Raw genomic sequence first — 57,671 nt, 5'->3', positions numbered from 1 at the left:
TATGGTAAAAAGTATTTTCCTTATAAAAATAGCAAAGTTCAATACATACAACCTAGAACTGATGTAATTGTACTTAAATCGTTTATTAATGAGTTATATCTTAGTTATAATCATCAAATATATGAATTAAAAGAAATAGCACCAAAACCAATTATCAAAGAAGAGTTGATAAAAACTAAAAAGGTTTATATACCAAATAAAAACCATCCTTGAAGATATGGATACTAATAATACCAAATTAAAATTAGATAAAATTCTTTTTATAAAAGATTATTTTTGTGAATACTTAACTATATAAAATTTTAAATCGTTTGTCGAGCAGCAAATTTGATGCCTTAAAATTGATTTTAAAGATATAAAAAAATAAAATTATACACCACCAATAGCACAAGCACCAGAAGCCATTGTTGTAATACCACCAACAACATTACCAATTATGGGAATAGTATTTAAAGCACCATTAACAATAGTTAATGTGTTTTCACAATTTAAATTTGATTTATTTTCTAGATTTAGAAGTCTGTTGTCAAGTTCATTAACTTGTTTTTTTAAAGTTTCAAAATCTGCTTTGATTCCTTGAATATTTTTGTTTAATTCATCTAACTTTAATTCATGTTCAATTAAAGTTGAAATATAACTTCAATCTCTTATATAACCTTTTATTATTTCTTTTTCTTGTCTTTTTCAATTATATAATGCTTGAGGATTAAATGTTTTAGAATTATTGATTGCTTGTGGTAAAGTAGAATTTCATTCATTTATATGTGCAAATCATTGTTTAACTTTTGAATCATTTGCTATAATATTTGAAATTTCATTAAATTTATCTTGTGTTACATAGGTAAAAGTTGGTTTTGTCAAACCATAAGAATAGGGACTAAAAGTACCAACAATTATTTTTTTTCAAAATAGCCAATAAAGTGTGAGTAATTAGATTTATCCAATAAATAAACTTCTGATAATTTAAAATTATGATATTTTTTCTTTATGGCACTTTTAATTTCGTTATCAACGTTATGATTAATTTTTCCTAAATTAATTTTTATATCTGCTAAATTGTAAAGGTAAGTGCAACTAAATTATTTTTCTATCCAAATATTCGATTGGTGAAAGATAATTTAGTATTTTTCTCGGTTTTTGATTTAAAGACAATATAAATTTATGAACTTCATTTTTATTAGTTTTTGAAAAAATAAATTTTTTAGGAAATTTTTCTCTAATTAAACCATTAGTATTTTCATTAGTACCTCTTTGTCAAGGTGAATATGGATTGGCAAAATAAATTTTTACATCTAAATTTTTTTCAAGTTGTTGTCAATTTGAAAATTCTTTGCCACGATCAAAAGTAATAGTTTTAACAATGTTTTTAGGAAGAATTGATAAATAATAACTGACATTTTTATTAATAACTTTAGTAGTTCTGTTTTTAACTAATATTGCTAAAGTAAATCGTGATACTCTTTCAACTAAAGTTATTAAACATGATTTGCTTTTACCTCGTGATGATACTATAGTATCTCCTTCTCAATGACCAAGTGTTATACGATCATTAACATTTATATCTCGTTCTTTAATTGATTTACCATTAAACTTGCCACGATTTTCTTTAGATTTTCGTTTTTTACCTTTTCTTCTTAAATTTTTACTAGTAACTTTATCAAGCATTCCAAAATAAATTCAAGTATAAATTGTTTTAAAACTAATAACTCATTCTTTATGAAAATTTTTAATTCTGCCATAAATTTGTTCAGGTGATCAACCTAATAGTAATTTTTGTTGTACATATTTTACTAAATTCTTATTTTTAAACTTATGAAAACTAATATGTGATTGTTTTCGATTTTCAGCTTTATTTTGTGCAATTAATGAAAAATAATGATTATTATCTTTATTTCTATTAATTTCTCGAATAATAGTACTAATACTTCGATTAAGATTTTTAGCTATTTCACTAATTTTAAATTTAAATTTCAATTGATTCTCAATATAAATTCTTTCATCTATGCCAAGATGTTTATAACTCATATAAAAACTCCTTACTTTTTTCTAAACTAAATTTAGCATTATGAAATTTTTATATGAGAATTTTTTGCAATTTTATTTACTTGCACTTACAAGTATAACTCAGCATCTTTATTTCAATCTGGAAAATCATTTTCTAAATTATCAAGACGATTATTTGGATAATATTTCTCATCTTCTGTTATTATTCTTACTGATTCAAAATCAAATCAATTAAATGGTTTTTCATAAAGTACAATTTCTATACGTTCTTTTCTAGAACTATCTGTATATACTTTTTCAATTTTTGAAAAATTATCTCAAATTGTTTTACCTACTTGTTGTATTTCTTTTCATGTTCATGGAAAAATTGCAGTAATTGAAATATCATTAGAATTATATCGTTGCATCATATCCTCTTTAAATTTTTCGCCAAGTTCTCATGCAGGATTATCTTTTCAATAATGATAATCAGCTATTATTCCTTCAAAAGTTTTTGGTGTAAATGAACAAGTTACTTTACCTCAACTACCCCTTATTTCGTTTTTACCATTTAATGTTCTTTTTAATCGATTTCTGTGTTTTTCATGACGATGTTTATTCATATTTATTTTGCTATTTGTTGTTGGGTTGTTAATAATAAAATCTGTTTGATTATTACTTGCAAAATTTAATTGTTGATTTACTAAATCTAAACTAGTCGTATTTTTTCTAACTCAATTTTTAATATTTGAATTATCAATTGACTTACCATTAATACCTTGTATTTTATTATTTAAAAGTGGAGCAGTTAATACTCACAATTTAAATCAATAACTTGGACTAAAATATTTCATAATTTTGTTCTCCTTTGAAAGTAAATATAAAAATATTTACTTTCAAAACAAAGCAACTTTTATTTGTTAAATTTTACTTCTTTTTTATTTTTTTTGATAAATATTTTTGGGAAATTTTCACTCGATATTGACAGATTTTTTTAATATGTTAATACATAAATTTAAATAAAAATAAAAAAACTTACTATATAATTAGGCAGCAAGTCTTTTATTTTTATTAATTTTAATACTAATTACTTATATATAACCTATCTTTTATTAAAATTTTTAGCTGTATATAAGATTCCTTGCGATCCAGCAGCATAAATTGAATCATCTGGACCAACTGCTAAAGCAAAAATATGATCATCAGTATTTTTTATTCCAGATAATTCAGAACATAAATCTGTACCTTCTATTTTTTTATATACTTTATTGGAGTCAATACCAACAAATAAATTATTATTTCTATCAATGACTAAACGTTTAACCTCGTGGTTTGGATTTGTTTCTAAGATTACCTCATATATTCCATTCTTTATCTTATAAAGACGACCATTTCAAGAACCAGCAAAAACAGTATTATCCTTGTCAACTACTAAACTATCAATTTGATGTCCATCGTTTATTTGTTGAAATATTCCAAAAGTTTGACTTATTTTATCGGTTTTATAAATTATTCCACGATCATCATCACCAGCATAAATTGAACCATCTGGACCAACTGCTAAACTTCTAATATGATCACCATTTGTTCCTTGCATTAAACTAGTGCTTCCATTTTTGCTGATTTTGAATACACCAGTATCACTACCAACATAAACGGTTTCAGTATTTTTATCAAATGTTAAAGCTCAAATTCAGTTTTTTGGTCCTGGTATTATAATTTTTTCAAAACTACGTACACCATCGCTCTTATAAACAAAGCCATTATCACTACCAACATAAACATTATCTTCATTATCAATTACTAAGGCTCTAACTGCCCAATATCCTTCTAATCCTGCCATTAAAATTTCTAATCCTGTTGGAGTAATCTTATAAACCTTATCTTCTTGTGCTCTAAAAATATTACCTTGTGAATCAACACCTAAAGCATAAATGTTTCCATTTGTTAATTTTTGAGAAACAAAATTAGTAATACTATAATACAAATTAACTGTTCCTATATAATCACCTTTGCCAATAATTGTAGCAATACTAGTATCTTGTCTTTTAATATCAAAATCATTAATAGTTAATGATTTAATTGCATGATTTGCTTCAATAATACCTATTAGTAAACTCATTTTAGATGGTGCTAAATCCTTACCACTATTAATAAGTCCTAAATTATTATTTACTATTATATCTGCTAAGTTAATTGCACTATGTTTATTTTCTAAACGTTTTTTATTTTGCATATAATTAGTTGTAATATTAGTTTTTTACTCAATTCTGTTTAATAAATTAGTTAAATTTCCTGTGGTTGTTGCAAGTGTTAAAACACTTAATGTTTTTATTATTTTTTTCATAAAGACCCCCTTTTTGATACTAATAATAGTTTTTTATACTATACAATATATATTAAATCTTTTAAAATAAAAAAACAAATCTTTTAATTTTCCAATTTTGTAATCTAATAAAATCGATATTTAGGTTAATCAAATAATTAGTTACACTATCTAATAGCCAATATCTTAAAATCTAATGTATCTCAATCAGTACCATTCACAATAAGTGTAATTGAATGAATTCCTGGGTAATGTTTCCTTGTACTTATATCTGCAAAACAATGTTTTTTTGCGTAAAATTTCTTCATATTTTCCTTTAAATATATCTCTGATATTTGGAATATTTTACGATTCCGTTTACCACTTGCTTTCACATAATCAATACCATATTCTAATCGTACCTTGATTGCTTTTTTTGTCTCAATCTTAAAAGAAAAAGTCATATTTTCTCCAATAGAAACAAATTCAGTACCTAAAGCAAAATCAATCACATTTACACAATCAATATTGGTAAAACCAAAGATTTTCATTACCTCCATATTGCCTTTTTTCAAAAGGGTCCTACAACCGTGCTTTACAATCCAATCAGTCTGATTGTTTTTACCATATCATTCCTTTGCAATTTTTGTAACCAAGTCAGGATGTGTTTTAGAAATATCATTTAGATTATTTGCTACACTTTTACGAACATAAAAAGAGGGATCGGCTTTTAATTGTTCTAAAATTTTAAGAATTGGATATGGATTTTTTTTGAAATTTGTTAATACTTGTCCTCATGGTAATTGGGGACGACAACCTTCACTAGCAAGTCGTCGCACATGCTCATTATCATGCTTAGATCAAACAAGCATTTGCTGCATCATACGCTTTTCATGTTTTATAATAAATTGTCTCACTGCAAATTCAGAAGATGAAAATTGTGTATACCTTTCTAATGCAGCTATTGACAAATCCCAATGATGTTCATTTTGTCCATAGATTTCAACAAAATTTGGAAAAAACATTAGTGAAAAATCATTAAATCCTACAGGATAAAGATCAATGATCTTATCAATGATAGCAAGTACCTGTTCATAACTGGTTGGTAAATATCTTCCTAAATTAATAGCAATTTTCCTCATACGGGCTTTCAATTCTAACTTATCTCATGTTTCATCTATAATGTCATTGATAAAATCATCAATTTTAAATAAAGGGTATATGGTTCTAATAGTTACAGCCAGATCTTGGAGTGACTGGTAATTATACCTATTTTTTAATAATTTTGGCATACTATTTTCCTTTTAATTTTTATTAAGCTGAGTTATACTTGTAAGTGCAAGTAAATAAAATTGCAAAAAATTCTCATATAAAAATTTCATAATGCTAAATTTAGTTTAGAAAAAAGTAAGGAGTTTTTATATGAGTTATAAACATCTTGGCATAGATGAAAGAATTTATATTGAGAATCAATTGAAATTTAAATTTAAAATTAGTGAAATAGCTAAAAATCTTAATCGAAGTATTAGTACTATTATTCGAGAAATTAATAGAAATAAAGATAATAATCATTATTTTTCATTAATTGCACAAAATAAAGCTGAAAATCGAAAACAATCACATATTAGTTTTCATAAGTTTAAAAATAAGAATTTAGTAAAATATGTACAACAAAAATTACTATTAGGTTGATCACCTGAACAAATTTATGGCAGAATTAAAAATTTTCATAAAGAATGAGTTATTAGTTTTAAAACAATTTATACTTGAATTTATTTTGGAATGCTTGATAAAGTTACTAGTAAAAATTTAAGAAGAAAAGGTAAAAAACGAAAATCTAAAGAAAATCGTGGCAAGTTTAATGGTAAATCAATTAAAGAACGAGATATAAATGTTAATGATCGTATAACACTTGGTCATTGAGAAGGAGATACTATAGTATCATCACGAGGTAAAAGCAAATCATGTTTAATAACTTTAGTTGAAAGAGTATCACGATTTACTTTAGCAATATTAGTTAAAAACAGAACTACTAAAGTTATTAATAAAAATGTCAGTTATTATTTATCAATTCTTCCTAAAAACATTGTTAAAACTATTACTTTTGATCGTGGCAAAGAATTTTCAAATTGACAACAACTTGAAAAAAATTTAGATGTAAAAATTTATTTTGCCAATCCATATTCACCTTGACAAAGAGGTACTAATGAAAATACTAATGGTTTAATTAGAGAAAAATTTCCTAAAAAATTTATTTTTTCAAAAACTAATAAAAATGAAGTTCATAAATTTATATTGTCTTTAAATCAAAAACCGAGAAAAATACTAAATTATCTTTCACCAATCGAATATTTGGATAGAAAAATAATTTAGTTGCACTTACCTTTACAATTTAGCTTAATAAAAAATTATTAATAATATTTTATCATTGTTTTTCCTTCTTTTTTATACATAAAAAACCAATGAAAAAATAATTAATATCAATTTCCTTTACATTAATATTTGTTACATTTCTTATGATAAAGCATCAAGATTATTTTTAATTTAATATTATTTTAATATCAATAATAAAGGTAATGTTTAAAATAATATATTTTATAGTTAAAATGTTAAAATTATTATTATTAATATTTTTAGTTAAGTATCATTTTTCACCGCAAGTTTAGAATTTTAAAAAAACATCTTAGTTGATGTTTTCTTTTTTATTTTTTTGATTTTCTCGTTTATCTCCATACATTAAAGTTTTTAAGAAAAAATGAATAGGAATTCAAATAATTGTGATACATAAAAGTATAGAAATAGAACTAATAATGCGTTTAAAAATTTTCATAAATATCTCTTTTTTTAATTTTTAATGATATGCTTATTAAAGATTTATATTTTTTTATAAATCATTTAATTTTATTAAAAATTCTTGTCCGAGATGATTATAAATGAATATTTCATATAATTTTTATGTTAAAAAAATTTTTTATGCTTGTTATGTTAAAAATGTTGTTTTACCTATTGATATTTTAAAAAATGAAAGAAATAAATTAGGTATAAAGAATATTGGTAATATTACTAAATTAAGAAATAATAATGTTCGTACTAAATGTAAATTAGTTCAAAAAGCATTACATAATTTTTATAATGCAAAAGTTTTAAGTTTTTTAACTTTAACTTATCATAAAAATGAAACTGATATTAGAAAAGCAAAACATGATTTACAATTATTCTTTAAACGTTTAAAACGTTGATGAAATGACCCTAAACGTTCTAAATATTTAGGTGAATTAAGATATTTTTATGTTTATGAATATCAAAAACGAGGAGCCGTACATTTTCATATATTATTTAATCGTAAAATACCTTATAGTATGATAACTAAATGATGACCACATGTTGGTAATAATAAAGGTATTGATTTAAAAGTTGTACATAAAGGTACAAATGAATTTGTGGTTAAATATTTGAGTAAATATGTAACAAAAGTACAAGAAAATATTAAATCTTTAAATCAAAAAGATGTTGGTATTCAAGCATATTCTTTTAGTAGAAATTGTAAAAATCCGCTTGTAGTTCGTGGTACTAAAATGTTAAGTTTACAAGAATTAGTACAAGCATGTGAAAAAGCAAAAGAATTTTATTTATTTAAAACTAAATCAAATGAACAAGGTGTTACTTATTTAATTGGCGGAAGTTATGATTATATTGCTAGTTGTGATTACTTTAAAGATTTTAACTATTATATTAGTTTAGAAAGTTTACGATTTAGATATTGATTAAAAAATAAATTTAATAGAAATGATATTTTAGATTTTATTTATAAAGTTTTTGATAAAAGTAAAATTGAAAAAATATTTTTAAATAAGCAAATTTTACATTAATTTTAAATTTTTTCAAGTAAAATAATACTATTGTCATTATTTAGTGATAATTTCCTATTAGTTATCGAGTGAAAATTTCCCAAAAGTAAAGTTAAATATACTTGGTGATAAATATGGAAAGAAGCATGACTATGAAAGAAAAATATAAGTTTAATATTATAAATGACATTATTATTAATAAATTATCTAAACATCAAGCTAAGAATAAACTTAACCTAACTATTAGAAGAATTAACCAATTAATTCAAATTTTCAATAGAGAAGGTAAAGTTGGTTTTATTCATAAATCCCGAAATAAAATTTCTAATAAAACAACAAATTTTGAAATCAAAATTAAGATTATAAATTTATATAAAACCAAATATTATAATTTTAATTTTCAACATTTCCATGAGAAATTAAACAATGAAGAAAAAATTAAAATTTCATATAGTACACTTTATACTATATTAATTAAAGAAAAAATTACTTCACCAAAAAGACATAAAAATAAGAAAAATAACTTGCATCCTACAAGAAACCGAAGAACAAATTTTGGTGAATTAATTCAAATGGATGCAAGTAATCATCATTGATTTGGTAAGGATAAACCAAAAGCTTTTTTACATGCTGCAATTGATGATGCTACAGGAAATATTGTCGGACTATGATTTGATCATCAAGAAACATTAGATGGTTATTATAATGTTTTTTATCAAATTTTAACTAAATATGGCATACCAAAAACATTTTATACTGATAATAGAACAGTTTTTGGATATAAAAAACAAATCGATGCTGGCAAAATAAACACGGAAAATGATACTTATACTCAATTCCAAAAGTCTTGTAATGATTTAGGTGTTGAAATTATTAGAACTTCCATTCCACAAGCTAAGGGTAGAATCGAACGCTTATTTGGAACACTTCAAAGTCGCTTAATTAGTGAACTTAGACTTAATAAAATTAAAAATTTAGAAGAAGCTAATCAATTTCTTAAAATATATATAAGTATTTTTAATAAGCAATTTGCCTTACCTATTGATAATAATAAATCTGCTATGATTAAAGCTCCAAACCAAGAAGAAATAAATATTTATCTTTCAAGATTTTCTAAAAGAAAAACGGATAGTGGTTCAACTATAACATATTATGGTAAAAAGTATTTTCCTTATAAAAATAGCAAAGTTCAATACATACAACCTAGAACTGATGTAATTGTACTTAAATCGTTTATTAATGAGTTATATCTTAGTTATAATCATCAAATATATGAATTAAAAGAAATAGCACCAAAACCAATTATCAAAGAAGAGTTGATAAAAACTAAAAAGGTTTATATACCAAATAAAAACCATCCTTGAAGATATGGATACTAATAATACCAAATTAAAATTAGATAAAATTCTTTTTATAAAAGATTATTTTTGTGAATACTTAACTATATAAAATTTTAAATCGTTTGTCGAGCAGCAAATTTGATGCCTTAAAATTGATTTTAAAGATATAAAAAATAAAATTATACACCACCAATAGCACAAGCACCAGAAGCCATTGTTGTAATACCACCAACAACATTACCAATTATGGGAATAGTATTTAAAGCACCATTAACAATAGTTAATGTGTTTTCACAATTTAAATTTGATTTATTTTCTAGATTTAGAAGTCTGTTGTCAAGTTCATTAACTTGTTTTTTTAAAGTTTCAAAATCTGCTTTGATTCCTTGAATATTTTTGTTTAATTCATGTTCAATTAAAGTTGAAATATAACTTCAATCTCTTATATAACCTTTTATTATTTCTTTTTCTTGTCTTTTTCAATTATATAATGCTTGAGGATTAAATGTTTTAGAATTATTGATTGCTTGTGGTAAAGTAGAATTTCATTCATTTATATGTGCAAATCATTGTTTAACTTTTGAATCATTTGCTATAATATTTGAAATTTCATTAAATTTATCTTGTGTTACATAGGTAAAAGTTGGTTTTGTCAAACCATAAGAATAGGGACTAAAAGTACCAACAATTATTTTTTTTCAAAATAGCCAATAAAGTGTGAGTAATTAGATTTATCCAATAAATAAACTTCTGATAATTTAAAATTATGATATTTTTTCTTTATGGCACTTTTAATTTCGTTATCAACGTTATGATTAATTTTTCCTAAATTAATTTTTATATCTTTATTTCAATCTGGAAAATCATTTTCTAAATTATCAAGACGATTATTTGGATAATATTTCTCATCTTCTGTTATTATCTCAAATTGTTTTACCTACTTGTTGTATTTCTTTTCATGTTCATGGAAAAATTGCAGTAATTGAAATATCATTAGAATTATATCGTTGCATCATATCCTCTTTAAATTTTTCGCCAAGTTCTCATGCAGGATTATCTTTTCAATAATGATAATCAGCTATTATTCCTTCAAAAGTTTTTGGTGTAAATGAACAAGTTACTTTACCTCAACTACCCCTTATTTCGTTTTTACCATTTAATGTTCTTTTTAATCGATTTCTGTGTTTTTCATGACGATGTTTATTCATATTTATTTTGCTATTTGTTGTTGGGTTGTTAATAATAAAATCTGTTTGATTATTACTTGCAAAATTTAATTGTTGATTTACTAAATCTAAACTAGTCGTATTTTTTCTAACTCAATTTTTAATATTTGAATTATCAATTGACTTACCATTAATACCTTGTATTTTATTATTTAAAAGTGGAGCAGTTAATACTCACAATTTAAATCAATAACTTGGACTAAAATATTTCATAATTTTGTTCTCCTTTGAAAGTAAATATAAAAATATTTACTTTCAAAACAAAGCAACTTTTATTTGTTAAATTTTACTTCTTTTTTATTTTTTTTGATAAATATTTTTGGGAAATTTTCACTCGATATTGACAGTAAAATAATACTATTTGTCATTATTTAGTGATAATTTCCTATTAGTTATCGAGTGAAAATTTCCCAAAAGTAAAGTTAAATATACTTGGTGATAAATATGGAAAGAAGCATGACTATGAAAGAAAAATATAAGTTTAATATTATAAATGACATTATTATTAATAAATTATCTAAACATCAAGCTAAGAATAAACTTAACCTAACTATTAGAAGAATTAACCAATTAATTCAAATTTTCAATAGAGAAGGTAAAGTTGGTTTTATTCATAAATCCCGAAATAAAATTTCTAATAAAACAACAAATTTTGAAATCAAAATTAAGATTATAAATTTATATAAAACCAAATATTATAATTTTAATTTTCAACATTTCCATGAGAAATTAAACAATGAAGAAAAAATTAAAATTTCATATAGTACACTTTATACTATATTAATTAAAGAAAAAATTACTTCACCAAAAAGACATAAAAATAAGAAAAATAACTTGCATCCTACAAGAAACCGAAGAACAAATTTTGGTGAATTAATTCAAATGGATGCAAGTAATCATCATTGATTTGGTAAGGATAAACCAAAAGCTTTTTTACATGCTGCAATTGATGATGCTACAGGAAATATTGTCGGACTATGATTTGATCATCAAGAAACATTAGATGGTTATTATAATGTTTTTTATCAAATTTTAACTAAATATGGCATACCAAAAACATTTTATACTGATAATAGAACAGTTTTTGGATATAAAAAACAAATCGATGCTGGCAAAATAAACACGGAAAATGATACTTATACTCAATTCCAAAAGTCTTGTAATGATTTAGGTGTTGAAATTATTAGAACTTCCATTCCACAAGCTAAGGGTAGAATCGAACGCTTATTTGGAACACTTCAAAGTCGCTTAATTAGTGAACTTAGACTTAATAAAATTAAAAATTTAGAAGAAGCTAATCAATTTCTTAAAATATATATAAGTATTTTTAATAAGCAATTTGCCTTACCTATTGATAATAATAAATCTGCTATGATTAAAGCTCCAAACCAAGAAGAAATAAATATTTATCTTTCAAGATTTTCTAAAAGAAAAACGGATAGTGGTTCAACTATAACATATTATGGTAAAAAGTATTTTCCTTATAAAAATAGCAAAGTTCAATACATACAACCTAGAACTGATGTAATTGTACTTAAATCGTTTATTAATGAGTTATATCTTAGTTATAATCATCAAATATATGAATTAAAAGAAATAGCACCAAAACCAATTATCAAAGAAGAGTTGATAAAAACTAAAAAGGTTTATATACCAAATAAAAACCATCCTTGAAGATATGGATACTAATAATACCAAATTAAAATTAGATAAAATTCTTTTTATAAAAGATTATTTTTGTGAATACTTAACTATATAAAATTTTAAATCGTTTGTCGAGCAGCAAATTTGATGCCTTAAAATTGATTTTAAAGATATAAAAAATAAAATTATACACCACCAATAGCACAAGCACCAGAAGCCATTGTTGTAATACCACCAACAACATTACCAATTATGGGAATAGTATTTAAAGCACCATTAACAATAGTTAATGTGTTTTCACAATTTAAATTTGATTTATTTTCTAGATTTAGAAGTCTGTTGTCAAGTTCATTAACTTGTTTTTTTAAAGTTTCAAAATCTGCTTTGATTCCTTGAATATTTTTGTTTAATTCATGTTCAATTAAAGTTGAAATATAACTTCAATCTCTTATATAACCTTTTATTATTTCTTTTTCTTGTCTTTTTCAATTATATAATGCTTGAGGATTAAATGTTTTAGAATTATTGATTGCTTGTGGTAAAGTAGAATTTCATTCATTTATATGTGCAAATCATTGTTTAACTTTTGAATCATTTGCTATAATATTTGAAATTTCATTAAATTTATCTTGTGTTACATAGGTAAAAGTTGGTTTTGTCAAACCATAAGAATAGGGACTAAAAGTACCAACAATTATTTTTTTTCAAAATAGCCAATAAAGTGTGAGTAATTAGATTTATCCAATAAATAAACTTCTGATAATTTAAAATTATGATATTTTTTCTTTATGGCACTTTTAATTTCGTTATCAACGTTATGATTAATTTTTCCTAAATTAATTTTTATATCTTTATTTCAATCTGGAAAATCATTTTCTAAATTATCAAGACGATTATTTGGATAATATTTCTCATCTTCTGTTATTATCTCAAATTGTTTTACCTACTTGTTGTATTTCTTTTCATGTTCATGGAAAAATTGCAGTAATTGAAATATCATTAGAATTATATCGTTGCATCATATCCTCTTTAAATTTTTCGCCAAGTTCTCATGCAGGATTATCTTTTCAATAATGATAATCAGCTATTATTCCTTCAAAAGTTTTTGGTGTAAATGAACAAGTTACTTTACCTCAACTACCCCTTATTTCGTTTTTACCATTTAATGTTCTTTTTAATCGATTTCTGTGTTTTTCATGACGATGTTTATTCATATTTATTTTGCTATTTGTTGTTGGGTTGTTAATAATAAAATCTGTTTGATTATTACTTGCAAAATTTAATTGTTGATTTACTAAATCTAAACTAGTCGTATTTTTTCTAACTCAATTTTTAATATTTGAATTATCAATTGACTTACCATTAATACCTTGTATTTTATTATTTAAAAGTGGAGCAGTTAATACTCACAATTTAAATCAATAACTTGGACTAAAATATTTCATAATTTTGTTCTCCTTTGAAAGTAAATATAAAAATATTTACTTTCAAAACAAAGCAACTTTTATTTGTTAAATTTTACTTCTTTTTTATTTTTTTTGATAAATATTTTTGGGAAATTTTCACTCGATATTGACAGTAAAATAATACTATTTGTCATTATTTAGTGATAATTTCCTATTAGTTATCGAGTGAAAATTTCCCAAAAGTAAAGTTAAATATACTTGGTGATAAATATGGAAAGAAGCATGACTATGAAAGAAAAATATAAGTTTAATATTATAAATGACATTATTATTAATAAATTATCTAAACATCAAGCTAAGAATAAACTTAACCTAACTATTAGAAGAATTAACCAATTAATTCAAATTTTCAATAGAGAAGGTAAAGTTGGTTTTATTCATAAATCCCGAAATAAAATTTCTAATAAAACAACAAATTTTGAAATCAAAATTAAGATTATAAATTTATATAAAACCAAATATTATAATTTTAATTTTCAACATTTCCATGAGAAATTAAACAATGAAGAAAAAATTAAAATTTCATATAGTACACTTTATACTATATTAATTAAAGAAAAAATTACTTCACCAAAAAGACATAAAAATAAGAAAAATAACTTGCATCCTACAAGAAACCGAAGAACAAATTTTGGTGAATTAATTCAAATGGATGCAAGTAATCATCATTGATTTGGTAAGGATAAACCAAAAGCTTTTTTACATGCTGCAATTGATGATGCTACAGGAAATATTGTCGGACTATGATTTGATCATCAAGAAACATTAGATGGTTATTATAATGTTTTTTATCAAATTTTAACTAAATATGGCATACCAAAAACATTTTATACTGATAATAGAACAGTTTTTGGATATAAAAAACAAATCGATGCTGGCAAAATAAACACGGAAAATGATACTTATACTCAATTCCAAAAGTCTTGTAATGATTTAGGTGTTGAAATTATTAGAACTTCCATTCCACAAGCTAAGGGTAGAATCGAACGCTTATTTGGAACACTTCAAAGTCGCTTAATTAGTGAACTTAGACTTAATAAAATTAAAAATTTAGAAGAAGCTAATCAATTTCTTAAAATATATATAAGTATTTTTAATAAGCAATTTGCCTTACCTATTGATAATAATAAATCTGCTATGATTAAAGCTCCAAACCAAGAAGAAATAAATATTTATCTTTCAAGATTTTCTAAAAGAAAAACGGATAGTGGTTCAACTATAACATATTATGGTAAAAAGTATTTTCCTTATAAAAATAGCAAAGTTCAATACATACAACCTAGAACTGATGTAATTGTACTTAAATCGTTTATTAATGAGTTATATCTTAGTTATAATCATCAAATATATGAATTAAAAGAAATAGCACCAAAACCAATTATCAAAGAAGAGTTGATAAAAACTAAAAAGGTTTATATACCAAATAAAAACCATCCTTGAAGATATGGATACTAATAATACCAAATTAAAATTAGATAAAATTCTTTTTATAAAAGATTATTTTTGTGAATACTTAACTATATAAAATTTTAAATCGTTTGTCGAGCAGCAAATTTGATGCCTTAAAATTGATTTTAAAGATATAAAAAATAAAATTATACACCACCAATAGCACAAGCACCAGAAGCCATTGTTGTAATACCACCAACAACATTACCAATTATGGGAATAGTATTTAAAGCACCATTAACAATAGTTAATGTGTTTTCACAATTTAAATTTGATTTATTTTCTAGATTTAGAAGTCTGTTGTCAAGTTCATTAACTTGTTTTTTTAAAGTTTCAAAATCTGCTTTGATTCCTTGAATATTTTTGTTTAATTCATGTTCAATTAAAGTTGAAATATAACTTCAATCTCTTATATAACCTTTTATTATTTCTTTTTCTTGTCTTTTTCAATTATATAATGCTTGAGGATTAAATGTTTTAGAATTATTGATTGCTTGTGGTAAAGTAGAATTTCATTCATTTATATGTGCAAATCATTGTTTAACTTTTGAATCATTTGCTATAATATTTGAAATTTCATTAAATTTATCTTGTGTTACATAGGTAAAAGTTGGTTTTGTCAAACCATAAGAATAGGGACTAAAAGTACCAACAATTATTTTTTTTCAAAATAGCCAATAAAGTGTGAGTAATTAGATTTATCCAATAAATAAACTTCTGATAATTTAAAATTATGATATTTTTTCTTTATGGCACTTTTAATTTCGTTATCAACGTTATGATTAATTTTTCCTAAATTAATTTTTATATCTTTATTTCAATCTGGAAAATCATTTTCTAAATTATCAAGACGATTATTTGGATAATATTTCTCATCTTCTGTTATTATTCTTACTGATTCAAAATCAAATCAATTAAATGGTTTTTCATAAAGTACAATTTCTATACGTTCTTTTCTAGAACTATCTGTATATACTTTTTCAATTTTTGAAAAATTATCTCAAATTGTTTTACCTACTTGTTGTATTTCTTTTCATGTTCATGGAAAAATTGCAGTAATTGAAATATCATTAGAATTATATCGTTGCATCATATCCTCTTTAAATTTTTCGCCAAGTTCTCATGCAGGATTATCTTTTCAATAATGATAATCAGCTATTATTCCTTCAAAAGTTTTTGGTGTAAATGAACAAGTTACTTTACCTCAACTACCCCTTATTTCGTTTTTACCATTTAATGTTCTTTTTAATCGATTTCTGTGTTTTTCATGACGATGTTTATTCATATTTATTTTGCTATTTGTTGTTGGGTTGTTAATAATAAAATCTGTTTGATTATTACTTGCAAAATTTAATTGTTGATTTACTAAATCTAAACTAGTCGTATTTTTTCTAACTCAATTTTTAATATTTGAATTATCAATTGACTTACCATTAATACCTTGTATTTTATTATTTAAAAGTGGAGCAGTTAATACTCACAATTTAAATCAATAACTTGGACTAAAATATTTCATAATTTTGTTCTCCTTTGAAAGTAAATATAAAAATATTTACTTTCAAAACAAAGCAACTTTTATTTGTTAAATTTTACTTCTTTTTTATTTTTTTTGATAAATATTTTTGGGAAATTTTCACTCGATATTGACAGTAAAATATATACTATATTTGTATTTTATTTTGTTTTTGTTATACTTTTATTATAGTAAGTAATGTTTATTTTACTCGCATGGAATAAAATATTACTTACTTTTTCATTTTTATATTTATTGATTTTTTTATAATATTTGATATTATTAATTTATAAGTTTATATTGTTTTAGATTAGTTTTTAAATAATATTTTACTTATTTGAATTGGTAACAGTTCCATGCGAGGAATAGTTAAATATTAATATTAAAAACTTTTTATTTATTAAATTAATTTTGTATTTATAATATTTTTAATTTAATCTATTATTTTTTTTATTAAAATTTATAGAAAGGATTGGCAATTTTTATGTTTAAAACTCAATTAGTTAATATTGAAAAAGATAAAATGATACCCGATAAAAATAATCAAGGTAAGTTTTTAAATTTTGATGTTTTAACTTTTTTGGAAATTAATAAACAAACAAATATACCTACTGGTAAAGTAAGAGACAAATGGTATAATCCAACAGTTGTTAATGATTTTTCAAAATATTTACATAAATTAAATTTAAAAGTTGGTAATTATTATAATTTAGTTTTGGATTTATCCGGTACTATTGTAGATATTACTGAATGAAAATAATGTATAAAATAAAAATTAAATAAGGGGCTTATATATGGATTATATATTTTTCATTTTAAGCCCCTAATGGATTAGATTATAATTCATATATAAGCTCCTTATTAATAAAGTAAGGAGTTTTATTTATGCCTAATGAGTTAGAACAAACTAGTAATTATACTTTAACTAAAATTTTAAGAATTGGATTAAGTCCATTAAGTGCTATGGTTGGAGTTAGTGCTTATTATGGTCAATATTTAAAAGACCCAGTATTAGGTTCTATTAATTCTTTGTTATTTAGTAAAAAGTTAGGAATTGATATATGGAATATTAATCAAAGACTAACTACTAGAAATAAAGTTATTAATAGTTATAAAAAGATATTTTTAGGTTTAGGAACTATTGGTTTAATTAATTATGCTAAGTTTGTTCAGTATGTAGATAAGTTAGTTTCTTTATTAAGAGATGAACCTTGTTTTTGACCACCATGTCCTACTGAACCACCTAAAACAACGTATCCACCATTTACAACTGTTAAACCGATAATTGATGTTCCTTTTGTAGATTGAGATACTTATATATCTTTAAATAGTTTTGGTATAGCAAATGTTATTAGTGGTTTAACTGAGTTAATCCCTAATAGATTTCAAAATATAAGAAAGATAGCAAATATGGGTACTGGTGGATGTTTGATTAGTAGTGGTGTTGCTATGGGTATTAATAATAATTTTAATAATTATTTTGCTATTCCTACGATTATTGCCGGTGCAAGTGAGATTATTAATACTTTATTATTGCCATTGGGAAGTACACATAATAACAGTGAATTACAAGAAATATTTACAGATGAAAGAGCAAAATTAATTAATGCTAGTGTTAGTGATTATCAAAGTACAAATGACAGTATGGTTGATGTTGATTTAAATGATGATAATATGTCGGAGATTAATTTAGATAGAGCAAGTTTAAATTGGGATTATTCTTATGCTTATACATTAGGTGGTGTTTAATAATGGAAAATAAAGAAATTAAAAAAAAGTGGTATGACACTCCTAAATTTCATGTTTTTTTGTTTTATTGTTGGTTTTTTTCTATGGTTTGAACTGTTGCTGAAATACATAATATTATAAATGGTAATTTTGATTTTTTTATTGGTTTAGATTTAGGCATTAATATTTTACTTTTTGTTTTAGTAATTTTTTATGAGTTATTTAGTTTAATTGATTTTAAAAAAAAAAGAAAAAAAGGAAGTGATAAATAATGGATATGAAAGAAATTATAAAATATGTGTTATATATTGGTGGTTTTTGTTTAATTCTTTGATTTTGTAGAAATTGAATACGTGAAGGTATAGAAAAATATAAACATAGAAAACATGTAAAGGAGAATGATAGTGAGCCTGATTGTATTTTTTGTCGTAAAGATTTTGAAAAGAAGAAACGTAAATTAGAAATGGAAAAACAACAAAAAGAATTAGAGAAAGGGAGTGATTAATATGCCCGCTGGACTATCAGCATTATTAACCATGATAGGTGGTGTAGGACAACAATTATTAAATGCTTTTACTTATATTTTTGGTTGAGTATTTACTACTGGTGATGGTGGAACACTTACAAATTGACCAGTGTTAATTTCAATTGTATTTATGGTTCTTGTATTTATTAAGCAGTTTGTTGGTCATATTATCCATGGAACTCATTAGTAATTAGAAAGGAGTAAGCAAATGGTAAAGTTATTTTTTAGTTTGGTTTTTGTTTTACCATTATTGGGTAGACTTTTACCAGTTGTTAATACTTTGGTACAAACTATTTATATGCAGTATTTAAGTTCTTTTGCTGGATTACATACTGTGACACTTTTTATTAAGTCGTTTTTTTATGATAGTTTATACACTTTACCTTTGCCTATTCTTGCTTTAATAAATGTTAGTTTTGTATTTTATTTAATTTTAGGATTATTTAGATTTACAAGACATTAGGATGTGAAATTATGTTTATACCTTTTATTACAACTGTTATGCAATTATTTGCTTCAATTTTTATGAAGTTTTTTAGTTTTCCACTTGGTGATTTAGGTTTTAATTTAGGTACGTTAATGATATTTTTGATTTTGCTTAGATTTGCATTTAGGGTTATTTTACCCGAATTAATGTTACCAACATTAGGTTTAGGATATGCTGTTAAGTTCATTGGTAAAAGTTCTGTTTCTTTGGGTGTTGGTACTGGTCAACAAATTGCTAAGAGTTATCAAAGACGCGTTGAAAAAGTAAAAACAAGAAATAAACAACAAGGTAAGTTTAAAGGTGGTGCTGGCGGTAATAAGTTTACTGGTAGTTCAACTCGTGACTTTGGTATTGGTGATTAATTATGTCTAATTTGTTATTAGTATATTGCATTTTATTTTTATATTTTCTAGTAATGATATTGGTATATTTTTAAATCAAACTAATATTACTGATGAAGTTTATATTTTGTTTAATTTGACTTTTTGATTGGTATTAGGTGTATTTTTTAATTTTATTTATCGTGTTATTAAATTTGTTTTTAGGTCATTGTTTGGGTAGGTGTTAAGTATGAGTGTTTTAGAAATTTACAATAAAATACATCAATGTATAGTTGATTATTGAACTATGTTTATAGGTAATCCAGTTGATGATTTTACTACTATTTTATGAAATTTAGTAGTTTATGGAACACAGTTTTTTATTGGATTTGTTTTGTTTTATGGTTCATGGTGAATTTTAAAATGTTTGTTTGGTAAATAATTATGTGATTTAAATTTGCTAAATTGTTTTTTGTTGTAAATACTTCTGTTCAAGCACCAACTTCTTTAATTGTTTCAAATGACCCTAATGTTGTTAATTATGATATTAAAAAAGAAATGATTAAACACGTTAAGTATAATGATTTTAATGATTGAGCAACTATTCCATGAAATTCTGCTTATTTTGACATTGACCAACCGGATTTAAAATTAGTTAGTGGTGAAATTATAGGTGGTGTAGATAATGATTTGGATTTTGAATATCAAAGTGATGTTGTAGGTGTTAAAAAGACAACACTTAATACTGGAACTGGTGTTTATTCTTTTAGGAGATATCAGTTAGATGATATTTCCCGTATTATGTTCAATCATAATTTTATTAAATATGGTAAAAAAAATCGACTTCTTATTCATAATGTAAATCATTGAGTTAAACCTTTAAATTTACGTTTTGAATTAAATTTTGAAATTGATAAACCTTTAAGTTTTTATATTCAAGGTTTTATGTTTTATTTTAATTATGAGGCTTTTTCTACATTTACTGGTGATTTTTCTTTTAGTTTTTTAGATTATGTTGGTGATACAAAATATGTTTTTAAAGGAAAGATTGGTAATGATGTTTATATGCAAGATTTGTATAATTTTGTTACTATGCCGGTTCGTGTTCCAAATTTAAGACATTTAACTGTATTTTTTGATATTCATGGAACTACAAATTTAACTATTCCACCAGAGGTTTCATTTGGTCAAATTAATATTTTTTCAAGTGAGAAAGTAACACCAGTTCCGCCAAATAGTCCTTTTAACCCTGAGTATGAGCGTGTTAGTTGATATGATGTTTTTGGTCATTTGCGTAATGCTTTTAGATGAGTACTTTATGGTGTTGTTGGTAAAGTTTTACCAGTTGAACCATTAAGAGAATTTTTTACTAAACTTGATGGATTATTGAGACGTATTTTTGATGATACTATTAGTTCTATTTTAAATGTTGATTTTACTAGTGGTTTAGAACAAGTTTTAACTTTATGAGTATTTTTAAAAGCAGTTGGATTTTTAGTTGGTTAGGAGTTTATTATGAAAAAGAAAGATTTATTTGAAATTTGTAGTGGAGTTATTTTTTGTTTTTTAATATCATCGTTTACTGCGTTATTTTTTGATTTTGATGTAGATAAATTAAAGTTATTTTTTGAAAATGCTAGTTTTGGTTCAAAAATTTTAATTTTCTTTTTTGATTTTATTTTTCCTTTTATTTTAAGTTCATATTTTGTAGATTTTTGTTTTTGAATTAAAAATAAGTTTAAAAATAAAAGTAAGGTGGTTAAATAATGCCTTGATATGGTTATTTACTTTTAGGAGTTATATTATTAATAATACTTTATCCATTTTTAATAACTAGAAAAAATATAAAGATATTACAACGTGTAGGTAGTTATATTATTTCAGCACCACCACGTACTGGTAAATCTGCTCTTGCTTGTTGTTTAGCACAAAAACATAAGGGTAGGGTAGTAAGTCCTATTCCTATTAAAGTTCGTAATGAATATAGTTATCGCTGTTCTTATGATGATGTTTTTAAATTTAATCAATTAAATAGTAATTATGCTTTTAAAGAGTGTGATATGGTTGTTTTAGATGAGTTAGGTTTGAAAATTAATAGTAATGATTTGTCGCCCGAATTTAAAGAAACACAAGAAAGTTTAGGAATGTTTTGTAAATTAATAGGTCATAATTTTAATGGAATTATGTATATGATTGAACAACACCCCGATAGAATACCAAAACAAGCACGTGAAAAAGTGGAATATATTGTGCAAGTTAAAAGAATGCGTATTTTGTTATTTTTAGTTAAGTTTAAACTAAATATTTATACTAATGTTGATGATTATAATAAAGTTGTATTATCTAAAAGACAAACAAAGCGAATAATTAAACGTGGTGGATTACCACCTAGTTATAGTGGTGAAACTATGACTTTTAGTTTATGATTTCCTAGGTCTTATTTACAAAGATATAATAGTCGTGCTTTAAATTATATTCATTCTTTAAAGAGTGAATTAAGTACTGTTAAAGACTATGAACAATCACAAGCATTAGATTTTACTGTTGATGATATTAGAGCAGTAGGATTAGATAAGTTGGATAATATATTACAAACTGAAAAGAAAGAAACTCAAAATACTGTATGCCGTACTTGTTATTATAGAAATAAATATTCTAAGAAAAATAAGAAAGATGTTAAAATAGAGTAAACCTATATTATTGGTCGAAGCCAACCAGAACCTTGGTTGGTTGGCTGTGGCGTTTACGCCACTGGGGTGAGTTGCGAAGCAACGAGGGGCAAAGCCCCTATATACTTGATTATATAAAAGTTTTATTATTATTTTATTTAAAATAATATGGTATTGTATATAGAATGTTTTAAAGGAATATAAAGTTATGTTTAAATTAAAAGCGCCTTATAAACCAACAGGTGATCAACCTGAAGCAATTAGAAAATTAGTAGTAGCTATTAAAAATAATATTAAATACCAAGTATTATTAGGAGCCACTGGTACGGGTAAAACTTTTACAATGGCCAATGTTATTGTGCAAGTGCAAAAACCAACTTTAATTTTAGTACATAATAAAACATTAGCTATGCAATTATATGGAGAATTGAAAACTTTTTTTCCTGAAAATCGCGTTGAATATTTTGTTTCATATTTTGATTTTTATCAACCCGAGGCATATTTACCAAAAACCGATACTTATATTGATAAAAATTCTAAACAAAATCAAGAAATTGAAATGTTAAGATTAAGTGCTTTAAATGGTTTATCTATTAGTAAAGATGTTATTGTTGTAGCATCAGTAGCAGCAATTTATGGTGAACAAGAACCAACAGCATATAAAGATAACTTTTTTGAATTGAGAAAAGGACAAAAAATTAATAGAAAAGATTTATTATTAAGACTAATTAAAAATGGATATGTACGTAATGATATTACATTAGAACCGGGTAGTTTTAGTGCAAAAGGTGATTTAATAAAGTTAGCTCCATCTTGAAATGATCAATTTTATTTAAGAATTAGTTTATTTGGTGATGAAATTGAAGAAATAGCACGTATTGATACATTAGGCGCTAATGTTTTAGAACGTTTTCCCTTTATTACAATTTTTCCTGCGCAAAATTATATTACTAGTAAAAGTCGTGTTGATCAGGCAGTTATTAAAATTACTGAAGAGTTAAAAATAACATTAGCACAACTAAGAAAAAATAATATGTTAGTAGAAGCGCAAAGATTAGAACAAAGAACAGAACACGATCTAGAATCCTTAAAAGAATTTGGTATTTGTAGTGGTATTGAAAACTATTCTCGTCATTTAGAAAATAGAGAAGTGGGTTCAGCACCATATACTTTAATTGATTTTTTTCCAGATGATTTTTTAACAATTATTGATGAATCTCATATGACATTACCGCAAATTAGAGGAATGTATAATACTGATCGTAGCAGAAAAGAAACATTAGTAAAATATGGCTTTCGTTTACCTAGTGCTTTGGATAATCGTCCTTTAAATTTTAATGAATTTTCTAATAAGTTAAAGCAAGTTATTTATACTTCAGCAACTCCTGCTGATTATGAATTATCTTTAATTAAAAATGAAGTTGAACCCTTTAATGTACCAGTTCAACAAATTATTCGTCCCACGGGTTTATTAGATCCAACAATTGAAATTAAACCAACTAAAAATCAAATGGAAGATATTATTAATCAAATAAAATTACGAACAAAAAATAATGAAAGAGTATTTATTACTACTTTAACAATTAGAATGGCAGAAGAATTATCAAATTTTTTTCAAGAACAAAAAATTAAAGTTGCTTATATTCATAATGAATTAAAAACATTAGAACGTACTAAAGTTTTGTTAGATTTAAGAAAAGGTGTTTTTGATGTTATTGTTGGTATTAATTTATTACGTGAAGGATTAGACGTACCAGAAGTGTCATTAATCTGTATTTTGGATGCTGATAAATCTGGTTTTTTACGTAATACTAAATCATTAATCCAAACTATTGGTCGCGCAGCACGAAATGTTAATGGTCATGTTATACTATATGGAGATATTAAGACAGAGGCAATGACACAAGCAATTGAAGAAACGCAAAGAAGAAGAGAAATTCAACTTGCTTATAATAAAAAACATAATATAGTACCAGTTACTGTTAAAAAACCATTGAGTGAAATCGTGAGTACTAGAGAATTAGATGTTGATTTAAAAATTTTAAATTCAAGTAAAGGTAAAACAAAAATAGCTGCTAAAACAAAGATAATTGCTGATTTAAGAGTTGAAATGTTACAAGCAGCTAAAGATTTAAATTTTGAAAAGGCAGCTTCACTTCGTGATTTAATTTTGAGTATTGAAAGTGAAAAATAAAGGAGTAAAATAAGTTGATCGATAAAGCACAAAAAGGTATTTTGATAAGTCCAAATACTAAAATTAATCCTCATATACCAACAATATTTTTAATAAAAAATTATATTACTAAACCTAAAATTTTTATTGGTGATTATACTTATTATCATGATTTTAATGGCGAACAAGCAGCTATTGATTTTGAAAATAAAAATATAATTTATCATTTTCCAAATATGATAGATGATGAATTAATTATTGGTAAATTTTGTTCAATTGCACAAGGTGTTTTATTTATAATGAATGGTGGCAATCATAATTATTCTGCAGTTTCAACATTTCCTTTACCATTATTTTATAAATCATTAAATTTATCAGAAGTTACAGAAAAAGATAAATTAGATAAATTTCCGATTAAATCACCAACAGTGATAGAAAATGATGTTTGAATTGGTCATGATGTGACTCTTAAGAGGGGTAACTATTGGTAATGGGGCAGTAATTGCAGCTAAAAGTGTAGTTACAAAAAATGTACCTCCTTATGCTATTGTTGGTGGTAATCCTGCTAAAATTATAAAATATCGTTTTTCTAAAAAAATAGTTCAAAAATTACAAAATATAAAATGATGAGATTGATCTATTGAAAAGATTGTTGAAAATTCGGATTTGTTAAAACAAAATTTTTATAATAAAATATTACAAGAACTTGTAAAAGAAAGTAATAGTTTAAATAAAATAAAGGGGTAATAAAAAATATGAAAAAATATGGTTATTTAACTACTAAAATAGGTTTAATTGAAATCATAGTAGTTGCAGAACAAGTAGTAAAAGTTAGCTTCGTTAATACTCGTCAAGTTGCTAAGGATAGTAGTAATATAGTGGTAGTTAATTGCTTAAAACAACTAGCAATGTATTTTGATAAAAAATTAAGTGATTTTAACTTACCAATAGCTTTAAAAGGAACTCCTTTTCAAGAATTAGTATGGAGTAAAACTTGTACTATTCAATTTGGGACAACTTTAACTTATCAAGAATTAGCGCAAAAGATAGGTTATCCAAAAGCAAGTAGGGCAGTGGGTTCAGCTTTAAGTAAAAATCCATTAGCAATTATTGTTCCTTGTCATCGTGTTGTTAATAAAAATAAGAATATTGTTAATTATCTTTATGGTGCTCATATTAAAAATTTTTTATTAGCACAAGAAAGTAAATAAGGTATAAGATTATTTTTTTATGATTGATTATCTTTTTTTGATTTTTAAAATTGTTAACAATTTTAACTACATAATTTTTAATATAGTAAACAAGATATCCTGCTAACATAACAGCAATTAAAATTAGTGAATTTCATAATGCTCACATATTATTATTTTGTGTACCATAATAATACATTGCCAAAAATGATCCAACAATAGCAATTATTGCTCCTAAATAACCAATAATAATGAAAAAGTAAAATCAAAAATTATTAAAAATCTTTTGGTAGTCTGGATGTTTGCGCCTTAAAAAGATAATGACTGAATTAACAATTAATTTTAAAAAACTAATAGCAATAATAAAGTAATTAGTTACTTCATACAATTGATTTCATAAAATATAAATTAAAGCAGCAAATATTAATAGTAACATAGCAGCTCATGGCATATTAGTTCTTTTAGTTGTTTTTTGAAAAAATTTAAACAAATCTTTTTCTTCACTCATTTTAAAAATTAAACGTGATTGATAAAGTAGAAATGCATTTAGTGAACCAACAAATAATAAAATTGCTAGTCCTAAAAAAATATAAGCTAAAACATGAGGAATATTAGGATTATTGATAATAGCATAATATCAAACGTTACTAAATCCATCATTTTTATCTAATCATGAAAGTGGTTCATTAATAGTTAACAAAGCAATTAATAGTATTAAATATAAAAAGATAATTAGTCCTGTTGCAACAATTAAAGCTCAAAGTACATTTTTTCTTGGATTTTCTACTTCTTCAGTAACATAAGTTATTGCTTCAATTCCTGAATAGGCAAATAGTGTCATTGTTGTTGCTGGTAATAAAACATAAGTTGCAAGAAAAATTTTTGATAAATCTTTTTGAACTATTTCACTATTAAAGCTATCTGTATTGCCATAAATCATAGCAATAAATAAAACAAAAGTAATTGGTAATCCTTTTAAAATTGTAAAAATAATTTGTGTTTTTCCAGAACTATTTTTAATAAATATTTGGACTATAGCTAATGCAAATAAAATTAAAATTCCAAATAATTTTATCAACCATTGGTTAGTAATATGAGCTAAAGTACCAATAATATTACCTAATGCTAAAGTAGCAGAAGCAACGGCAGTAGCACTAACCATTAAAACTAAAATCCATCCCAATCAAAACGAACAAGCCATTCAATTTGCTTTTTTTAATCAATAATAAGCACTTCCATTTCCTGGAAAAGAAATAGCAGTTTCTGCTAGTAATAACATTTCTGGCAAAATTAAAATACCGCCTAAAATTCAGGCACATATCATTAAAATCGGATTAAATCCACTTTGAAACGCTACTTGTCCAAATGAAATTAGTACTGATGATCCAACTGTGGCAGAAATTGCCATCATTAATATTACTCAAAACGAATACTTCTTTTTTAATTTCATGTCTTTTTCCTATCTCTATTTTTTTATTTCGTATGTATTGATAAAACTTTTTATTTTATTAATGTAAGTTTGATAAGCATTTGGTAAGGTTTCAATATGATCAATATTTTCCAAAAATAAATAATCATAATTTTTATAATGGAGTTTAACTTGATAATTATGAATGACATTAGCCATGAAAAATGGGACAAAATTATCTTTTTTACCGTGAATTAATAAAGTAGGAACTTGAAAACCTGTTTTGCTTTTTTTTAATAAATCATATTCTAAAATATTTGTATTTGTAAATTTTTGATATCTTTTGGCTAAACCATTACTAATTAATCATCAAGGTTTTTTATAACGATATTGCATGACGTAACGAAATTGAACAAGTAGATTAGAGAATCCACAATCAGTAATTGCCCAGTTAATTAAATTGGTTACTTTATAATTAAATAAATAATAATTAATTGTTGATGCACCCATACTATTACCAATTAAACCAATACTGCTAACTTGATAATTATCTTTTATTCAATTAATTAAACAATTAATATTTTCAGCACAAGTAAGACCAATGTCACTATATTGGCCATAAGTTTTACCGTGAGCAACACTATCAAAAGTTAAAATATTGTATCCTTCTTCATAAAATCATGACACTAATCTTAATGCTAAATATTTATTTTCTGTTCAACCATGAAAGCCAATAACTCATTTATCACTTTTCTTTTTTTGAATGACAGTTAGACAACTAATGTTTTGATTATTATCATTTTTAATGGTAAATTCTTGATAATTTTCTTTTTTTCAATCAATTGGATAGCCATATTTATTAAGATCTTTAATTTGACAATCATATTGATGATAATTAAAACTATTAATATCAACTGTTTGTTCGTTATTTATTTTAAATTTACCTTCTTTTTGATAAGAAAAGCAAAATTCTAAAAATTGTTTTTGATATTTTTTTGAATAAAAATAAACAAAAGGAAATAATAGAATAACTAATAAAATTTTGCTAAAAGAATAACAAAATTTTTTATAACCAGTTAATAAAATTTTTTGATTCACAGACGTGTTGATTACTGTCATTTTTTAAGCCTTTTCTAAACTACTAAACTACTAATTATTTTACACTATCTTATCAAATGTTTAAAATATTAATGTATGTTAATTTAATTATTTTAAAATAATTAAATTAATAATTTTTATAACTTAATTGTTTTTCAATTTTAATAATAATTTTTAATATTTAATTTTATTAATAATTGCTTTCTAGGAAAGTTTATTGTATAGTAATGTTTTCAGTTGTAAACTTTAAGTGAGATTTATTTAAAATTGAAACAAAATAATATTTTCAATAATTTTTATTTTGCTAAATTGTAAAGGTAAGTGCAACTAAATTATTTTTCTATCCAAATATTCGATTGGTGAAAGATAATTTAGTATTTTTCTCGGTTTTTGATTTAAAGACAATATAAATTTATGAACTTCATTTTTATTAGTTTTTGAAAAAATAAATTTTTTAGGAAATTTTTCTCTAATTAAACCATTAGTATTTTCATTAGTACCTCTTTGTCAAGGTGAATATGGATTGGCAAAATAAATTTTTACATCTAAATTTTTTTCAAGTTGTTGTCAATTTGAAAATTCTTTGCCACGATCAAAAGTAATAGTTTTAACAATGTTTTTAGGAAGAATTGATAAATAATAACTGACATTTTTATTAATAACTTTAGTAGTTCTGTTTTTAACTAATATTGCTAAAGTAAATCGTGATACTCTTTCAACTAAAGTTATTAAACATGATTTGCTTTTACCTCGTGATGATACTATAGTATCTCCTTCTCAATGACCAAGTGTTATACGATCATTAACATTTATATCTCGTTCTTTAATTGATTTACCATTAAACTTGCCACGATTTTCTTTAGATTTTCGTTTTTTACCTTTTCTTCTTAAATTTTTACTAGTAACTTTATCAAGCATTCCAAAATAAATTCAAGTATAAATTGTTTTAAAACTAATAACTCATTCTTTATGAAAATTTTTAATTCTGCCATAAATTTGTTCAGGTGATCAACCTAATAGTAATTTTTGTTGTACATATTTTACTAAATTCTTATTTTTAAACTTATGAAAACTAATATGTGATTGTTTTCGATTTTCAGCTTTATTTTGTGCAATTAATGAAAAATAATGATTATTATCTTTATTTCTATTAATTTCTCGAATTCTTGTTAAATCAGAAGCTTTAGATATGATTGTTGTTGATTCAGTAGCAGCATTAGTTCCACAAATTGAACTTGATGGTGATATGAATGATCAAACAATTGGTGCTCAAGCGCGATTAATGTCTAAAGCATTACGAAAAATTAGTGGAAGTATCGCAAAAACTATTTGTATTGTTTTATTTATTAATCAAATTCGAGAAAAAGTTGGTATTATATATGGTAATCCTGAAATAACACCCGGAGGAAAAGCATTACGTTTTTATAGTACAATTAGACTAGAAGTACGTAAAGGTGAACAATTAATCAAAAGTAATCAAATAATTGGTCATAAAATAAAAATAAAAGTTGTAAAAAATAAAGTAGCACCACCATTTAAAACAGCAAGTCTTGATTTTTGTTTTGAAGAAGGATTTTCAAAAATTAGTGAAATCATTACAATTGCTGTTGAGAAAGAAGTTATTAATAAATCTGGTGGCTGATACACTTATGAAGATGTAAAATTAGGACAAGGAAAAATAAAAGCAAAAGAAAGTTTAGAAACAAATACTTTTCTTTTAGAACAAATTAAGGAACGAATCAAGTTTTAAAAAAAAACATGCTAAAATTAATGTAGGATTATTATCCTACTTATTTGTGTGTAGATATTAAAGAAGAAAAATATAAAATTTTAATTTTATTTAAGTTTTTGAGTGTAAGGATTCTTTTTCTTGTAGGTGTTTTACAGCAAGGAGAAAAATATAAATGGAAAAAAATATGTTAGCTATATTATCAAATATAAGTAGTCAACAGTTTGGAATGTGAGTAGGTATATCAATTTTTCTAGCAATGATAGTAGGGATAATTGCTGGATTTCTAATTAGAAAAATGTATTTAAAAATTAAAGAACAACAAAGTTTTACTAATATTTTAAAGAGAGAAAAAGAATCTCAAAAATTAATTCAATCCTCAAGAGCCGATGCAAAAATTGAAATAAGTAAAATGAAAAAAGATTTGTATTTAGAGATTGAATATCGTAAAGAACAAAATTTAGAATATGAGAAACTTTTAAATAAAAGAGAACGCAAATTAAGTGAACGTGAAGAAATAATTGAAACACAAACACAAAATCTTTATCATCAACGTGAAATTGTAAAAAATGTTAAATTAGAATATCATCAAAAAATTGATCAAATTATTATGGAATTAGAAAAAATTTCTGGTATGAGTCGAAATGAAGCAAAAGATGAATTGTTTAGTAAATTAAAAGAAAAATTATCATTAGAATTTAATAAAATTATTAAAAATCATGAATATAATATTAAACTTCAATCTAAAGAGTTAGCCAATAATATTGTTAGTGAAGCAATAGAACGTTATGCAAGTAATTTTATTGTTGATAAGTCAGTATCATATGTTAAGTTACCTAATGAAGAAATGAAAGGCAGAATTATTGGTAAAGAGGGTAGAAATATTAAATCTTTTGAGTTAACAGCAGGTGTAGATATTATCATTGATGATACGCCAGAAACAATTCAAATTTCTTCATTTAATCCGATCAGAAGAGAAATTGCAACTAGAGCTTTAGAAGATTTAGTTAAAGATGGAAGAATTCATCCAATTAGAATTGAAGAAATCTTGAGATTTCATGAGCAGGAATTAAATGAAGGTTTTAAAGTTGATGGTAAAAAAATTATTGATGAGTTAAAATTAACTGGTTTTGAACCAGAGTTAGTATCTTATATTGGAAGATTAAAATATCGTACAAGTTATGGTCAAAATGTTTTATTGCATTCCTTTGAAGTTGCCAAACTTGCAGGAGCAATGGCAGCTGAATTGGGTTTAGATGTTAATATTGCAAAACGTGCTGGTTTATTACATGATATTGGTAAAGCTGCTGATTATGAATTAGAAGGTTCACATGTTTATAATGGTGTGATTTTAGCAAAAAAATATGGTGAAAGTGATATTATTATTAATGCTATTCATTCTCATCATGGTGATGTTGCAAAAGATAATGTTTATTCTTCTTTAGTTTCAGCTGCTGATACATTATCAGCAGCTAGACCTGGTTCAAGAAATAATTCATTAGAAGAATTTATAACTAGAATTAAAGAAATTGAAGATTTGTGTAAATCTGTTAAAGGCGTAGAAAAAGCATATGCTGTTCAGGCTGGAAGACAAATTAGAGTTATTGTGGATCCTAAAGTTATTAATGATTTTGATGCTCATATATTAGCAAGAAACTTAAAACAAAAATTAGAACAAATGATTACAATACCAGGCGATATTCATATTACTGTTATTCGTGAAGTAAGAGCAACAGAATTAATTAATTAAAAAATTAATTAATTATTTTTTAGAGAACCCTTAGGTTCTCTTTTTAACTTTATAAAATATATAATTTGTTAATGCTGAGTTATACTTGTAAGTGCAAGTAAATAAAATTGCAAAAAATTCTCATATAAAAATTTCATAATGCTAAATTTAGTTTAGAAAAAAGTAAGGAGTTTTTATATGAGTTATAAACATCTTGGCATAGATGAAAGAATTTATATTGAGAATCAATTGAAATTTAAATTTAAAATTAGTGAAATAGCTAAAAATCTTAATCGAAGTATTAGTACTATTATTCGAGAAATTAATAGAAATAAAGATAATAATCATTATTTTTCATTAATTGCACAAAATAAAGCTGAAAATCGAAAACAATCACATATTAGTTTTCATAAGTTTAAAAATAAGAATTTAGTAAAATATGTACAACAAAAATTACTATTAGGTTGATCACCTGAACAAATTTATGGCAGAATTAAAAATTTTCATAAAGAATGAGTTATTAGTTTTAAAACAATTTATACTTGAATTTATTTTGGAATGCTTGATAAAGTTACTAGTAAAAATTTAAGAAGAAAAGGTAAAAAACGAAAATCTAAAGAAAATCGTGGCAAGTTTAATGGTAAATCAATTAAAGAACGAGATATAAATGTTAATGATCGTATAACACTTGGTCATTGAGAAGGAGATACTATAGTATCATCACGAGGTAAAAGCAAATCATGTTTAATAACTTTAGTTGAAAGAGTATCACGATTTACTTTAGCAATATTAGTTAAAAACAGAACTACTAAAGTTATTAATAAAAATGTCAGTTATTATTTATCAATTCTTCCTAAAAACATTGTTAAAACTATTACTTTTGATCGTGGCAAAGAATTTTCAAATTGACAACAACTTGAAAAAAATTTAGATGTAAAAATTTATTTTGCCAATCCATATTCACCTTGACAAAGAGGTACTAATGAAAATACTAATGGTTTAATTAGAGAAAAATTTCCTAAAAAATTTATTTTTTCAAAAACTAATAAAAATGAAGTTCATAAATTTATATTGTCTTTAAATCAAAAACCGAGAAAAATACTAAATTATCTTTCACCAATCGAATATTTGGATAGAAAAATAATTTAGTTGCACTTACCTTTACAATTTAGCTAATTCAAATATTTATTTTTTTATGTTTAATTTATTTTTTCATTATTATTTTAGTGTTAAAATAATATAGTCTTAAAAATAGAGGAGAATATAAATATGAGTTTTGCTGACATTATGTCAAAAAAAGTACAAAAAACATTAGAAAAAAATTTAAGTAAAAAAACTTTAACCATGGAAAATATGGAAGCAACAATTAAAGAATTTAGATTAATTTTGTTAGAGGCTGACGTTAATTTTAGAGTGGTTAAAACTTTAACTAATGAAATTATTAATAAAGCAAAAGGTGAATTTATTAAAGAAGGCTTAGATCAAAAAGAAATGTTAATTAAAATTATTCATGATGAATTAACAAAGATTATGGGTACTAAGAATGTTGAATTAGATTTATCTACTAATCCTACTGTTATTATGATAGTTGGTTTACAAGGTTCTGGTAAAACAACAACAATATCTAAACTAGCAAAGTTGTTAACAGATAAATATCAAAAAAAATGTTTACTAGTTGCAGGAGATATTTATCGTCCAGCTGCTGTTGAACAATTAAAAGTTTTAGGAAAACAATTGAATATTGAAGTTTTTTCCCAAAAAAATGAAACTCCTACTAATATTGTTAAAAATGCTCAAATATATGCTAATAAAAATAAGTTTGATGTAATATTAATTGATACAGCTGGAAGATTACACATTGATGAAAAATTAATGCAAGAACTAGCAGAAATAAGAAAAATTACTTCACCAAAAGAAGTTTTACTTGTTTGTGATGGTATGGCAGGACAAGATATAATTAATGTTGCTATTGAGTTTAATAATACTATTCCTATTACTGGAAGTATAATCACTAAATTAGATGGTACTGCTAAGGGTGGTTCAGCTCTTTCAATTTCTTATTTAACAAAGATTCCTGTTAAGTTCTTAGGAATGGGTGAAAAGGTAACTGATTTAGAGGTTTTTTATCCAGAAAGAATGGCAGAACGTATTTTAGGAATGGGTGATCTTACTACATTAATGGAGAAGGCCGAAAGTATAGTTTCAACTCGTGATGTTGAAGAAACTATGAATAGAATGATGTTAGGTCAATTTGATTTGAATGACCTTGTTAATCAAATGAAGCAAATTCAAAAAATGGGTAAATTGGGCTCACTTGTAAAAATGATTCCTGGTATGTCTGCTAAAATTAGTGATGCTAAAATTAGTGATGCTGAAACTGATTTAAAAATAGCAGAATATATTATTGCTTCAACAACTGCTCAAGAACGTGAAAAGCCACAAATTTTACGTTATCCAACTAGAAAAGCAAGAGTATTAAAAGGCTCAGGTCGTTCAGAAAAAGAATTAAATAAAGTGCTAAACCAATTTGAAAAAACTAAAAAAGTTATGGATCAAATTGCTGGTCAGATTAAAAAAGGAGAAATGCCAAATATTCCAGGATTAGATAAGTTAATAAAAAGTTAGAAAAATAAAAAAAATTTGTTATTTTTTGTTAATTTGTTAAAATTTATTTAACTCAAGAAATGTATAAAACTTTGATTTCTTGAGTTTTTATAGATATTATTTTATTAAAATTTTTTTAAATTTTCTTCTTTGTTTTTAAAAATTTAATTTATTTTTTAAAGTAAAACTAGATTTTAAAAAGAAAATAGTGTTTAAATAGTGGGTTATTTTAAATTAAAAATATAGCAAAAATTTATTTTTTCTTTTTCAGTTGCTTAATAATATTTAGGGAACAAGATAACTTTGAATTGTGTTTAGTAAACAAATTAAATTCAGTTAGGAGACAATGATTATGAAAGATACGTATACATCTGTTCGATTAGCTCAAAAGCCACAAAATTCTTTTGCTTGCTATCGATGTGGTAGAGTAATTTTGATAGCTGATTACTTAGAAGGAATAAATATTCAAGTTAATTGCAGTCGTTGTGGCTTTAAGAAGCGTGTTAATAGTATAAAGATAGAGAAAATAAACAGTAAACCAAATTCAGCGCTAAATTCTAATGAAATTTCAAAAGAAAAGATAAATGAAATTTTTAATTCCTAAAACTATTAAATTTGTAAAATTACAAATTTGGAGAAGTGTTGGTTTAATTGATTTATTAATTATTTTAATGGTAGTTGGATTTGCTTCAATTATTATTTTATTATTGCAAATTGATATTATTTTTAAAATATTAGCTGTTATTTTAGTTGGTTGTGCTACTATTCCGCTTACTTTTTATTGACAGCCAAGAAAAAAAGGATGAGAAATTATTTTATTATGATTTAAATTTCATAGTAAAAATCGTTATTATAAATCTGAAAAAAATTCACAAATATTAGTACCATTTAAAAAAATTATTAGTAAGAATGTGATGCAATTAAATGTGAAAAATACAAATTATACTAGAGCTTTATTATTGGAGGGTTTTAATATTACATTATTATCTAATGAAGAAGCCTCAAATAAAATTAAAGATTTAGCTGCAGCTTTTAAAATTATTAATATTTCTATGTCTTTAATAAAGATTGATATGCCTTTAGATATAACTGCACAAACTAATTTTTATAAAGAACAACTCGAAAAAATTGATTTAGAAAATATTAGTGAAAAAGCAAAATTAGCAAGAAAATTTCAAATGATATCAGCAATTAATGCTAATAATGAAATTCAAAATCAAAATGAAATGACGCAACCATTTTTTTACTTATTTTTTTATTCATCAAATCAAGAAAAATTAAAAGAAGAAGTAAATGCTTTTAAAAATTATATCAGTCGTAGTGGTGTTAAAGCTAGTGATATTAATTGTTTTGAAATGATGGTTGTTTATAGTAAATTAATAAATTCTAATGAAAATGCTTCGTTAGAAGAAATGTTTACTACAAAAAAAGAAGAAACTGTTAAAAGTAAAGATTTAACTAATGATTTAGCGATTAAAGAATTATTAGTTCATAAGAATAATTTAGAATTTGCTAATTGTTTTCAAACTGTTTATAACATATATGATTATCCATTTGAAGTTTCAGCAGTCTGATTAGCAAATTTAGTAAATATTCCGAATACTAGTTTAATCTTTACTTTTAATAGTATCAGTGAAGAAAGTGCTAAAAAACAATTGAATAAAGCTATGCAAAATTTAGCAACTTTAAATTTTATGACAAAATCATTATCAGAACGAAGAGATTATGATTATCATTATCAATCATTAAATGAATTATTAGATCAAATTGCTGGTGGTGGTGAAAAAATATTTAATACTAATATGTATTTATTAATTAATGGTGCTGATCGTAAGCAACTTAAGCAAAATATTAGTACTGCCGAATACGAAATAAAAAACAATAATATGAAGTTTGATAAATTATATTATCGTCAATTAGAAGCTTTTTTATCAGTAATGCCAGATAGTGCTGATTGATTTAAAGAAACAGGTCACGAAATGCCATGTTTAACAATAGGTGCTAGTTTTCCTTTTTTAAATCAAGAATTAAATGATAAACAAGGACTGTTTCTTGGATTTAATGAAAGTGGTAATAAAGTATTTTTTGATCAAAGAACTAAAAGTAGTACTCGTAAAAATCATAATCAATTAATTATTGGTACTAGTGGTTCAGGAAAATCTTATACTTCTAAAAAAGAAGTAAATTATCAAATTATGCTTGGTCATAAAGTAATTGTTATTGATCCTGAACGTGAATATCGCGATTTATGTAATTATCATGATGGAAGTTGAATTGATGTTGGTGACGGTTCTTCTGGCAATATTAATCCATTTCAAATTACATTGGCACTGAGTGATGATAATACTAATGATAATAATACTCGTGATATTTTAGCACCACATATGCAATTCTTAGAACAATTTTTAAACGTTGCTACTGGTGGATTAACGAGAAATGAATCAAGTTTATTAATGATTTATGTAAATTTAATGTATGAAAAATTTGGTATTACTTCTCGAACAAAAATTCATTTATTAAAACCAAATCAATTTCCAATTTTTCAAGATTTATATGATATTATTGAATCTGATATGGTTAAAGAAGAAGAGATTAGAAGTAAAAATGAATTAAAAAATTTACTAATTATATTATCAAGATTTGCAACTGGTGGTACTGATGCTAATTTATGAAATGCTCATACTAATATTAATAGCAGTAGTTTATTACAAGTTTATGATTTATATACTTTAACGCAATCAGGGAATAAACGTTTAGTTAACGCTCAAATGTTTTTAATTTTGAAATATATTGAAAATGAAGTACGAAAAAATAAAAATGATAATGAAATTAATAATAAACAACAATGAATTTCAATTACTATTGATGAAGCCCATTTACTTATTGATAAAGAATTTCCAGCAGCATTATTATTTATGTATCAAATTGTTAAGAGAATTCGTAAGTATACAGGTATGATAAATATTATTACACAAAATATTAACGATTTTCTTGGTTCTGAAGAAATTAAAAAATATACTACTGCTATTATTAACTCAAGTCAATATTTAAAAGTATTAAACTTACAACCTCATGATTTAGCGGCATTAAATGAATTGTATTCTTCATATGGTGGCATTTCTGCTAATGAAACTGATTTTATTGCTCGTGCTAAAGTTGGTGAATGTCTTTTTGCTATTTCTAGTTTATATCGTATGTGTTTAAATATTAATGTTAGTGATGCTGAAACACAAGCAATTAAAAATATAAAAAATAAAGAAATTGAAAATTAGTATATTTTTTTATACATTATCGATTTCATCAATAATTGTTAATTTATTTTAAATTAAATATAAAGATACTTTCATATTAATAAAACTTATAAGTTTTATTAATATGATTTTATTTAAATAAAAAATTTTATAAAACGCTAAATTGTAAAGGTAAGTGCAACTAAATTATTTTTCTATCCAAATATTCGATTGGTGAAAGATAATTTAGTATTTTTCTCGGTTTTTGATTTAAAGACAATATAAATTTATGAACTTCATTTTTATTAGTTTTTGAAAAAATAAATTTTTTAGGAAATTTTTCTCTAATTAAACCATTAGTATTTTCATTAGTACCTCTTTGTCAAGGTGAATATGGATTGGCAAAATAAATTTTTACATCTAAATTTTTTTCAAGTTGTTGTCAATTTGAAAATTCTTTGCCACGATCAAAAGTAATAGTTTTAACAATGTTTTTAGGAAGAATTGATAAATAATAACTGACATTTTTATTAATAACTTTAGTAGTTCTGTTTTTAACTAATATTGCTAAAGTAAATCGTGATACTCTTTCAACTAAAGTTATTAAACATGATTTGCTTTTACCTCGTGATGATACTATAGTATCTCCTTCTCAATGACCAAGTGTTATACGATCATTAACATTTATATCTCGTTCTTTAATTGATTTACCATTAAACTTGCCACGATTTTCTTTAGATTTTCGTTTTTTACCTTTTCTTCTTAAATTTTTACTAGTAACTTTATCAAGCATTCCAAAATAAATTCAAGTATAAATTGTTTTAAAACTAATAACTCATTCTTTATGAAAATTTTTAATTCTGCCATAAATTTGTTCAGGTGATCAACCTAATAGTAATTTTTGTTGTACATATTTTACTAAATTCTTATTTTTAAACTTATGAAAACTAATATGTGATTGTTTTCGATTTTCAGCTTTATTTTGTGCAATTAATGAAAAATAATGATTATTATCTTTATTTCTATTAATTTCTCGAATAATAGTACTAATACTTCGATTAAGATTTTTAGCTATTTCAATAATTTTAAATTTAAATTTCAATTGATTCTCAATATAAATCCTTTCATCTATGCCAAGATGTTTATAACTCATATAAAAACTCCTTACTTTTTTCTAAACTAAATTTAGCATTATGAAATTTTTATATGAGAATTTTTTGCAATTTTATTTACTTGCACTTACAAGTATAATTCAGCAAACAATAAAAAATAAGTTGATAAAATTGAAAATTTTTATTTACTTTATTTTAAAACCAACTATAATTAAAGTGTATCAACATTATTTATAACATATGAATTTGACTGTAAGTCCTAATTTATCTCTTTAAGGAGTAAAATAGGGCTTATTATATTATTAGATAAATTCATGCTTTATAAACAATTTTGATTAGTAAATAATTTTATTTTTTTATTATTTAAGGAGGAAAAACTTATGATTTTTAATTATCTATCAGATGGACCTGATATAAATAAAATCATTGATGTAGCAAAACCTTATGTTTCGGCAGTTGCAGGATTGCTAATTGCTGCTTTAATTGCATTTAGTGTTTTTAAAATAATTATATTGGCAAAAGATTTAGCGGCCGCTGGTGATGATCCACAACGTAGAAGTGAGATTAAAAAAGCGTTTATGTATACATTAATTGCACCAATTATTGGCATTACTGCATCAGCAATAATAATTGCTCTTGTGCAAGCTTTTGGTGGTAATCCAAATATTCTTCCTAGCTAACTAAAGAAAGTTATATATTAACTTAATATTAAGTTATGAAGAGAAAAGAGATGAAAATATGGATTGACTAACAGATATTATACTAGGAGCTTTATTATTTATACCTTGACTTATTTTCATTCAAGGACCATTATATTTAATTGATATTTTATTGAGATCACCTAATCATGGTCATGGCGGCATATTTGATTATTTAACAACTGATGCGATAACTAATTTAGTTTTTGGAGATTTTACTAAAGATCCACTTAATAGTAAAAATTTACCAGTATTTTTTTCAGCATTAGCAATTGTTTCAATTGGCGTAATACTTATTATGTTTATTATGCAATTAATTATTATTCAATTTACTGAAACACATACAATTAGAGAAAAATTAGGTAAAGCTATAAAAAATACATTTTTAGCTTTTTTAGTAATTGTTTTCATTCCATTTTTTATGAGTACTATAAATTATTTAATAACAGGATTATTGGCAGTTTTACAAATTACAGCTTTAGGAAAAAATGCTAGTTTAGCTGATTTATTATGAGGTATTGGTGCTCCGGATGCTAATGCTGCTCAGCATGATCCTGGTGTTTATTCAATGCCACCTATTTCTCAATTAAAACATTGAAACTTTATTCTTGAAATTATTGCGGTGTGATTTACTTTATATGTATTATTTGTTGCATCAATGACATTGGTTGAAAGAATTATTGATTTATTACTTTTATTTTCAATATCACCAATTGTTGCTTCTATGATGCCTGTTGATCAAGGAAAAAGATTGGGTGTTTGAAAAGAAATGGTAATAGGTAAGTTTATTATTGGTCCAGGAACGATGTTACCTATTTATATCTTTCTTCAAATATTACCAAAGGCAATATTAGATATTACTAATAATACTAATTTTAGTTGACTTGAAAAACAAGTTTTATATACGTTATTTTGTACAGCTGGTGCTATTAGTTGTTTAAGAACTCAAAAAATTATTAATCACTTAGTAACACAAAACTTAGGTGTACAAAGTGCTATTGATTCTAATGGAGCAGCTATTGCTGGAAATATTATGGGTAAAGCTCGGACTTTTGCTAGCCTTGCAGCAGGTGGTGCTGGTGCATTAAAACTTGGGAAACAAATTGCATTTGGTGGTGCTAAAGATGGAAGAAATCCTGATGGTAGTCAAAAGAAAGCAAATGGACTATTAAAAAATGGTATAACAGGTTATTTAGGTAAAGGTACTAAAGGAATTGCTAAAGGAATTGGTAAATTTCAAAATTCTCATGATCAAGGTACTAAATGACAAGATACAAAAAATAATTTAAAAAGCCCTTTTGTTGGATTAAATAATATGGCTAAGGGTGCTTTTGTTGAACCTTTTGTAAATTTAAATAACACTAGAAAGAATGCAAGAAGAGGAGATCCTGATGAATAAAAAAGTAAAATATTAAAATCTTGGAGAAATAATCATGAAATTTAAAAAAACAAAAAATGAATTTAAAAAGAAAAAAAGTTATCATTGAAGACGTAATGTAACTATTGGTATTTTATTATTAATAATATCAGGTATTGCTGGTGTTATTTCCCAATATGGGTAAAATATAAATTATTATAAAATATATAAAAAATAAAGGAACATAAAAATGAAATTTATTCGTCAAAAAAAATGAGTACTACCAGCAGTAATTATAATTGTTATACCCTTTTTAGTATTAATAAATACTTTATTAGTTTATGCTTTAGTCTTTGTTCGTAACATGTTTTCTCATAGTGGAGATAATCAACAACCATTTACACTTAAATTTTTAATACAGGATGTTATTAATTATTGATTAATATTTTTAATTCTATTTCTTATTGAATTTTCAGTTTTATTATCTTACTTTATGATTCATAAATGTAAAATTTATTGTGAAACTCATAATAAAAGTCGCTTTTTACGTGATTCAAAAAATAAAGTGTATGGATCTGCTGCTTGATTAACACCCACTGAAATTGCTAATACCTTTCCTTTATCAAAAACTGTTGAAAATGATTACGGTATTGTTGTTCAAACAACAAAGACTAAAATTGGTGGTGTCCAATTTAATATTAAGTCTGATGCTCATAATATTGTAATTGGGGGAACAGGAAGTGGTAAAACTCAAAAATTAGTTATTCCAACTATATATTTAAATGCCCAATCGAAAATTAAACCATCAATGGTTATTACTGACCCAAAAGGAGAATTATTTCAAAATCATTCTAAAATATTAAAAGATAATGGTTACGATGTTTATGTTATTAATTTACGTGATACATCAGTATCTAATTCATGAAATCCTTTTGTTAAAGTATATGATTTTTATGTAGAATCAATGCGTTTAAAAAAAGAAAATAATCCTTTAAATGAATCAATTACTTATGAATCAATGGCATTATCATGAATTAATGATATTGTTGAAGCTTTATTTCCTGAATCAGATCCAAAACAAAAATTTTGAAATCAATCAGCGATGCAAGTTGTTAAATCAATTATGTTATTTATGCTAGAACAACTTGAAGATCAACCTGATGTTCCTTTAAAATACTTTAGTATGTCAAATGCTGCTATTGTTGCTACTAATCGTCAACGATATGTTGAAATTCTAAAAAAAATGCCAACTCATAGTTTAGCTCGTCAAATTGGTTTAGGTGCATTAGAAGGTGCTGAAGAAACTGCGGGATCAATTAGTCAAATGGTTGCTAATGGATTACGTTTATTTACTGATCCAGTGACGCGAAATATTAGTTGTAGTAATGATATAAATTTAGATGAAATTGTAAAAAAACCAAGTGCTGTTTTCTTAGTTGTTCCTGATGAAAGTAATGAACGTAATGCTTTTGTATCAATGTTTATTGCACAGTTATATAAAAATACAATTCGTTATGCAAGTACTTTACCTGATATTAAATTACCACGTCCTTTATACTTTTTATTTGATGAGTTTGGTAATATACCAACGATTGCTAGTATGGCACAAATGATTACTGTTGCACGAAGTCGTAATATTTTTTTCATGATGATTATGCAAGATTTACAACAATTAACACAAAAATATGGTAAAGAAACAGCAGAAACTATTTTTAATAACTGTATTTTGCATACTTTTTTGCAAACTATGGATTTACAAACCGCTAATAAATATTCAGATATGTTCGGTGAAAAAACAATTATTAATTATAGCCATTCTGGTAATAAAGATAAAAAAGCTGATAATATTAATTCATCATTACAAGGTAAAAAATTAATTACAGGTAGTGAGTTAATGAAATTAGATTTTGATACTGCTGTTATTTTTTTAGCAAAACATAATCCAGCAAAAACACGTTTAATTCCGTTTTATGAATGAGGAAGTAAACCGGCAGGACAAGCAACTGTTACAAATGCTTCACGTTTAATTGATTTTAATAAAGATTATTATTTAAGTTATATTGGTTTATTCTATTATATTGAGAAAAGAAAAAATCCACAAGCTGCTGCCGAAAGAGAAAAATCAGAAAAATAAAAAACAAACAATAGTTAAGAAATTGTATATAAAAGAATATTTATTTTAATATATAAATGTATATTATTGATAGATATAGAAAATAACGATATACTTATTTCATGAATAGATCAAAAATATAAGTTTTACTTTTTATAAATTATGCTAAAAAAGGTAAGTACATAATAATGTTAAATATTATAAATAAACTTATATGAAAGGATTTTAAATATGAATGTTCCCAATATTATTTCTTTAATAAGATTAATATTAGTCCCAATTATTGTTAGTTTAATGATTATTGGTCCAATAGATAATGATAATTTTTATCATCTTTGAATAACAAGTATTAATATTAATAGTTATAGTTTACCGATTAGTTGGTTAATGGCAGCAATTTTATTTATTATTGCTGCCATTAGTGATTTTATTGATGGATGATGAGCAAGAAAATTTAATCAGGTAACAACTTTTGGTAAATTTTTTGATTCAATTGCAGATAAACTTTTAACTAATGGTGTTTTAATTGTAATGGCATGTGCTACTATAATTCCGGTTTGAATGGTAATTATTTTGGTATTACGTGATTTTATTATTGATGTAGTTCGTCAAATTTTGGCTACTAAAGGTACAGTAATGGCTGCTGATAAATATGGTAGAATAAAGGCAGCATTACAAATGTTAGGAATTACAATTTTATTTTTTATTAATTGACGATTTTTAAATGGTAGTGTTAATGGTCATAGTAATAATGATCAATATGGTTTAATTAATCAATTAGTAATGATACCAATGTACGTTGCTACAGTATTAAGTATTTTTAGTGCTTATAATTATATTAGTTCAAATAGTAAAAAATTGTTTAATATCTAAAAATAAAAGGAGTATTAATATAAATGATAAATAAAGTAATTGTTTTGAATCAGTGAGCAGTAGTTACAGGAGCGTCTAAAGGATTGGGATATTATTACTGTCAAGCATTATTAGCACAAGGTTATCACGTATTAGGGGTATCACGTGATAGTAAAAAAATATTAGAATTAGCAGATAAGTATCCACACTTACAAGTTAAAAATTATGATTTAGATTTATCTGATTTAAAAAATATTTATAAATTATTTGAGTTATCAAAAGAATTAAATGTAACAGTAGTTATTAATAATGCTGGTTATGGTGTTTGAGGAACATTTGCAGATAGTATGTTAGAACAAGAATTAAATATGATTAATTTAAATATTTCTTGTTTACATATTTTAACAAAGTTATTTGTTCAACGTTTTAGTAAAAATAATTATGGTCGTGTTATTAATATTGGAAGTATGGCAGCTTTTAGTCCAGGTCCTGTTTTTGCTAGTTATTATGCTTCTAAATCATATGTTTGAAGTTTAGGTGTTGCAGTTAATTATGAATTAAAAAGAGCAAAAAGTAAAGTAAGAGTAATTACAATTTGTCCAGGTCCATTAAAAACTGAATTTTGAAATCGTAGTAGTAATGGTAAAGGAAATAAAGAACATTATAGTTCATTATTACCAGTTTTAGATACTGAAACTTATGCTAAAAAGTCTTTACAAACAGCCTTAAAAACAAAAAGAAAAAGTGTTATTATTACAGGAATTTCTAATAAAATTACAAGAACTATTATTAGAATATTACCTTTAAAAACAGTACTTAAGTTAGTATATAATTATCAAAAAAATCGCTAATAATGAATTTCATTTTTTATTTTAATCGTAAAAATTATTAAAAAACATTTATAATAAATAAATGTTTTTTTATTGTTTTCTTTAAAAGAAAGGTTTATGATGTATCCAACTTCTTAAGATTTTAAGAAGTTATTAAAAAAGAGGTGTTATTTATGAAAAAATATTTATCAATGTTAACAACAATAGCATTATCAGCAGCATCAATATTTTCAACTTCTTCGATATTAAATTCATATGTAAAAAATTCCAATTTAATAAATGTTGATAATTTACATGATGTAATACAACCAATTGATATTGTTGAATACCCTATTTTTGCTGATAATGGAGAAACTACAGTTAAAACTTTTGAAAAAAATGTTATTGTTCTTTTTAGTGATCCTTCAAAATTAAAATATATAGAATTAACTGATATAAAAAGTCATGTCGATTTTCATATAAATGGAAAAGATTATTATTATAATGATCAAAGTAAGAATTCAGTTATTGTATCTAGTGATACAAAGTTTATTGATAATAGTATTTCACATGAAGGAAATATGAATAAAGTTCAGCAAACAGTTAGTTACGATTATGATTGAAATCAAAAAGCATTTATTTTTAAATTTGTTAGTGTTGAAACGGTTACAGCAAATAATGAAAAAGATACTCAGTTTGTGAGAGGTTATTTTACTACTAGTTTAAAGTTAAATTTGCATGAATTTTAATTTATAGTTTAAAATATTATTTTTTTAACTTAATTAGAGAAATTATATTATAAAAGTAGTACTTAAGTACTGCTTTTATTTATTTTTTTGTTTTTTAAAATGCTAAATTGTAAAGGTAAGTGCAACTAAATTATTTTTCTATCCAAATATTCGATTGGTGAAAGATAATTTAGTATTTTTCTCGGTTTTTGATTTAAAGACAATATAAATTTATGAACTTCATTTTTATTAGTTTTTGAAAAAATAAATTTTTTAGGAAATTTTTCTCTAATTAAACCATTAGTATTTTCATTAGTACCTCTTTGTCAAGGTGAATATGGATTGGCAAAATAAATTTTTACATCTAAATTTTTTTCAAGTTGTTGTCAATTTGAAAATTCTTTGCCACGATCAAAAGTAATAGTTTTAACAATGTTTTTAGGAAGAATTGATAAATAATAACTGACATTTTTATTAATAACTTTAGTAGTTCTGTTTTTAACTAATATTGCTAAAGTAAATCGTGATACTCTTTCAACTAAAGTTATTAAACATGATTTGCTTTTACCTCGTGATGATACTATAGTATCTCCTTCTCAATGACCAAGTGTTATACGATCATTAACATTTATATCTCGTTCTTTAATTGATTTACCATTAAACTTGCCACGATTTTCTTTAGATTTTCGTTTTTTACCTTTTCTTCTTAAATTTTTACTAGTAACTTTATCAAGCATTCCAAAATAAATTCAAGTATAAATTGTTTTAAAACTAATAACTCATTCTTTATGAAAATTTTTAATTCTGCCATAAATTTGTTCAGGTGATCAACCTAATAGTAATTTTTGTTGTACATATTTTACTAAATTCTTATTTTTAAACTTATGAAAACTAATATGTGATTGTTTTCGATTTTCAGCTTTATTTTGTGCAATTAATGAAAAATAATGATTATTATCTTTATTTCTATTAATTTCTCGAATAATAGTACTAATACTTCGATTAAGATTTTTAGCTATTTCACTAATTTTAAATTTAAATTTCAATTGATTCTCAATATAAATTCTTTCATCTATGCCAAGATGTTTATAACTCATATAAAAACTCCTTACTTTTTTCTAAACTAAATTTAGCATTATGAAATTTTTATATGAGAATTTTTTGCAATTTTATTTACTTGCACTTACAAGTATAACTCAGCAAATAATATTTATATTATAAAATTAATTAAAGCATTAATAATAATTTATAATAATGATTAATCAAAATATATTATATACAGTATGAGATTCTATTGTAATTTGGTTTAAATTTGTTATTATTATATTTGTCCTAAAACTTTAGGACAAAACATCAGTTTAATTAATTTAAAATTGTAAATTTGGCTTTATGCCCTTATATGAGTAATTTTCATGTAAGGGTTTTGTATTTTAATTTATTGATATGAGTCTTTAATTTAGTTTAAAAACTCAATTTAATATCTATTCCAATTTCATAAATTAATATTCCCACTTACCCTTAAACCAAAATTTATACAGACTAATAATTAAAAACATTTTAAAATTTATATCATTATAATTTAAAAGTATTAAGTTTAAGGTCAAATTTACTCTTTTATGGTAATTAAGTTTGTTTATAGTAAAAGTATTATTAAAACTTTAGAAAATGAGGTTTATTAAATGCAGAATATTATAAATTGTGGCATTTATTTTGCCAATGTGCCATTAACAAAAACAACTAACGAAACTAGATGTGAAAATATAAATTGTAATTATCAATATTGTAATGGTTGCAAACTTGAAACAGTTATCATTTGAACGCAAACTCCTGATCAAAAATGTTTAATAATTCCTATTATTAGAAATTCAATTGAACAACATGAGCAAAGCCTAGGCTTATTAGGTGATAACTTATCTATTATTAAATTGAAAAAATCTAATAATAATTCTATTTTAAGTTTTCGCGAGGAAGATATTAGTTATGCTGATCTTAATCGTGCAACTTGAATTAAAAACTTTAGAATTGGTGATGAATACTTAATCAACGGAGAACTTCGTGTCTTAAATGAAACTGAAATTTATGATTTATCTTTTAGAGTAAAAACATTACCAATATCAAGTCTTAATACAATTGCCAATATTGGTATTAATAAAAATTTAAATTTAAATAATAAAATTGTAAGTTATAGTGACAATACTTTGAAAGAATAATTTCTTAAAACAATTAAAAATATAAAAATTCTTAATATTAAATTTCTCTTTCTTTTAAAATTAAAAAATAATAAATTTAGGGTAGTAACATTAACGTGTTACTACCCTAAAATAATAAAGAATTGTCTAAAGTATTTTAAAATTCAAAAATTAGATAAATATTCTTTATTTTTTTATTTTTACATTATTTCATTGGTTGGTCTAATAATAATTTCATTTCAAGTAGCATCAGCGGGTAATTCAATTGCTTGTTTTATTGTTAGTGCTATTCGTTCGGCAGATATGCTATAAGTTTTATAATATTCTTTAAATTCAGAACTAAATTCTTTATCAGTTACTCTATTCAATAATTCAGTATTGATTGCTCCAGGTGAAATTACTGTAATTCTAATATTAGTTTTATCCTTTGCTACTTCTTCTCTTAATGATTCACTAATCGCTCTAACTGCTCATTTTGTTGCTGAGTAAACTGCTTCACCAGCATGAGCAAAATGACCAGCAATTGATGAAATATTAATGATATGACCTGAATTTTGTTGATACATTAATGGTAATGATGCAGCTATACCATAAAGTGTTCCTTTAATATTGACATCAATTGTTTCATCTCAGTCTTTAATGTTTTTTTGTTTTAAAGATGTTAGTATCATAATTCCTGCGTTATTAATTCAAACATCAATTTTATTAAATGTTTTAATTGCAAATTGTGCTAGTTTTTCTACCTCATGATGTTTGGTGACATCAGTTACTAAATAATTTGCTTCACCATTTTTATATTTTTAATACTAGTAACTAATGCTTTAAGTTTTTCTTCTCTTCTTGCAGCTAAAATTAATTTATGACCGGCGCTTGCTAATAACTTAGCTGTTTCCATACCAATACCACTAGAAGCACCTGTGATTACAATAACTTTTGATTTCATGTGTATTCACCTCTAAACTATTGATCAACAATGATCAATTTTTTTATTTTTAATAATTAATGCAATTAAAATTGCTTTTAACAGAAATGTTTAATAAATGTATGTATAATTAATGAATATTAAATTAAATAAAAAATAATGATTTACAAAATTAAGTAATTGTAAATTCTCTGCTTAAGAAAATAAAAAAGAAACAGGGGTAAAAAATGGTAAATTATAAAAAAATTAATTGATTTATTTTAGCAATTATTATTCTTGGGATTTTATTTATGATAATTGGATTAAGTTTACTTACTAGCAAAGTGTTAATAGGAAGTCATACAGAATTAGTCACTAATGGTTTTGGATTAATCGCGGGAAAATATAAAGAGTATTCTCATATAAATGGAATTTTAGATATATTTAATAATAATTTAAATGATTGATTTAACATTTCAAATGTAAGATGTGGTGTTGTTTTTACAATATTTTTAACTCCCATATTTTTATCTATAAGCATAATTTGTTTTTTATATAATTATTATATTTTTAAATTTTCTAAAAAATAAAATAAGAGTAACATTATTTTTGATAAATATTTATTAGAATTTATGTATTTTTATTTAGTTAGCTAATGAATCTAATCATTATTATTAAAATCAGCAATTTTGACAGTATATTCAAAAGTTTCACTTGAAGTTACATCAACAATTTTGCCTTCAATCATTACCTTTATTGTTATTGGATAATTCATTTTGTAGTTTAAAAATTGATCACCTACTTCAATTGCGTTTATTCTGCATTTTTCTAAATGTTCTTTAAATGAATTTGTTAAATTTGGAATAGTAACATTGTTTAAATCATTAATGAATCATTCTCAGGTTTTATTAATACTAGCTTGATTATAAGCTGCTTGAAACAAATTACGCATATAATCTAATGCTACTTGTTCAGCGATAATGTTATATTTTTGTTCTATTGTTGTTTTTCTATCCCTTACTGCAAACATTCCACTTGGATAGTCATTATTTTTTAATAAGAAAATTCTAGTGAGTGGTGATAAGTCTAAAAGTTGAGTAATATAAATAGTCATACTATTTAAGTTTTCTTTAATTTGATTAACATCATTAAAACCAAAAACAGGTATTTTATATCTTACGGCTTTATGGTTATTATTAGTGTTATTTTGATTTTCTTTTTTTTCTTCGTTATTGGTTATTTTTGTTTTCATTATAATTTTGATTTTTTCATTGATATTTTTATTGTTCATTAGTGTTTCTCCTTTTATTTAATAATATAACCTAGGTCAATTTAGTAATACTAAATTGACCTAGGTACTAAGAAAATATAAAAAATATTATATTTTATGAATTACTAAAATTATTTAATTACGCTTTTTTAACTGCTTTAACAGTAAAGTGGAATTTAACTGATGAATTAGCAGTTACTTGTGGTGCATTAGGTACGGTTGCTACAACTTTGTAAATAAAATCCATTTTATAGTCTAGTGCATCTCCTGAAGCTATATATGCATTTAAACATTCTTTTGTATGTTTTTCAAATTGATTTTCTAAATCGTTAATAGAAACATCTGTTTTATTAGCAATTGATCATCCTCATTGTTGACCTTGTGCTAATATATATGCTTTTGGAGCTGTTTCTTGAAGTCTAGTAAGTAAATATTGTGGTACAATTGGTGTTATACCAGCACTTGTTACTAATACGAATGTTCCATCTGGATATTGTTCATCTTTTAAAAACGCAACTTTTTCTGTAGCTGGTAAAGCTTCTAATATTTGATTAATATATGGAACCATACTGTTTAAGTTAGCTTGCACACTAATAGGATCAACGTTATCTAGTACATTAATATTATTACTATCAGTATTTCCAGTAGTAGTTGTATGTTCAATTTTTAAATGTCCTAAAGTAAATGTAGTTTTTTGCATATTTTATTCTCCTTTGTTACTAAAATAAATTTTGATTTTTAGTTTTAGTTTATTTTTAGAATTAAGATTTACCTAATGTAATATATTTTTATTTTTAATATCGATAATAGCAAGATATTTATAATAATGTGAAAGTGATATTAGATAAAAATATTTTTTGTAAATCTTAATTTAAGTCTATAATTGAAAAAAAGAATATACAATAAAAAAATAATACCTGCATAAAAATATAAATTTTTCTAATATTTTATTTTTAATAATGTTTAAAAGAAAACTAAGTAAAAACAATTATTTTTTAAAATATTATCAATATTATCAATAGTTAAATTTGTATATTATAATGATTTTATATATTTATGTTATAATCAAGAAAATTATCATTACTATTAAAAATAAATCAATATTGGAATTTTTTAAATATTAATTTGTGGGTGCTTTAATGACAAGAATGGAAAAGTATAAAAGTTTACGTGAACAAATTGCTAAAGAAATTAAAGAAAATAGTAAGCTTTGAGAACAAGAACAAAAAATAGAAAATTATTATCAGCAACTAATAAAAATTGATAAATCATATTTTGAGCCAATTTTTCAAAAATTAAATTCTGATTTAAATTTAGTTAATTTTGAAAATTATTTTATTAAAAATAATGAACAACATTTAGATGATAATGATAAATTAATATTGGAAAATATGTTAGAAAATATTAATAATATTTTAAAAAAATATAGCGAAAATATTGATTTTGAAATAGTTGATGTGCCATTAATAAGTACTAACTTGGAATATCAAACGTTAATTAATAGTATGCATAATAAAATAAATGAATTTCAAAAAGACTTAGAAAGTAAAATTCATGATGTCAAAAATTTTGTTAAAAATTTAGAATTTAAATATAAAAAGTATAAAATAAATAATAGTGATCTTAATAAAGAACTAAAAGAAATTAATCAAGAACATAATAATTTTCAAGATGAATTACAAAAAGTTAAAATTAAGAATAACTATAAGTGAAGTTTAACAGTATTTAGTATTATCATTATTTGTTTAATTTTAATAGTCGTGTTAGTATTATCATTAATATTATTTATTAAGTAGAGAATGGAGAAAAACAATGTACCCAAAGATTAATATTGCAATAGATGGTCCAGCAGCTAGTGGTAAATCAGCAGCAGCATATTTACTTTCTAAAAAAATTGATTATCAATTTATGGATACAGGAATTATGTATCGTAGCTTTACTAATTATTGTTTAAAAAACAAAATTGCTTTTGAAAGTGAAGATTTAATACTTGCAGCATTACAACTTTTTGATATAAGATGAGTTAATGGTCATTTTTTATTTAATGATCAACCACCAACAGAAGAAATTTATGATAAAAATGTTACTAGTAAAGTACCAATAATTGCTTCGTTATCTGAAGTTAGAAAAGTTATGGTTGCTAGAATTCAAGAAATGGTTAGAAGTCAAGGCTTTATTGTCGTTGGCAGAGATATTAGTAGTGTTGTTTTACCTGATGCTCAATTAAAGATTTTTTTAACTTCTAGTTTACACGCTCGTAGTGAAAGAAGATATAAACAGTATATTAAAGAGGGTATTAATATTACACAAGAACAAGTATATAACGATATGGTAATTCGTGATAATGTTGATAAAACTCGTAGCACTGGTCAACTAGTAATTGTTGAAGATGCAGTTATTTTAGATAATAGTGATTATAATTTACAAACGACCGTTGATAAATTAAAAGTTTTATATGATAATTACTTTAGTCATAAAAAATAATATTTTAAATATAAGGATTTGAATAAAATGAATAAGTTACCAAAAGTAGTAATTGTAGGACGCCCTAATGTTGGTAAATCTTCAATTTTTAATCGTATATTACAAAAAAAAGTAGCAATAATTGAAGATATGCCTGGAGCAACTAGAGATCGAATTTATGGCATTAGTGAATGATTAACACAAAATTTTGTGATTATTGATACGGGTGGTATTACTAAAACGATTACTAATTTTACTCAACAAATCAATCAACAAGTTAATATTGCTTTAGCTGAGGCTGATATTGTTTTATTTGTTTGTTCTTATCAAGAAGGTCTAACTCACGAAGATGAAGATATTGCTAAATTATTATACAGAACTAAGAAACCGGTTATTATTATTGCAAATAAATATGATAATGTTCAAAACGATAATGATAAAATTTATGATTATTTAAAAGTTGGCTTTGGCGAACCAATTTTAGTATCTGCTAGTCATGGTGTTGGTTTTGGTGATTTATTAGATATGATAATTACTAAATTACCAAAAGAGGTTCATACAGAAAAAAAAGAACATATTAATTTAGCAATTATTGGTCGTCCCAATGTTGGTAAATCAAGTTTAGTTAATACTATTCTTCAAGAGAATAGAGTTATTGTTTCACCAATAGCAGGAACAACAACTGATGCTATTGATAGTAATTTTGTTTATAATAAAAAACAATATTGTGTTATTGATACTGCTGGAATTCGTAGAAAAGGAAAAATTACTGAAGATTTAGAAAAATATAGTTTAATTAGAACTACTAATGCTATTGAACGTAGTGATATTGTTTTGTTTTTATTAGATGGTAGTGTTGAAATTCAAGAACAAGATTTAACAATAGCAGGAATGGCAAAAAATTTAGATAAGCCAGTTATTATTATTGTTAATAAATGAGATTTAGTTAAAAAAAATGAAAAAACAATGCAAGAGTTTACTAAAAAAATAAAAGAAAAATTTAAATACCTTGAGTATTCTTTTGTTGTATATTTATCTGCTTTAGAAAATACTAGAATTCATACTTTATTTGCTACTATTAATGAAGTATTAGTTAATATGAATTTAAGAATTAAAACAAGTATTCTTAATGAAATAATTAATAAAGCTCAATTAATTAATGAGCCGCCCTACTTTAAAGGTGGTAGATTAAAGATATATTACACAACACAGGTTGAAAAAAATCCGCCTACTTTTATTTTAATGGTAAATGATCCACAACGATGTCATTTTTCTTATGAACGTTTTTTAATTAATCAAATTCGTGAACGATTTGGTTTTCAGGGTGTACCAATTAAATTAAGATTTAGAATGCGTAAGTCATTGTATAATAAACAATAAAAAAGTGTAAAATTTTGTGATTATATTTATTTAAGAAAAATTTATTGTATAATAATATTTATTAAGATAAAAAACTAATGATTAGAAAGTGTAAATGATTATGCTAAATTTTTTAACATTAGAGTCGCACAATAAAAGTTTATCAACATCGGCAATGTGAATAATGTTTATCATTGGTTTGATTTGTATTGGTATTATTTTTCTTGTGTTTTTTTTATTTAAAAGAAAATTACGTAAAGAAAGGAGCCTGATTAACGAGCAATTTTTATTTAAACCAAAAAAAGTTACATATCAAGTTTTTCATTTTTGAAATAAAGTTCTTTATATATTTTTAATGTTTTGTGCAACAGTTGGTGCCATTGTGCTATTATCAGTTTCAATAAGTTCAATGTTTTAATTTTGAAAAATTAAGAAAAAGTTTTAGGAAGGGGTTAAAATATGGGTTTAGTTTTCTGAAAAAAACATAAAGAAAAAAACGATAGTATAACAATTTATCAAAAAAAACTAGAGCAAGAATTAAAAACCTCAAAAGAAAAAAGTCCTTGAAATAATGTTTTAAAATTTTTACAAGACTTAGGTAAAGCATTACAATTTCCAATTGCAGTATTACCATTCGCTGCTATTTTAAACAGATTTGGAGCATTAGGGCTTACATTTACTACTACAACTGATGCTGGTGTTATGCATGTTACTAATGAAGTTGGTTATTGAATTTCATATATTATTCAACAACCAGGAAAAATAGTATTTGATAATTTACCATTATTATTTGCTTTAGGTTTAGCATTTGGTTTAGCTAAAGATCATCGTGGTGAAGCTGCATTAGTTGGAGCAGTATTTTATTTGGCAATATCTGCAATGACGTCAATTGAACATTCATTACCAGAAATGTTATATAAAAATGTTTTAACTTTTACATCAAGTAAAGGTGAAAAATTTTCGTCATTATTTTATGTAGAAGAATTTGGAACAGATGGTAAAACTATTATCGGTGGTATTTATGTATTAAACATTGGTGTTTTTGGTGGAATTGTAGCGGGGTGTTTATCTGCAGTTTTATATAATAAATATAAAGAAATTAAACTTCCTCAAGCATTATCATTCTTTGGTGGTAGAAGATTTGCACCAATGGTGGCTTTAGCAATAACTATTCCCACTGCTTTGGCATTTGCTATTGTTTGACCATGAATTCAATTAGTATTAATGAAATTTGGTCAATTAGTTGCTAATCCAAATAATCCAGCAGTTGCTATTCCAGGAACAGCAGTTTATGGAATATTAAATCGTTTATTATTACCTTTTGGATTACATCAAATCTTAAATACTTTTTTTTGATTTCAATTACCAATTAATGGTCAGATAATATCTCCAATTACAGGTGCTGCATCTGGAACAACGGAATGAGTAAATGGAGACATTAATGCTTTTACTAGAGGTATTGAAGGATCTGGATTTTTTCAATCAGGTTTCTTTCCTATTATGATGGGTGGTATTCCTGCTGCTGCCTTAGCTATGATTATGGCAGCTAAAAAAGAAAATAGAAAAATGGTATCAGGATTTTTAGGAGGAGTTGCTTTAGTTTCTTTTATTAGTGGAATCACTGAACCAATTGAATTTTCATTTGTATTTATTGCTCCATTATTATTAGTAATTCATGCCTTATTAACAGGGATATTTATTGCAATAACGACAGCATTGCATATCCAAGTTGGTTTTGGTTTTAGTGCTGGAATTATTGACTATTGCATTTCTTTTGCTCAATCATGAGGATTTGCTAATCATGCTACAGGTGCTTATCATATTACTTCAAATCCACTATGAGTATTATTATTAATTGTGGCTGCTGGTGGAGTTTATTTTATTGTATTTTATACATTAATTACTAAAATGAATATTGAAACGCCAGGAAGAGAAGAAGATTTTGGTGTTGAAGAAAATAAAGTAACAACAAAATCAGAGTTAAGCAATAAAAATCTTAAAAGTGATAAATATACATTAATGGCAACAAAATTAATTGAAGCAATTGGTGCAGATAATTTTGTTGAAATTGATAATTGTGCTACTAGGTTACGTTTGATTGTTAAAGATACATCACGTGTTAATTTGGCAAAAGTTAAGGCCGCAGGAGCATTTGGTACTAAAATTTTGAATAAAGAAGCTTTGCAAATTGTTATTGGTACCGATGTTGAACATGTAGCCAATGCAATAAAGACACAGTTACAAAATTCAGCAACTTTGAATATTAAAACTAAAGTTAATCTATAATTAAAAGTGATTATTACAATATAATATTAAAGCTACTAAAGCTCATATAGCCATTAAATGGTTATATGAGCTTTTAATTGATTAAAAAAGATAGGAGTAAAAATAATGGGAGTAGGTAAACATTTAATTACTAACATTTTACAAAAAATAAAATCACAAGTACCAACATTAACTAAAGAAGACATTATTACTGCGCTTAATATTATCTATATAACTTGTGCAGAATATAATGCTATTGATAGTTCTATTAGTAATATTGCCAAATATTATCACCAAGAAGATGAAAAATTTGATAGTCAATTGTTTAGAAAAAATTTGCATAGTTCTTTGCAATATATTGATCAAGACAATTTATACAGTTTGAAAAGTTTGATTTCAATTATTTTAATAATTAATGTTTTTAATCATCCTTTATTATTTAGTGATTTTATTAAAAAAGATATTACTAATATTGAATTTATGAAAACAAAAATAGAAATCCTGAAAAATGATAATATTTTTTTTATTAAAAAAATTAGTTCGTGCAAGGACTTAAATAAGTTAAATAAATTAAGAGAGCAATTAAATAATAATTTTGAAATATTAAAACATTTTAAAACAATTTGTGAAAATCATCAATTAGGTGTATTAAATATTTATAACTTTATTGCTAATCAATCAAAATATTTTGTTACTGATGAAGATTGTGATAATAAAATTAGTTTAACAAGTAATGAATATGAAAAAATTAAGGAGATAATGTCAAGAGAAAATAAATTTAAGGATATTTTAGTTAAAGATAGTAATTCTGAAATTCCATATAAATTAAATATTGAAGAACTTGATAAAATTTTTAAAAAGGAAGTTGTAAATTTATTCGATGAATATGAAAATAAAATTTGTGATTTTAAAAATAATAAATCTAAAAAAATGAATTAAAAATTAAGGGAATTAAATTAAAAATTCAAAATATTTTTGATTTGTCAAAAATTATTTTTGAAATGTTTCAAAAACCAGTTACTTCTTCATTGCCTTTAACGAAAATTGTAAATCAAATTTTTGATGAAAATGATTCAATGCAATATTTAAGCGAAATTGAAAAAAATATTGATAGTAATATTGAAATGATTAAAAAGTTAAAACAAAAATTGCAAGAAATTTTAAACGATAATGACGTTTCAAAAAAGGAAACGTTAATGCAAGTAGAAAGTTTTAATAATTCTCATAAAATAGAAACAAAGAAAACAAATGTTAAAAAAAGAAAAAATAAGAAAAAAGACAACAAAAAAAATGAACATTTAAAATTTATTAATACTAATGAAACAGATAATTCAGAATCATCTACAACAAGTAGTTCAACGTCTTTACTTGAAAAAGATATTACTAAAATTAATGCTATTTTAGAAGAAAATGACATTAAAGAACAAAGTATAAAACAAGAAAATGATGCAAAAGAAGAAAAAACAGAAATTTTAAGTCAAGATCAAATTTTACAAGCAAAAATTAATCAATTAGAAGCACAATTAAAGCAAACACAAGAAGAATTGGATAAAACAAAAGTTAAATCTGCAGAAGAAACAGCAATATTAGAACAACAATTAATAGCAGAAAAGCAAAAAGTACAACTATTAATTGATGAAACTAAATTTTTAGTTTCTAAAGTTGCTACTTTAGAAAGAGAGAAAACAAAGTTAGAAAAAATTAAACAACAAAATAGTGTAAAAATAAATCAAATAAGTAATAATTTAGAAAAAGTGCAAAAAAAATTGAGAAATATTCGTGATCAAAAAAATAAAAGTATTGAAAGATTAATAAAAAAGAGTTCGCGTTAGTTTCAGAAAAAGAAAGATTAGAAAGTAGAAATTATAAAAATAACCAAGATTTAGAAAA

60 protein-coding genes and 1 pseudogene (1 of these 61 only partly in view) are annotated in these 57,671 nt (G+C 24.2%); 41 read left to right on the top strand and 20 right to left on the bottom strand.

All coding sequences use genetic code 4. The features are described from left to right. Positions 1-228, top strand: partial view of an ISNCY family transposase gene (locus AACL03_RS01110; protein WP_339038837.1) — the 3' portion only. The gene continues 1,017 nt to the left of window position 1, outside the view; the window shows 228 of its 1,245 coding nt (coding positions 1,018-1,245); its start codon lies beyond the left edge, outside the window; it ends in the stop codon at positions 226-228. Between the two features lie 141 nt (positions 229-369). Here the strand turns inward: AACL03_RS01110 and AACL03_RS01105 are convergent, their stop codons facing one another. From AACL03_RS01105 to AACL03_RS01085, 5 genes are all read right to left on the bottom strand, one after another. Beyond that, entirely contained in the window at positions 370-861 is a 492-nt protein-coding gene (locus AACL03_RS01105; protein ID WP_338980346.1) for a hypothetical protein, read from the bottom strand. A 213-nt stretch (positions 862-1,074) separates the two neighbouring features. Then, positions 1,075-2,025 carry an IS30 family transposase gene (locus AACL03_RS01100; RefSeq protein ID WP_339038665.1) on the bottom strand — a complete coding sequence of 317 codons (951 nt, stop codon included), beginning with the start codon at positions 2,023-2,025 and terminating at the stop codon, positions 1,075-1,077. A gap of 86 nt (positions 2,026-2,111) precedes the next feature. Continuing rightward, positions 2,112-2,837, bottom strand: coding sequence for a hypothetical protein (locus AACL03_RS01095; RefSeq protein ID WP_339038847.1), 726 nt, complete (start codon positions 2,835-2,837; stop codon positions 2,112-2,114). Positions 2,838-3,085: 248 nt separating this feature from the next. Next, a complete protein-coding gene (locus AACL03_RS01090) occupies positions 3,086-4,219 on the bottom strand; it encodes a hypothetical protein (RefSeq protein WP_339038845.1) in 1,134 nt (377 codons plus the stop codon). A gap of 257 nt (positions 4,220-4,476) precedes the next feature. Then, positions 4,477-5,580: a DNA alkylation repair protein gene (locus tag AACL03_RS01085; protein WP_339038843.1), complete on the bottom strand. Its 1,104-nt coding sequence runs from the start codon at positions 5,578-5,580 to the stop codon at positions 4,477-4,479. A gap of 130 nt (positions 5,581-5,710) precedes the next feature. On the opposite strand from AACL03_RS01085, the gene AACL03_RS01080 reads away from it, so the two are divergent. The 3 genes from AACL03_RS01080 (at position 5,711) to AACL03_RS01070 (ending at position 9,515) form a co-directional block, all read left to right on the top strand. Next, complete coding sequence (locus AACL03_RS01080) at positions 5,711-6,661, top strand: IS30 family transposase (protein WP_339038665.1); 951 nt, start codon at positions 5,711-5,713, stop codon at positions 6,659-6,661. A gap of 560 nt (positions 6,662-7,221) precedes the next feature. After that, entirely contained in the window at positions 7,222-8,157 is a 936-nt protein-coding gene (locus AACL03_RS01075) for a rolling circle replication-associated protein (RefSeq protein WP_339038841.1), read from the top strand. A 113-nt stretch (positions 8,158-8,270) separates the two neighbouring features. Further along, the gene (locus AACL03_RS01070) at positions 8,271-9,515 is read left to right on the top strand and encodes an ISNCY family transposase (RefSeq protein ID WP_339038837.1); all 1,245 of its coding nucleotides are present in this window, start codon (positions 8,271-8,273) and stop codon (positions 9,513-9,515) included. A 140-nt stretch (positions 9,516-9,655) separates the two neighbouring features. Here AACL03_RS01070 and AACL03_RS01065 read toward each other — a convergent pair whose 3' ends face one another. Both AACL03_RS01065 and AACL03_RS01060 read right to left on the bottom strand, forming a co-directional pair. After that, positions 9,656-10,132: a hypothetical protein gene (locus AACL03_RS01065; RefSeq protein ID WP_339038835.1), complete on the bottom strand. Its 477-nt coding sequence runs from the start codon at positions 10,130-10,132 to the stop codon at positions 9,656-9,658. A 231-nt stretch (positions 10,133-10,363) separates the two neighbouring features. Beyond that, entirely contained in the window at positions 10,364-10,915 is a 552-nt protein-coding gene (locus AACL03_RS01060; RefSeq protein ID WP_339038839.1) for a hypothetical protein, read from the bottom strand. 231 nt (positions 10,916-11,146) lie between these two features. Here AACL03_RS01060 and AACL03_RS01055 point away from each other — a divergent pair, with 231 nt between their 5' ends. Next, positions 11,147-12,391, top strand: coding sequence for an ISNCY family transposase (locus AACL03_RS01055; protein ID WP_339038837.1), 1,245 nt, complete (start codon positions 11,147-11,149; stop codon positions 12,389-12,391). Between the two features lie 140 nt (positions 12,392-12,531). Here AACL03_RS01055 and AACL03_RS01050 read toward each other — a convergent pair whose 3' ends face one another. Beyond that, a complete protein-coding gene (locus tag AACL03_RS01050; protein WP_339038835.1) occupies positions 12,532-13,008 on the bottom strand; it encodes a hypothetical protein in 477 nt (158 codons plus the stop codon). Between the two features lie 231 nt (positions 13,009-13,239). After that, entirely contained in the window at positions 13,240-13,791 is a 552-nt protein-coding gene (locus tag AACL03_RS01045; protein WP_339038839.1) for a hypothetical protein, read from the bottom strand. A gap of 231 nt (positions 13,792-14,022) precedes the next feature. On the opposite strand from AACL03_RS01045, the gene AACL03_RS01040 reads away from it, so the two are divergent. Beyond that, positions 14,023-15,267: an ISNCY family transposase gene (locus tag AACL03_RS01040; protein ID WP_339038837.1), complete on the top strand. Its 1,245-nt coding sequence runs from the start codon at positions 14,023-14,025 to the stop codon at positions 15,265-15,267. A gap of 140 nt (positions 15,268-15,407) precedes the next feature. Here AACL03_RS01040 and AACL03_RS01035 read toward each other — a convergent pair whose 3' ends face one another. Next, positions 15,408-15,884 carry a hypothetical protein gene (locus tag AACL03_RS01035; RefSeq protein ID WP_339038835.1) on the bottom strand — a complete coding sequence of 159 codons (477 nt, stop codon included), beginning with the start codon at positions 15,882-15,884 and terminating at the stop codon, positions 15,408-15,410. A 32-nt stretch (positions 15,885-15,916) separates the two neighbouring features. Beyond that, positions 15,917-16,777, bottom strand: a complete 861-nt coding sequence (locus AACL03_RS01030) for a hypothetical protein (RefSeq protein WP_339038780.1) — start codon at positions 16,775-16,777, stop codon at positions 15,917-15,919. Positions 16,778-17,258: 481 nt separating this feature from the next. Between AACL03_RS01030 and AACL03_RS01025 the strand changes: the two genes are divergently transcribed. The 15 genes and pseudogenes from AACL03_RS01025 to AACL03_RS00950 all read left to right on the top strand — a co-directional run bounded on the left by AACL03_RS01025 (position 17,259) and on the right by AACL03_RS00950 (position 25,888). Next, positions 17,259-17,534 (top strand): hypothetical protein, encoded by a 276-nt coding sequence (locus tag AACL03_RS01025; RefSeq protein ID WP_338974505.1) that lies wholly within the window; start codon positions 17,259-17,261, stop codon positions 17,532-17,534. Positions 17,535-17,659: 125 nt separating this feature from the next. After that, positions 17,660-18,523: a hypothetical protein gene (locus tag AACL03_RS01020; protein ID WP_339038693.1), complete on the top strand. Its 864-nt coding sequence runs from the start codon at positions 17,660-17,662 to the stop codon at positions 18,521-18,523. A gap of 2 nt (positions 18,524-18,525) precedes the next feature. Beyond that, positions 18,526-18,774 (top strand): hypothetical protein, encoded by a 249-nt coding sequence (locus tag AACL03_RS01015; RefSeq protein WP_339038833.1) that lies wholly within the window; start codon positions 18,526-18,528, stop codon positions 18,772-18,774. Next, positions 18,774-19,007 carry a hypothetical protein gene (locus AACL03_RS01010; protein WP_339038831.1) on the top strand — a complete coding sequence of 78 codons (234 nt, stop codon included), beginning with the start codon at positions 18,774-18,776 and terminating at the stop codon, positions 19,005-19,007. Before AACL03_RS01015 ends, AACL03_RS01010 begins: the two co-directional genes overlap by 1 nt. A 1-nt stretch (position 19,008) precedes the next feature. Continuing rightward, positions 19,009-19,215 carry a hypothetical protein gene (locus AACL03_RS01005; protein WP_174480862.1) on the top strand — a complete coding sequence of 69 codons (207 nt, stop codon included), beginning with the start codon at positions 19,009-19,011 and terminating at the stop codon, positions 19,213-19,215. Between the two features lie 21 nt (positions 19,216-19,236). Then, on the top strand, positions 19,237-19,491 hold the full coding sequence (locus tag AACL03_RS01000) for a hypothetical protein (protein ID WP_174480864.1): 255 nt from the start codon (positions 19,237-19,239) through the stop codon (positions 19,489-19,491). An 11-nt stretch (positions 19,492-19,502) separates the two neighbouring features. After that, positions 19,503-19,877 carry a hypothetical protein gene (locus AACL03_RS00995; RefSeq protein ID WP_338960394.1) on the top strand — a complete coding sequence of 125 codons (375 nt, stop codon included), beginning with the start codon at positions 19,503-19,505 and terminating at the stop codon, positions 19,875-19,877. 208 nt (positions 19,878-20,085) lie between these two features. Further along, a complete protein-coding gene (locus AACL03_RS00990) occupies positions 20,086-20,277 on the top strand; it encodes a hypothetical protein (RefSeq protein WP_174479934.1) in 192 nt (63 codons plus the stop codon). Positions 20,278-20,279: 2 nt separating this feature from the next. After that, complete coding sequence (locus AACL03_RS00985; RefSeq protein WP_339038830.1) at positions 20,280-21,341, top strand: hypothetical protein; 1,062 nt, start codon at positions 20,280-20,282, stop codon at positions 21,339-21,341. Positions 21,342-21,350: 9 nt separating this feature from the next. Further along, positions 21,351-21,602: a hypothetical protein gene (locus AACL03_RS00980; protein ID WP_339038828.1), complete on the top strand. Its 252-nt coding sequence runs from the start codon at positions 21,351-21,353 to the stop codon at positions 21,600-21,602. Then, the gene (locus AACL03_RS00975; RefSeq protein ID WP_339038682.1) at positions 21,602-22,525 is read left to right on the top strand and encodes a hypothetical protein; all 924 of its coding nucleotides are present in this window, start codon (positions 21,602-21,604) and stop codon (positions 22,523-22,525) included. The genes AACL03_RS00980 and AACL03_RS00975 overlap by 1 nt, the downstream gene beginning before the upstream one ends. A 10-nt stretch (positions 22,526-22,535) precedes the next feature. After that, the gene (locus tag AACL03_RS00970; RefSeq protein ID WP_339038827.1) at positions 22,536-22,688 is read left to right on the top strand and encodes a hypothetical protein; all 153 of its coding nucleotides are present in this window, start codon (positions 22,536-22,538) and stop codon (positions 22,686-22,688) included. Between the two features lie 24 nt (positions 22,689-22,712). Beyond that, complete coding sequence (uvrB, locus tag AACL03_RS00965; RefSeq protein ID WP_339038826.1) at positions 22,713-24,698, top strand: excinuclease ABC subunit UvrB; 1,986 nt, start codon at positions 22,713-22,715, stop codon at positions 24,696-24,698. A gap of 14 nt (positions 24,699-24,712) precedes the next feature. After that, a pseudogene (locus tag AACL03_RS09955) lies at positions 24,713-25,424 on the top strand (CatB-related O-acetyltransferase). A gap of 8 nt (positions 25,425-25,432) precedes the next feature. Next, positions 25,433-25,888, top strand: coding sequence for a methylated-DNA--[protein]-cysteine S-methyltransferase (locus AACL03_RS00950; protein ID WP_174481403.1), 456 nt, complete (start codon positions 25,433-25,435; stop codon positions 25,886-25,888). Here AACL03_RS00950 and AACL03_RS00945 read toward each other — a convergent pair. From AACL03_RS00945 to AACL03_RS00935, 3 genes are all read right to left on the bottom strand, one after another. Next, positions 25,854-27,317 (bottom strand): APC family permease, encoded by a 1,464-nt coding sequence (locus AACL03_RS00945; RefSeq protein ID WP_339038820.1) that lies wholly within the window; start codon positions 27,315-27,317, stop codon positions 25,854-25,856. The genes AACL03_RS00950 and AACL03_RS00945 overlap by 35 nt on opposite strands. Before the next feature lie 15 nt (positions 27,318-27,332). Beyond that, positions 27,333-28,394 carry an alpha/beta hydrolase gene (locus tag AACL03_RS00940; protein WP_339038818.1) on the bottom strand — a complete coding sequence of 354 codons (1,062 nt, stop codon included), beginning with the start codon at positions 28,392-28,394 and terminating at the stop codon, positions 27,333-27,335. Between the two features lie 306 nt (positions 28,395-28,700). Beyond that, positions 28,701-29,528 carry an IS30 family transposase gene (locus AACL03_RS00935; protein WP_339040159.1) on the bottom strand — a complete coding sequence of 276 codons (828 nt, stop codon included), beginning with the start codon at positions 29,526-29,528 and terminating at the stop codon, positions 28,701-28,703. Here AACL03_RS00935 and AACL03_RS00930 point away from each other — a divergent pair. From AACL03_RS00930 to AACL03_RS00905, 6 genes are all read left to right on the top strand, one after another. Continuing rightward, a complete protein-coding gene (locus AACL03_RS00930) occupies positions 29,506-30,123 on the top strand; it encodes a recombinase RecA (protein ID WP_339040158.1) in 618 nt (205 codons plus the stop codon). The two genes, AACL03_RS00935 and AACL03_RS00930, sit on opposite strands and share 23 nt — an antisense overlap. 154 nt (positions 30,124-30,277) lie before the next feature. After that, complete coding sequence (gene rny, locus AACL03_RS00925; protein ID WP_252320144.1) at positions 30,278-31,852, top strand: ribonuclease Y; 1,575 nt, start codon at positions 30,278-30,280, stop codon at positions 31,850-31,852. 177 nt (positions 31,853-32,029) lie between these two features. Further along, positions 32,030-32,980, top strand: coding sequence for an IS30 family transposase (locus tag AACL03_RS00920; RefSeq protein WP_339038665.1), 951 nt, complete (start codon positions 32,030-32,032; stop codon positions 32,978-32,980). A gap of 120 nt (positions 32,981-33,100) precedes the next feature. Then, positions 33,101-34,456: a signal recognition particle protein gene (ffh, locus tag AACL03_RS00915; protein WP_252320142.1), complete on the top strand. Its 1,356-nt coding sequence runs from the start codon at positions 33,101-33,103 to the stop codon at positions 34,454-34,456. 331 nt (positions 34,457-34,787) lie between these two features. Next, positions 34,788-35,039: a hypothetical protein gene (locus tag AACL03_RS00910; RefSeq protein ID WP_174480064.1), complete on the top strand. Its 252-nt coding sequence runs from the start codon at positions 34,788-34,790 to the stop codon at positions 35,037-35,039. After that, on the top strand, positions 35,020-37,707 hold the full coding sequence (locus AACL03_RS00905) for an Mbov_0397 family ICE element conjugal transfer ATPase (protein ID WP_339038815.1): 2,688 nt from the start codon (positions 35,020-35,022) through the stop codon (positions 37,705-37,707). The genes AACL03_RS00910 and AACL03_RS00905 overlap by 20 nt, the downstream gene beginning before the upstream one ends. 160 nt (positions 37,708-37,867) lie before the next feature. On the opposite strand, the gene AACL03_RS00900 is transcribed toward AACL03_RS00905, so the two are convergent. Next, a complete protein-coding gene (locus AACL03_RS00900; RefSeq protein WP_339038813.1) occupies positions 37,868-38,818 on the bottom strand; it encodes an IS30 family transposase in 951 nt (316 codons plus the stop codon). 339 nt (positions 38,819-39,157) lie between these two features. Between AACL03_RS00900 and AACL03_RS00895 the strand changes: the two genes are divergently transcribed. The 7 genes from AACL03_RS00895 to AACL03_RS00865 all read left to right on the top strand — a co-directional run bounded on the left by AACL03_RS00895 (position 39,158) and on the right by AACL03_RS00865 (position 45,355). Beyond that, on the top strand, positions 39,158-39,457 hold the full coding sequence (locus AACL03_RS00895; RefSeq protein ID WP_174480067.1) for a hypothetical protein: 300 nt from the start codon (positions 39,158-39,160) through the stop codon (positions 39,455-39,457). 58 nt (positions 39,458-39,515) lie between these two features. After that, positions 39,516-40,874: an Mbov_0396 family ICE element transmembrane protein gene (locus tag AACL03_RS00890; protein WP_339038811.1), complete on the top strand. Its 1,359-nt coding sequence runs from the start codon at positions 39,516-39,518 to the stop codon at positions 40,872-40,874. A gap of 34 nt (positions 40,875-40,908) precedes the next feature. Next, entirely contained in the window at positions 40,909-41,037 is a 129-nt protein-coding gene (locus tag AACL03_RS00885; protein ID WP_338959541.1) for a hypothetical protein, read from the top strand. A 45-nt stretch (positions 41,038-41,082) separates the two neighbouring features. Further along, positions 41,083-42,966, top strand: a complete 1,884-nt coding sequence (locus tag AACL03_RS00880; RefSeq protein WP_339038810.1) for a VirD4-like conjugal transfer protein, CD1115 family — start codon at positions 41,083-41,085, stop codon at positions 42,964-42,966. Positions 42,967-43,176: 210 nt separating this feature from the next. Then, complete coding sequence (pgsA, locus tag AACL03_RS00875; protein WP_339038809.1) at positions 43,177-43,818, top strand: CDP-diacylglycerol--glycerol-3-phosphate 3-phosphatidyltransferase; 642 nt, start codon at positions 43,177-43,179, stop codon at positions 43,816-43,818. A gap of 23 nt (positions 43,819-43,841) precedes the next feature. Then, positions 43,842-44,648 (top strand): SDR family NAD(P)-dependent oxidoreductase, encoded by an 807-nt coding sequence (locus AACL03_RS00870; protein WP_338959534.1) that lies wholly within the window; start codon positions 43,842-43,844, stop codon positions 44,646-44,648. Between the two features lie 152 nt (positions 44,649-44,800). After that, the gene (locus AACL03_RS00865) at positions 44,801-45,355 is read left to right on the top strand and encodes a hypothetical protein (protein ID WP_339038808.1); all 555 of its coding nucleotides are present in this window, start codon (positions 44,801-44,803) and stop codon (positions 45,353-45,355) included. 125 nt (positions 45,356-45,480) lie between these two features. Here the strand turns inward: AACL03_RS00865 and AACL03_RS00860 are convergent, their stop codons facing one another. After that, positions 45,481-46,431 carry an IS30 family transposase gene (locus AACL03_RS00860; protein ID WP_339038665.1) on the bottom strand — a complete coding sequence of 317 codons (951 nt, stop codon included), beginning with the start codon at positions 46,429-46,431 and terminating at the stop codon, positions 45,481-45,483. A 582-nt stretch (positions 46,432-47,013) separates the two neighbouring features. Here AACL03_RS00860 and AACL03_RS00855 point away from each other — a divergent pair. Beyond that, the gene (locus tag AACL03_RS00855; RefSeq protein WP_338957630.1) at positions 47,014-47,544 is read left to right on the top strand and encodes a hypothetical protein; all 531 of its coding nucleotides are present in this window, start codon (positions 47,014-47,016) and stop codon (positions 47,542-47,544) included. Positions 47,545-47,723: 179 nt separating this feature from the next. Here the strand turns inward: AACL03_RS00855 and AACL03_RS00850 are convergent, their stop codons facing one another. The 4 genes from AACL03_RS00850 to AACL03_RS00835 all read right to left on the bottom strand — a co-directional run bounded on the left by AACL03_RS00850 (position 47,724) and on the right by AACL03_RS00835 (position 50,394). Next, complete coding sequence (locus AACL03_RS00850; RefSeq protein ID WP_339040157.1) at positions 47,724-48,296, bottom strand: SDR family oxidoreductase; 573 nt, start codon at positions 48,294-48,296, stop codon at positions 47,724-47,726. Beyond that, positions 48,293-48,466, bottom strand: coding sequence for an SDR family NAD(P)-dependent oxidoreductase (locus AACL03_RS00845; RefSeq protein ID WP_339038806.1), 174 nt, complete (start codon positions 48,464-48,466; stop codon positions 48,293-48,295). Before AACL03_RS00845 ends, AACL03_RS00850 begins: the two co-directional genes overlap by 4 nt. 619 nt (positions 48,467-49,085) lie before the next feature. Beyond that, positions 49,086-49,715 carry a hypothetical protein gene (locus AACL03_RS00840; RefSeq protein WP_338957628.1) on the bottom strand — a complete coding sequence of 210 codons (630 nt, stop codon included), beginning with the start codon at positions 49,713-49,715 and terminating at the stop codon, positions 49,086-49,088. Positions 49,716-49,833: 118 nt separating this feature from the next. Continuing rightward, the gene (locus tag AACL03_RS00835) at positions 49,834-50,394 is read right to left on the bottom strand and encodes a hypothetical protein (RefSeq protein ID WP_338957627.1); all 561 of its coding nucleotides are present in this window, start codon (positions 50,392-50,394) and stop codon (positions 49,834-49,836) included. A 439-nt stretch (positions 50,395-50,833) separates the two neighbouring features. Here AACL03_RS00835 and AACL03_RS00830 point away from each other — a divergent pair, with 439 nt between their 5' ends. From AACL03_RS00830 to AACL03_RS00805, 6 genes are all read left to right on the top strand, one after another. Beyond that, complete coding sequence (locus AACL03_RS00830) at positions 50,834-51,490, top strand: hypothetical protein (protein WP_252320708.1); 657 nt, start codon at positions 50,834-50,836, stop codon at positions 51,488-51,490. A 16-nt stretch (positions 51,491-51,506) separates the two neighbouring features. Further along, positions 51,507-52,178: a (d)CMP kinase gene (gene cmk, locus AACL03_RS00825; protein WP_252320710.1), complete on the top strand. Its 672-nt coding sequence runs from the start codon at positions 51,507-51,509 to the stop codon at positions 52,176-52,178. Between the two features lie 27 nt (positions 52,179-52,205). Then, the gene (gene der / locus AACL03_RS00820; protein ID WP_339038805.1) at positions 52,206-53,537 is read left to right on the top strand and encodes a ribosome biogenesis GTPase Der; all 1,332 of its coding nucleotides are present in this window, start codon (positions 52,206-52,208) and stop codon (positions 53,535-53,537) included. A 438-nt stretch (positions 53,538-53,975) separates the two neighbouring features. Then, entirely contained in the window at positions 53,976-55,802 is a 1,827-nt protein-coding gene (locus AACL03_RS00815) for a PTS transporter subunit EIIC (protein WP_339038803.1), read from the top strand. 105 nt (positions 55,803-55,907) lie between these two features. After that, a complete protein-coding gene (locus AACL03_RS00810) occupies positions 55,908-56,720 on the top strand; it encodes a hypothetical protein (RefSeq protein ID WP_339038801.1) in 813 nt (270 codons plus the stop codon). Between the two features lie 41 nt (positions 56,721-56,761). After that, positions 56,762-57,613, top strand: coding sequence for a hypothetical protein (locus AACL03_RS00805; protein ID WP_339038799.1), 852 nt, complete (start codon positions 56,762-56,764; stop codon positions 57,611-57,613). Positions 57,614-57,671 lie beyond the last annotated feature (58 nt).

It is taken from the genome of Spiroplasma endosymbiont of Andrena trimmerana (genome assembly GCF_964019575.1).
Lineage (GTDB): Bacteria > Bacillota_I > Bacilli_A > Mycoplasmatales > VBWQ01 > Spiroplasma_E.
Note: the sequence above shows the minus strand (reverse complement) of the source record. Positions and strands in the feature narration are given on the sequence as shown.